General features: G+C 41.4%; 50 protein-coding genes and 1 pseudogene. 44 read left to right on the top strand and 7 right to left on the bottom strand.

Going from position 1 to position 52574, the window contains the following annotated elements:
* From IEV18_RS06035 to glnA, 15 genes are all read left to right on the top strand, one after another.
* The coding region (locus IEV18_RS06035) for a transposase (protein WP_188391488.1) at nt 1-408 on the top strand (408 nt) is incomplete at its 5' end.
* Nucleotides 409-599: 191 nt separating this feature from the next.
* Complete coding sequence (gene ymdB, locus IEV18_RS06040) at nt 600-1397, top strand: 2',3'-cyclic-nucleotide 2'-phosphodiesterase (RefSeq protein WP_188391489.1); 798 nt, start codon at nt 600-602, stop codon at nt 1395-1397.
* A 105-nt stretch (nt 1398-1502) separates the two neighbouring features.
* Complete coding sequence (spoVS, locus tag IEV18_RS06045; RefSeq protein ID WP_047186108.1) at nt 1503-1763, top strand: stage V sporulation protein SpoVS; 261 nt, start codon at nt 1503-1505, stop codon at nt 1761-1763.
* Between the two features lie 128 nt (nt 1764-1891).
* Nucleotides 1892-3460 carry a tRNA (N6-isopentenyl adenosine(37)-C2)-methylthiotransferase MiaB gene (gene miaB, locus IEV18_RS06050; RefSeq protein WP_188391490.1) on the top strand — a complete coding sequence of 523 codons (1569 nt, stop codon included), beginning with the start codon at nt 1892-1894 and terminating at the stop codon, nt 3458-3460.
* Nucleotides 3461-3895 (top strand): YlbF/YmcA family competence regulator, encoded by a 435-nt coding sequence (locus IEV18_RS06055; RefSeq protein ID WP_188391491.1) that lies wholly within the window; start codon nt 3461-3463, stop codon nt 3893-3895.
* A 129-nt stretch (nt 3896-4024) separates the two neighbouring features.
* The gene (gene cotE / locus IEV18_RS06060; RefSeq protein ID WP_188391492.1) at nt 4025-4588 is read left to right on the top strand and encodes an outer spore coat protein CotE; all 564 of its coding nucleotides are present in this window, start codon (nt 4025-4027) and stop codon (nt 4586-4588) included.
* 122 nt (nt 4589-4710) lie between these two features.
* Nucleotides 4711-7293 carry a DNA mismatch repair protein MutS gene (mutS, locus tag IEV18_RS06065; protein ID WP_188391493.1) on the top strand — a complete coding sequence of 861 codons (2583 nt, stop codon included), beginning with the start codon at nt 4711-4713 and terminating at the stop codon, nt 7291-7293.
* An 18-nt stretch (nt 7294-7311) separates the two neighbouring features.
* A complete protein-coding gene (mutL, locus tag IEV18_RS06070; protein ID WP_188391494.1) occupies nt 7312-9144 on the top strand; it encodes a DNA mismatch repair endonuclease MutL in 1833 nt (610 codons plus the stop codon).
* A 54-nt stretch (nt 9145-9198) separates the two neighbouring features.
* Nucleotides 9199-9654 (top strand): Dps family protein, encoded by a 456-nt coding sequence (locus IEV18_RS06075; protein ID WP_268235413.1) that lies wholly within the window; start codon nt 9199-9201, stop codon nt 9652-9654.
* A 25-nt stretch (nt 9655-9679) separates the two neighbouring features.
* The gene (gene miaA, locus IEV18_RS06080) at nt 9680-10615 is read left to right on the top strand and encodes a tRNA (adenosine(37)-N6)-dimethylallyltransferase MiaA (RefSeq protein WP_188391495.1); all 936 of its coding nucleotides are present in this window, start codon (nt 9680-9682) and stop codon (nt 10613-10615) included.
* 37 nt (nt 10616-10652) lie between these two features.
* Entirely contained in the window at nt 10653-10877 is a 225-nt protein-coding gene (gene hfq / locus IEV18_RS06085; RefSeq protein ID WP_188391496.1) for an RNA chaperone Hfq, read from the top strand.
* Between the two features lie 164 nt (nt 10878-11041).
* The gene (locus IEV18_RS06090) at nt 11042-11983 is read left to right on the top strand and encodes an AAA family ATPase (protein WP_188391497.1); all 942 of its coding nucleotides are present in this window, start codon (nt 11042-11044) and stop codon (nt 11981-11983) included.
* 112 nt (nt 11984-12095) lie between these two features.
* Nucleotides 12096-13322 (top strand): GTPase HflX, encoded by a 1227-nt coding sequence (hflX, locus tag IEV18_RS06095; protein WP_188391498.1) that lies wholly within the window; start codon nt 12096-12098, stop codon nt 13320-13322.
* A gap of 14 nt (nt 13323-13336) precedes the next feature.
* Entirely contained in the window at nt 13337-14584 is a 1248-nt protein-coding gene (locus tag IEV18_RS06100) for a methionine gamma-lyase family protein (protein ID WP_188391499.1), read from the top strand.
* Nucleotides 14585-14907: 323 nt separating this feature from the next.
* Nucleotides 14908-16242 (top strand): type I glutamate--ammonia ligase, encoded by a 1335-nt coding sequence (glnA, locus tag IEV18_RS06105; protein ID WP_188391500.1) that lies wholly within the window; start codon nt 14908-14910, stop codon nt 16240-16242.
* Between the two features lie 54 nt (nt 16243-16296).
* Here glnA and lexA read toward each other — a convergent pair whose 3' ends face one another.
* The gene (lexA, locus tag IEV18_RS06110) at nt 16297-16917 is read right to left on the bottom strand and encodes a transcriptional repressor LexA (RefSeq protein ID WP_188391501.1); all 621 of its coding nucleotides are present in this window, start codon (nt 16915-16917) and stop codon (nt 16297-16299) included.
* Nucleotides 16918-17197: 280 nt separating this feature from the next.
* Between lexA and IEV18_RS06115 the strand changes: the two genes are divergently transcribed.
* The 8 genes from IEV18_RS06115 to IEV18_RS06150 all read left to right on the top strand — a co-directional run bounded on the left by IEV18_RS06115 (nt 17198) and on the right by IEV18_RS06150 (nt 23295).
* On the top strand, nt 17198-17836 hold the full coding sequence (locus tag IEV18_RS06115; protein WP_188391502.1) for a YneB family resolvase-like protein: 639 nt from the start codon (nt 17198-17200) through the stop codon (nt 17834-17836).
* A gap of 87 nt (nt 17837-17923) precedes the next feature.
* Entirely contained in the window at nt 17924-18163 is a 240-nt protein-coding gene (locus IEV18_RS06120; RefSeq protein WP_188391503.1) for a DUF896 domain-containing protein, read from the top strand.
* Between the two features lie 104 nt (nt 18164-18267).
* Nucleotides 18268-20268, top strand: a complete 2001-nt coding sequence (gene tkt, locus IEV18_RS06125; RefSeq protein ID WP_188391504.1) for a transketolase — start codon at nt 18268-18270, stop codon at nt 20266-20268.
* Between the two features lie 183 nt (nt 20269-20451).
* Nucleotides 20452-20919, top strand: coding sequence for a sporulation inhibitor of replication protein SirA (gene sirA, locus IEV18_RS06130; RefSeq protein WP_188391505.1), 468 nt, complete (start codon nt 20452-20454; stop codon nt 20917-20919).
* Nucleotides 20920-20964: 45 nt separating this feature from the next.
* On the top strand, nt 20965-21189 hold the full coding sequence (locus IEV18_RS06135) for a YneF family protein (protein ID WP_188391506.1): 225 nt from the start codon (nt 20965-20967) through the stop codon (nt 21187-21189).
* Nucleotides 21190-21404: 215 nt separating this feature from the next.
* Entirely contained in the window at nt 21405-22109 is a 705-nt protein-coding gene (locus tag IEV18_RS06140; protein WP_188391507.1) for a cytochrome c biogenesis CcdA family protein, read from the top strand.
* A 269-nt stretch (nt 22110-22378) separates the two neighbouring features.
* Nucleotides 22379-22765: a response regulator gene (locus IEV18_RS06145; RefSeq protein ID WP_188391508.1), complete on the top strand. Its 387-nt coding sequence runs from the start codon at nt 22379-22381 to the stop codon at nt 22763-22765.
* 47 nt (nt 22766-22812) lie between these two features.
* Nucleotides 22813-23295 carry a CcdC family protein gene (locus IEV18_RS06150; RefSeq protein ID WP_188391509.1) on the top strand — a complete coding sequence of 161 codons (483 nt, stop codon included), beginning with the start codon at nt 22813-22815 and terminating at the stop codon, nt 23293-23295.
* On the opposite strand, the gene IEV18_RS06155 is transcribed toward IEV18_RS06150, so the two are convergent.
* A complete protein-coding gene (locus IEV18_RS06155) occupies nt 23292-23774 on the bottom strand; it encodes a DUF2621 family protein (RefSeq protein ID WP_188391510.1) in 483 nt (160 codons plus the stop codon). The genes IEV18_RS06150 and IEV18_RS06155 overlap by 4 nt on opposite strands.
* A 290-nt stretch (nt 23775-24064) precedes the next feature.
* Here IEV18_RS06155 and IEV18_RS06160 point away from each other — a divergent pair, with 290 nt between their 5' ends.
* The 7 genes from IEV18_RS06160 (at nt 24065) to IEV18_RS06190 (ending at nt 30315) form a co-directional block, all read left to right on the top strand.
* Nucleotides 24065-25198, top strand: a complete 1134-nt coding sequence (locus IEV18_RS06160; RefSeq protein ID WP_229733559.1) for an ATP-binding protein — start codon at nt 24065-24067, stop codon at nt 25196-25198.
* A gap of 212 nt (nt 25199-25410) precedes the next feature.
* Nucleotides 25411-28131, top strand: a complete 2721-nt coding sequence (gene acnA / locus IEV18_RS06165; protein WP_188391511.1) for an aconitate hydratase AcnA — start codon at nt 25411-25413, stop codon at nt 28129-28131.
* A 148-nt stretch (nt 28132-28279) separates the two neighbouring features.
* Nucleotides 28280-28855 carry a TlpA family protein disulfide reductase gene (locus tag IEV18_RS06170; RefSeq protein ID WP_188391512.1) on the top strand — a complete coding sequence of 192 codons (576 nt, stop codon included), beginning with the start codon at nt 28280-28282 and terminating at the stop codon, nt 28853-28855.
* Between the two features lie 74 nt (nt 28856-28929).
* Complete coding sequence (locus tag IEV18_RS06175) at nt 28930-29064, top strand: FbpB family small basic protein (RefSeq protein WP_308421547.1); 135 nt, start codon at nt 28930-28932, stop codon at nt 29062-29064.
* Between the two features lie 124 nt (nt 29065-29188).
* Nucleotides 29189-29431: a small acid-soluble spore protein Tlp gene (gene tlp / locus IEV18_RS06180; RefSeq protein WP_188391513.1), complete on the top strand. Its 243-nt coding sequence runs from the start codon at nt 29189-29191 to the stop codon at nt 29429-29431.
* Between the two features lie 123 nt (nt 29432-29554).
* Nucleotides 29555-29980, top strand: a complete 426-nt coding sequence (locus IEV18_RS06185; RefSeq protein ID WP_188391514.1) for an acyl-CoA thioesterase — start codon at nt 29555-29557, stop codon at nt 29978-29980.
* Nucleotides 29980-30315 carry a hypothetical protein gene (locus IEV18_RS06190; protein WP_188391515.1) on the top strand — a complete coding sequence of 112 codons (336 nt, stop codon included), beginning with the start codon at nt 29980-29982 and terminating at the stop codon, nt 30313-30315. The genes IEV18_RS06185 and IEV18_RS06190 overlap by 1 nt, the downstream gene beginning before the upstream one ends.
* Before the next feature lie 36 nt (nt 30316-30351).
* Here the strand turns inward: IEV18_RS06190 and yidD are convergent, their stop codons facing one another.
* Entirely contained in the window at nt 30352-30579 is a 228-nt protein-coding gene (gene yidD / locus IEV18_RS06195) for a membrane protein insertion efficiency factor YidD (RefSeq protein WP_188391516.1), read from the bottom strand.
* An 18-nt stretch (nt 30580-30597) separates the two neighbouring features.
* The gene (plsY, locus tag IEV18_RS06200) at nt 30598-31179 is read right to left on the bottom strand and encodes a glycerol-3-phosphate 1-O-acyltransferase PlsY (protein ID WP_188391517.1); all 582 of its coding nucleotides are present in this window, start codon (nt 31177-31179) and stop codon (nt 30598-30600) included.
* A gap of 168 nt (nt 31180-31347) precedes the next feature.
* Here plsY and IEV18_RS06205 point away from each other — a divergent pair, with 168 nt between their 5' ends.
* The 9 genes from IEV18_RS06205 (at nt 31348) to IEV18_RS06245 (ending at nt 45129) form a co-directional block, all read left to right on the top strand.
* Complete coding sequence (locus tag IEV18_RS06205) at nt 31348-31767, top strand: CoA-binding protein (protein WP_188391518.1); 420 nt, start codon at nt 31348-31350, stop codon at nt 31765-31767.
* Between the two features lie 319 nt (nt 31768-32086).
* Nucleotides 32087-34042, top strand: a complete 1956-nt coding sequence (parE, locus tag IEV18_RS06210; protein ID WP_229733562.1) for a DNA topoisomerase IV subunit B — start codon at nt 32087-32089, stop codon at nt 34040-34042.
* 11 nt (nt 34043-34053) lie between these two features.
* Nucleotides 34054-36501 carry a DNA topoisomerase IV subunit A gene (parC, locus tag IEV18_RS06215; protein WP_188391520.1) on the top strand — a complete coding sequence of 816 codons (2448 nt, stop codon included), beginning with the start codon at nt 34054-34056 and terminating at the stop codon, nt 36499-36501.
* Nucleotides 36502-36650: 149 nt separating this feature from the next.
* Nucleotides 36651-37793 (top strand): acyl-CoA dehydrogenase, encoded by a 1143-nt coding sequence (locus IEV18_RS06220; protein WP_188391521.1) that lies wholly within the window; start codon nt 36651-36653, stop codon nt 37791-37793.
* Nucleotides 37794-37836: 43 nt separating this feature from the next.
* Nucleotides 37837-38046, top strand: coding sequence for an acetyl-CoA carboxylase biotin carboxyl carrier protein subunit (locus tag IEV18_RS06225; RefSeq protein ID WP_188391522.1), 210 nt, complete (start codon nt 37837-37839; stop codon nt 38044-38046).
* A 92-nt stretch (nt 38047-38138) separates the two neighbouring features.
* On the top strand, nt 38139-38921 hold the full coding sequence (locus IEV18_RS06230; RefSeq protein ID WP_188391523.1) for an enoyl-CoA hydratase: 783 nt from the start codon (nt 38139-38141) through the stop codon (nt 38919-38921).
* Nucleotides 38922-38936: 15 nt separating this feature from the next.
* On the top strand, nt 38937-40466 hold the full coding sequence (locus tag IEV18_RS06235; RefSeq protein ID WP_188391524.1) for an acyl-CoA carboxylase subunit beta: 1530 nt from the start codon (nt 38937-38939) through the stop codon (nt 40464-40466).
* A 143-nt stretch (nt 40467-40609) separates the two neighbouring features.
* Nucleotides 40610-44257: a dynamin family protein gene (locus IEV18_RS06240; protein ID WP_188391525.1), complete on the top strand. Its 3648-nt coding sequence runs from the start codon at nt 40610-40612 to the stop codon at nt 44255-44257.
* A complete protein-coding gene (locus IEV18_RS06245; protein ID WP_188391526.1) occupies nt 44257-45129 on the top strand; it encodes a 5'-3' exonuclease in 873 nt (290 codons plus the stop codon). The genes IEV18_RS06240 and IEV18_RS06245 overlap by 1 nt, the downstream gene beginning before the upstream one ends.
* Here the strand turns inward: IEV18_RS06245 and IEV18_RS06250 are convergent.
* A complete protein-coding gene (locus IEV18_RS06250) occupies nt 45119-46252 on the bottom strand; it encodes a zinc-dependent alcohol dehydrogenase (protein ID WP_188391527.1) in 1134 nt (377 codons plus the stop codon). The genes IEV18_RS06245 and IEV18_RS06250 overlap by 11 nt on opposite strands.
* A 163-nt stretch (nt 46253-46415) precedes the next feature.
* Nucleotides 46416-47459: a C45 family autoproteolytic acyltransferase/hydrolase gene (locus tag IEV18_RS06255; RefSeq protein WP_188391528.1), complete on the bottom strand. Its 1044-nt coding sequence runs from the start codon at nt 47457-47459 to the stop codon at nt 46416-46418.
* 122 nt (nt 47460-47581) lie between these two features.
* Here IEV18_RS06255 and IEV18_RS06260 point away from each other — a divergent pair, with 122 nt between their 5' ends.
* From IEV18_RS06260 to IEV18_RS06275, 4 genes and pseudogenes are all read left to right on the top strand, one after another.
* Entirely contained in the window at nt 47582-48118 is a 537-nt protein-coding gene (locus IEV18_RS06260; protein ID WP_188391529.1) for a GNAT family N-acetyltransferase, read from the top strand.
* Nucleotides 48119-48139: 21 nt separating this feature from the next.
* Entirely contained in the window at nt 48140-49000 is an 861-nt protein-coding gene (locus IEV18_RS06265) for a fructosamine kinase family protein (RefSeq protein ID WP_188391530.1), read from the top strand.
* A gap of 113 nt (nt 49001-49113) precedes the next feature.
* The gene (nagB, locus tag IEV18_RS06270) at nt 49114-49842 is read left to right on the top strand and encodes a glucosamine-6-phosphate deaminase (RefSeq protein WP_188391531.1); all 729 of its coding nucleotides are present in this window, start codon (nt 49114-49116) and stop codon (nt 49840-49842) included.
* Between the two features lie 707 nt (nt 49843-50549).
* Nucleotides 50550-51035, top strand: a pseudogene (locus IEV18_RS06275) (ROK family protein); the annotation flags it as partial.
* A 369-nt stretch (nt 51036-51404) separates the two neighbouring features.
* Here the strand turns inward: IEV18_RS06275 and IEV18_RS06280 are convergent.
* Complete coding sequence (locus IEV18_RS06280) at nt 51405-52280, bottom strand: 3-hydroxyacyl-CoA dehydrogenase (protein ID WP_188391532.1); 876 nt, start codon at nt 52278-52280, stop codon at nt 51405-51407.
* 73 nt (nt 52281-52353) lie between these two features.
* Here IEV18_RS06280 and IEV18_RS06285 point away from each other — a divergent pair.
* A partial coding sequence (locus tag IEV18_RS06285) for a transposase family protein (protein WP_188391533.1) occupies nt 52354-52574 on the top strand: 221 nt, incomplete at its 3' end.

The following is a 52574-nucleotide window of genomic DNA, read 5'->3' on the forward strand; positions in this document are numbered from 1 at the left end:
AAATTATCTGATAAGGATCGATGGTACTTGAACAGGTATTGTCAGATGTCGGAAGAATTAAGAGCAGCCTATCAATTAAAAGAAAAGTACTGTAAATGGTTCCAACAAGCAAAGCAGAATGGCCTTGAGAAAATCCAAGAAACAAAAAAAGGTTTATATCGCTTTTATGAGTTGGTGGAAGAATCAGGAATACCAGAATTTAAAAGAAATATTCAGACCTTAAAGAACTGGCAAACAGAAATATTAAACAGCTTTGTATATGGATATTCAAATGGATTTTTAGAAGGGATTAATAACCACACGAAAGTCATGAAACGGAATGCGTTTGGATTTAGAAACTTTAGACGTTCCCGTGCACGAATATTACTATCGCACAAGTATAAAGAAATTGGAGTTCATGTGGGTTAGGAAGACAGTTTCCTTTTACTCCTCTTCCTTTATTGGTGAAATTTATTTCACCAATAAAGGAAGAGGCCACCAAGCGCAAGCGCGGTAGCCTAAACCCCAACATTTGACATAGAACCATAAAATATAATTTTGACTTTTTCCGTTTGATATGGAAAACTAGAAGTACATTAAAAATTAGGATGATTGAGAGAATGAAGTTATTGTTTATCGGTGACGTCGTCGGTTCACCAGGAAGAGATATGGTAAAAGAATACTTGCCTAAACTAAAGGAAAAATACCATCCCCACTTTATTATTGTGAATGGGGAGAATGCTGCAGCAGGCAAGGGAATAACGGAAAAAATTTATAAACAATTTTTGGAATGGGGAGCCCATGTCGTTACGATGGGAAACCATACGTGGGACAAAAAAGAAATCTTTGAGTTTATCGATGATGCGAAATATATTATCCGGCCTGCCAATTTTCCGGAGGGCACTCCTGGAAAAGGAATGGTTTTTATTCAGGCGAACGGAAAAGAAATTGCCATTATTAACCTCCAAGGAAGAACGTTTTTACCGGCAATCGATGATCCGTTTCAGAAGGCAGATGAGTTGATCACAGAGGCGAAAAAAAGAACAAATATTATATTCATTGATTTTCATGCCGAGGCCACGAGTGAAAAGCAGGCATTAGGATGGTATGTGGATGGAAGGGCAACGGCGGTTGTCGGAACCCACACCCACGTGCAAACAGCCGATGAGCGAATTTTGCCGCTGGGAACCGCCTATATTACAGACGTTGGGATGACCGGGCCGTATGACGGCATTCTCGGAATGGAGAGGGATGCTGTCATTCGACGATTCCTTACCGCATTGCCTGTCCGGTTTGAAGTGCCAAAGAACGGCAGAGCCCAATTAAGTGCCGTATTATTAACGATTGATGAAAAGGACGGAAAGGCGAAAAAGCTGGAACGAATCCAAATAAATGAAGAACGCCCATTTTTTGGCTGATTCATTGAAAGTTGTGAATAATTGTTGCATAATAAAGAATAAGCTAACATCTCCAGGAATATAGTAGCAATAGAACTACATTAGTAAATGAAGGAGGTACTAGTCATGGAAGTATTGAAGGTTTCAGCGAAATCGAGTCCAAACTCAGTAGCGGGTGCACTTGCGAATGTGTTAAGAGAACGTGGTACGGCGGAGATTCAGGCAATTGGGGCAGGTGCATTAAACCAGGCCGTTAAAGCAGTAGCAATTGCTAGGGGTTTTGTTGCACCAAGCGGAGTAGATTTAATTTGTATTCCGGCCTTTACCGATATCATGATTGATAATGAAGAACGAACAGCAATAAAATTAATTGTCGAACCAAGATAAACTTTTTTGCCTTCCCCTTCCTACCCGGGAAGGTTTTATTTTTCCCTCTTTCATTTGTTAAATTCCCGTATCTGCGATATACTTGTATATTGTAATGTTTATGTACCTTTATTGAAAGGAGTTTTGTGATGAATGAAAAGCAGCGTTTAGAACAATCCCAAATTAAGCAAGCAACAAATCCTAATCATATAGATAATTTGGAACGTCTGAAAAACACTTCCAGCGAAGATTTAATCACAAAATATTTTCAAACGACTTATCAAGGACCAGATTTAAAGAAGGCAAGAAAACGCTATCGTGAAGAAGTGAAATTCCATTATGATTTCTCGATACCGGAAGATATGAGAGAAATCGGCAAAGGAAAGAAATTTTTGATTCGTACATATGGCTGCCAAATGAATGAACATGATACCGAAGTGATGGCGGGGATTTTGCAGGAAATGGGTTATGAATCTACCGAAGAGACGCAAGATGCAGATATTATTTTGCTTAATACTTGCGCCGTCCGGGAAAATGCGGAAAATAAAGTGTTCGGTGAAATCGGCCACTTAAAACCGCTAAAGGTGGAAAAGCCTGACTTAATTCTCGGCGTTTGCGGCTGCATGTCACAGGAGGAATCGGTTGTCAACCGGATTTTAGAGAAACATCAGCATGTCGATCTCATTTTCGGAACCCATAACATTCACCGTTTGCCGCAATTGGTAAAAGAAGCCATGTTTAGTAAAGCGCAAGTAGTTGAAGTCTGGTCGAAGGAAGGGGACATTATAGAAAACCTTCCGAAGGCGCGGAAAGGAAAAATTAAAGCCTGGGTCAATATTATGTACGGATGTGATAAGTTTTGCACCTATTGTATCGTGCCGATGACCCGAGGAAAAGAACGAAGCCGCCGGCCGGAGGATATTATTCAGGAAGTGAGACAGCTGGCAGCCCAAGGATATAAGGAAATTACCCTGCTCGGACAAAATGTCAATGCCTACGGAAAGGATTTTACGGATATCGATTACACTTTTGCTGATTTAATGGATGACATCCGTAAAATAGATATTCCACGGGTACGCTTTACGACAAGCCATCCGCGGGATTTCGATGACCGGCTCATCGAAGTGTTGGCAAAAGGCGGAAATCTCCTCGACCACATTCATCTGCCGGTACAATCAGGAAGCAATGAAATCTTGAAGAAAATGAACCGGAAGTATACCCGGGAAGAATATTTGGAGCTCGTACGCAAGATAAGAGAAGCAATACCAAATGTGACACTGACGACAGACATTATTGTCGGATTCCCGAATGAAACAGATGAACAGTTTGAGGAAACGATGTCGCTTGTTGAAGAAGTAGGTTTTGAAGCTGCATATACATTTATTTATTCCCCTCGGGAAGGCACACCAGCTGCGAAGAAAAAAGATGATGTGCCAGAAGAAGTGAAAAAACAGCGTCTGTACCGGCTAAATGAATTAGTGAACAAACAGTCGGCGGAATCGATGAAAAGATATGAAGGAAAAGTGGTTAAAGTATTAGTCGAAGGAGAAAGCAAGAAAGACCCGGATGTTCTTGCCGGTTACACGGAAAAGAACAAGCTCGTTAACTTTAAAGGACCGAAGTCTGCGATTGGCCAAATTGTTGACGTGAAAATTACGAAAGCGAAAACATGGTCCTTGGATGGAGTTATCGTTGAAAATAAAGTAGAGGTGAAATAAATGGCACTATACACAAGAAAAGAGATCATCGATGAGGCGAAAAAACTTGCCCAAATGCTTGCCAATACGGAAGAAATTGAACGTTTTAAGCAAGTAGAGGCCAAAATTAACGAAAACCAGAAAGTGCAAAAGCTCATCCAAAAAATTAAGACGCTGCAAAAGCAGGCAGTCAATTTTCAGGCTTACGGCAAACATGAAGCATTGAAAAGGGCCGATGAAGAAATTAATCGCCTGCAGGATGAACTGGATGCAATCCCGATTGTAGAGGAATTTAAAGAAATCCAAGTAACCGTCAACGATATACTTCAGCTCGTCAGCGGAACGATTGCCCGGGAAGTGACAAATAACGTGATTGAATCAACAGGCGGCGATTTATTATCTGGCGAGACCGGATCGAAAGTAAAAAATAAAATTGGCTGTGACCATCATTCATAAAAAACATTTGCTAAGCGGCGGCTTAGCGAATGTTTTTTTATTGCCTTCCTCCGCTTTTCCAAAACTTATGCACTTTAGGTGTTTGTCTTGCATAAAATGACTATGAAAAAAGAGGAGGTAAAGGCAGTTATGACTTTTCTAGATAAAGATTACCGGGAAATTATTACAAAAGCGGTTTGTGGCAGGGGAAAGAAATTTACGCAAGATTCCCATTCCGTTTCACCGTCCCACAGACCTTCCAGCATTTTAGGCTGCTGGGTCATAAACCATCTGTACAATGCGAAGAAAAAATCCGATGACACTGTGGAAATAAACGGAAGTTACGAAATAAATATCTGGTATTCGTATAATGATAATACAAAAACAGAGGTAGTAACAGAAAGGGTAACATATCGAGATATTGTCCCGCTCTCGGTAAAGGACGAAAATTGTCTTAACGATGAATTTGATGTATTTGCAAAAGTAATTCAACAGCCAAATTGCTTGGAATGCAAAATCGCAAACAACGGACATAAAATCGTCGTGGAAGTAGAACGGGAGTTTGTCGTTCATGTCATCGGAGAAACGAAAGTATATGTAAAAGTCAGCCCGAAAGCTCATTTTGACGACGATGATGACGATCATTGGGATTTTAAAGTAACGGATGACGAATTAGAGACAGTAGAACCAGATTTTTTAAATAAAAAAGATTAACATTACGAGGGATTCCATCTCTCGTATTTTTTTTCGCGGGAAAAGTCTGTCCTCACCTGCCGAATGAATGGCCGCTTTATGTTATAATGAAACAATGAAAATCCAATGTTGGAGGATGAACGATGGCGAAGCATACACCAATGATCGAGCAATATTTAAAAATTAAAGCAGATTATAAAGATGCTTTTCTCTTTTTTCGGCTCGGTGATTTTTATGAAATGTTTTATGAAGATGCAATCAAAGCTGCAAGGGAATTGGAAATTACGCTGACAAAAAGAAGCAACGGCAAAAGCGATCCAATTCCTATGTGCGGCGTTCCCTATCATTCTGCCGATAATTACATTAAAATTTTAATAGATAAAGGCTATAAAGTGGCGATTTGCGAACAAGTAGAAGATCCGAAAAAAGCAAAAGGGGTTGTAAAAAGAGAAGTTATACAGCTGATTACTCCCGGTACTGTCATGGACAAAAACATGCTAAAAGATGGGGAAAACAATTATATTGCCGGTCTTACCCATTTTGAAGACGGGTCCTTTTGCATTGCCTATAATGATTTAACGACTGGAGAAAACCGGCTGGCATTAATTTCTGACGGTTTCGAAGGAGTCATTCATGAACTGTACAATCAGCCAATTAAAGAAATTGTCATTCCTTCCTCCTTGCCGGAATCCTTTCAGCATGAGCTGCGTTCCCGGCTGCACGTAACCTTATCTTATCAGGATGAAGCAGCTTTTCATGGGGAGTATCACCATTTAGTGGAGAAGCTGAATGACAAACGGTTTATTACCGGCTTCAGCCGGCTGCTGAATTATATCCAGCATACGCAGAAACGGTCCCTTGAACATTTAAAGCCAGCCGAAGTCATCGAACTGAAAAATTATCTGTCTTTGGACATGTATTCGAAACGAAATCTGGAACTGACAGAAACGATGCTCAAAAACAAAAAGCGGGGAAGCTTATTATGGGTTCTGGACGAAACGGTGACGGCGATGGGAGCGCGGCTGCTGAAAAAATGGATCGAACGGCCTCTGCTAAATAAGGAACAAATTGAACAGCGTCTCGACATTGTTGAAGCATTGTATGAGCATTTTATGGAACGGGATGCGATCAGGGAAACTTTAAAATCTGTCTATGATTTAGAGCGGCTGGCCGGGCGGGTTGCATTCGGCAATGTAAACGCCCGGGATTTAATCCAGCTTAAAATTTCTCTGAAAAAAATCCCTGAGTTGCGGAACACATTGCAGCAGCTGGAAAAGCAAAGTCTAGAACAAATTATTGACGATTTAACGTACCCGGAAGAAGTAGTGGACATTCTGGAAAAAAGCATAGCAGAAGATCCTCCTATATCGATTACAGAAGGCGGGATTATTAAAGATGGATTTAATGAACAGCTGGATAAATACCGGGATGCATTAAAAAATGGCCGGAAGTGGATTCAGGAACTGGAAAGGAAAGAAAAAGAGGAAACGGGAATTAAATCGTTAAAAATCGGATATAACAAAGTGTTTGGTTATTATATTGAAGTGACAAAACCAAATCTCCCATTAATTCCGGAAGGGCGTTACGTAAGGAAACAGACGCTAACCAATGCGGAGCGTTTCATTACACCGGAATTGAAGGAACAAGAAACATTAATTCTGGAAGCGGAAGAAAAAAGCGTCGACCTGGAATACGAACTATTTACGGAGATCCGGGAATTTGTAAAACGGTATATTCCCGAACTTCAGCACTTAGCCGAAGTGGTCAGCAAGATTGATTGTTTACAGTCTTTTGCTACGGTAAGTGAGGCGAATAATTATTTGCGTCCCCGTTTTGTGGAAAACCGGCTGGAAATTAAAAACGGCCGCCATCCTGTCGTCGAAAAGGTGATGGAAAACGGAAACTTTGTTCCGAATGACATTACGTTGGACGAAGAAAAAAATATTTTGCTTATTACCGGTCCGAATATGTCCGGGAAAAGCACGTATATGCGCCAGCTGGCATTGACGGTCATTATGGGGCAAATCGGCTGTTTCGTCCCGTGTGAAAAAGCCGAACTGACCATTTTTGATCAAATTTTTACCCGGATTGGTGCTGCCGATGATTTAGTTTCTGGACAGAGCACGTTTATGGTGGAAATGCTGGAAACGAACCATGCTCTCACCAATGCTACCGAACGAAGTTTAATTTTGTTAGACGAAATCGGCCGCGGGACAAGCACTTATGACGGAATGGCGCTCGCCCAAGCAGTAGTGGAATATATCCATGACCATATCCGGGCAAAAACATTATTTTCTACCCATTACCATGAACTGACCGTACTGGAAAATACTTTGCCGCGGCTGAAAAATGTCCACGTCCGTGCGGAAGAATATGAAGGAAACGTTATTTTTCTTCATCAGGTGAAAGAAGGGGCAGCAGATAAAAGTTACGGCATCCACGTTGCCAAATTGGCAAACATGCCAGCGTCCTTAATCGAACGGGCAAATGAAATTTTGGAAAAACTGGAGCAGACGAATGACGGCAAAAAAGATCCGGGAGAAGAAGGCAGTCCGGAAGAAGCGGAACAATTGTCCTTCTTTAAAGATGAGGAAAAACAGGATGCACCATCAAAGAATAGTCCCGTTATTCAGGAATTGTTAAAAATAAATTTATTGGAGCTGACTCCGCTCGAAGCAATGAATGAATTGTATCGCCTGCAAAAAAAGGCTGAAAAATACCGGTAAATAGAAAGGAATTTTTCCATGAAGATTGTTCAAATGCCTGAACACTTAGCAAATAAAATAGCCGCTGGTGAAGTTGTGGAACGGCCTGCCTCTGTCGTGAAAGAACTAGTTGAAAACAGCATTGATGCCAATAGTACTTGGATTAAAATTGAGGTGGAAGAGGCCGGAATGGCGAAAATCAAAATAACGGACAACGGTGACGGCATGAGCGAAGCGGATTGTAAAAGGGCATTTTTGCGCCATGCGACGAGCAAAATCCGGACAGAAAATGACCTGTTCCGAATTCAAACCCTTGGTTTTCGGGGGGAAGCCCTTGCCAGTATTGCTTCGGTAAGCAGACTGACTATTAAAACATCGGAAGGTGAACAAGCGGGAACATTGCTCAAGCTGGAAGGCGGATCAATCATTCATGAGGAAAAGAGCGATGCGCGGAAAGGGACAGAAATTGTAGTAGAAGATTTGTTTTTCAATACACCTGCCAGACTGAAATATATGAAAACGATTCATACCGAACTGGGCCATATTACCGATTGCTTAAACCGGCTCGCCCTTTCCCATCCGGAAATTCGGCTGGAAGCTTATCATAACGGCAAGATGTTATTCCGCACGTCCGGTTCCGGGGATATGCTTCAAGTAATTGCTCAAATTTACGGGATGAACGTTGCAAGAAAAATGATTCCTGTGAAGGAGGAAACCGTCGATTTTTACGTAGAAGGCTATATCGCAAAACCAGAAGTAACGAGAGCAAACCGGCAGTACATCTCTACGATTATCAATGGCCGATTTATTAAAAATCACGGACTGACAAATGCGGTAATTCGCGGCTACCATACGTTGCTTCCGATTGGCAGGTTTCCCATCGTCGTCCTGTCCGTTAAGATGGATCCGTTTCTCGTCGATGTTAACGTTCATCCTGCTAAACTGGAGGTTCGTTTCAGCAAAGAAAACGAACTGAATGACCTGATCGAAAGGATGATCCAGCAGTCTTTCCGGAAAATTTCCCTCATTCCGGATTATGAACAAAAACGGGAAGCCCGCAAGAAAACGTATCAGGAAGGATGGACCTTTGATGAGACGCCAAAACCGCCGCGGGAAGAGAAGGATATTGTTCCTCCGGAAAAACCCATTTTGGAGGAAAAGAAAGTCCCTGCTCAAGATGTGACAGAGGAAAGGATTTTTGCGGAAAAAGTGCGCGAAAGCGATGTACCAATAGCCGATGAAGAGATACGGGTCCAATCCGAGGAAACGGTTCAGCAGGAAAAGACGCCCCGCGTTCCGATGATGTATCCGATCGGCCAACTGCACGGAACGTATATATTGGCCCAAAACGAAAACGGATTGTATATGATTGACCAGCATGCGGCCCAGGAGCGGATCAAATACGAATTTTTCAAAGAAAAACTTGGCCGTCCGGTTCAGCAATCCCAACAGTTGCTCATACCTTTAACCTTTGATTTTTCCAAAAAAGAAGCTATTTTTATCGAAGAACATCGGGAACAGTTGGAACGGTTCGGTTTATTTTTTGAACCTTTCGGACAGCAAACGTATATTATTCGTTCCCACCCGAACTGGTTTCCGAAAGGCTTTGAAGAGGAGATCATTCGGGAAATGGTGGAGCAAATTATGGAAGAAGAACGAATTGACGTGGAGAGAATTAGGGAAGAATCGGCAATTATGATGTCATGCAAACGTTCGATTAAAGCGAATCATTATTTAAAGGAAGAGGAAATGGTCCGGCTAATAGAAGATTTGCGCCATACGAAAGATCCGTTTACCTGCCCCCACGGACGGCCGATTATCATTCATTTTTCCACTTATGAAATAGAAAAAATGTTTAAGAGAATTATGTAAAGATTAATTTTCCGCCTCGCTGGACATCCTAAAAGGGATGAGGAGGTGGAAAATTTGGTTCAGGAAAACAAGCAGCTCGTCCAATTTTTGAACCAGCTTTTGTCCAATTATTTTGTGATGTATGTAAAATTGCACCGTTATCATTGGTTTGTCCAGGGGAGGCATTTCTTTACGCTCCATGAAAAATTTGAACAGCTGTATGAAATGTTTGCGGAAGATTTGGATGAGATTGCGGAACGAATACTGGCTATCAATGGCAAACCGTTAGCGACAATGGTAAAATATTTGAAAGAAACGACGTTAACGGAAGCAAATGCCGACGATAAAGAAAGTGAAATTGTTTCCCAATTGGTGCATGATTTCCAGCAAATTGTGAAGGAAATCAAAGAGGAAGGGCTCTCCCTGGCGGAAGAAAACGAAGACGAGCCATCCGCCGATTTGTTAATCGGCCTGCAAGGAAAACTGGAAAAAGAAATTTGGATGTTAAAAAGTTACCAAGCCTATGAATAATATTGTGTAATTGGGGAATACTAAGATGAAAAAGAGTGTTATTGCCATAGTCGGTCCTACCGCAGTAGGAAAAACAAATTTAAGTATTCAGCTTGCCAAAGCATATAACGGAGAAGTCATTAGCGGTGATTCCATGCAAGTATACCGCGGCATGGATATTGGCACCGCAAAAGTGACGAAAGAAGAAATGGAAGGCATACCGCATCATTTAATTGATATTAAGAACCCGGATGAGGAATATTCTGTACACGAATTTCAGCGGTTGGCAAGACAGCATATTGAAGAAATCAGTTCAAGAAACCGCCTGCCCATCCTTGTAGGGGGCAGCGGTTTATACATACAAGCAGCATTATATGACTATCGTTTTTCCAGCAGTAAGCGGAATGCACTACTGACGGACAAATTAAAGCAAACCGCTTTGAAAAAAGGAAATATGTATTTGTACGAGCGTCTGAAAAAAATTGATCCGGAGTACGCGAAGAAAGTACATCCGAATAATATAAGGCGCATTATTCGGGCGTTAGAAATCTATGAAACAACAGGCAGAACGATGTCCGAATATCATGAACAACAAACGTTAACATCCCCTTACCGATTACATATTATAGGGTTAGAGATGGAAAGAACCCAATTGTATGCGCGTATTGAAAAACGGGTGGACCGAATGGTCGAAAAAGGTCTTGTTGAAGAAGTAAAACGATTGTATGACAAGGGCTATGAGCATTGCCAGTCTATGCAAGCCATCGGGTATAAAGAATTTATTCCTTATTTTAAAGGGGAACTTTCACTTGCGGAATCCATTGATTTACTAAAACGGAACTCGAGAAGATTTGCGAAACGCCAGTTTACTTGGTTTAAAAATAAAATGGAAGTGAAGTGGTACGTAATTGAGGAGAATGCAGAAGGGAAAACCTTTCCGATAATTTTCCAAGATGTAGAAGGATTTTTAGAAAATAAATAGAATGTAATAGTATAGATAGAAAAGAGGAGGAAGCAAGATGGCACAAACAGTGAACGTTCAGGACCAGTATTTGAATCAGTTAAGAAAGAATCATATATCCGTTACGGTATTTTTAACCAATGGATTCCAATTGAGAGGAATAGTGAAAGCTTTCGATAATTTTACTGTTTTATTAGAGTCCGACGGAAAACAGCAGCTTATTTTTAAACATGCAATTTCTACTTTTGCGCCAGTAAAAAATGTAACGTTAGAGAAGGAATAGCAATTTGGAGCTGTCTCTAAACCGATGTTTAGCGGCAGCTTTTCAATTTTTACAAGCAGAAAATTTTTCAAAGAAGTTAGTGCTTTATATTGCAGTCAACTGGGCGTTTGTCACAACTTCTTCTCGGCTTGCGTATACTGTGGGTGACGAGAAGGAGTGATTGCATGGAATTACAAAACAAACGAAACAAAAATCACCAAATTAATATTGTATTAAATGATGTTCAAAAGAAACCCCATGGCAGGAAAAATGTACATTATTTAAAGCATCATTCTTTTAAAGAAATTGATGACTATTTTTCGCAGATTATCGGTCTGGAAAAGCTAAGGAAAACGCTAAAGGAAATATACGCGACGATTATTATTAATGAAAAGCGGAAAGAAATAGGGTTAAAAGGCAATAATCAAGTATTGCATATGCTCTTTAAAGGTAATCCAGGCACGGGCAAAACAACCGTTGCAAGGAATTTGGCAAAATTATATTTTGATTTGAACTTATTATCAAAAGGTCATTTTATAGAAGTGGAACGAGCCGATTTGGTCGGAGAATATATCGGACAGACGGCACAAAAAACGAGAAATATTATTCAAAAGGCAATGGGGGGAGTGCTTTTTATCGATGAGGCCTACTCCCTGGCTCGGGGCGGGGAAAAGGATTTTGGCAAGGAAGCGATCGATACCCTCGTAAAACATATGGAAGACTATCATAATGATTTTGTTCTTATCCTCGCCGGCTATCCTTATGAGATGGAACGTTTCTTACAATTAAATCCCGGCCTCAGATCCCGATTTCCTTTTATATTGAATTTTGACGATTATACCGTTTCCGAGCTAATGGAAATTGCGAAGCTGATGCTGGCCGAGAGGGAATACCGGCTGACAAAGGAAGCGGAATGGGAATTAAGAAATCATTTGAACACAATTAAGTTTCAAAACCGCATAAATTTCTCCAATGCGAGATACGTAAGAAATTTAATCGAACATGCGATTCGGATGCAGTCTATCCGGATTGTTACGGAAAACGCTTTTCATCCTGACGCTTTAATGGAGATTAAAGCGGAAGACATTAAAGCCGAGGAACTGGACCGGATTCGCGGGCTATTGTAACGCCAATCATACCTTCAGCTATGCTTGAAGGTATGATTTATTTTTCTAATTTTGCTATGATGAATATTGGCTTATTTATCGATCTTAATTAAGCAGGAAGTAGGAGTGCAGGATGCAGGAAAAAATATTGATTATTGCAGTAAAAAAAGCAGGGCAAAAGGAAGATCGTTTTCGTTCTTCAGTGGAAGAGCTGATTTCTTTATGTCATACTGCAGGGGGACAAGTTGTCAAGGTGATGACCCAAACTCGCAACAAAATACACCCGGCAACTTACATCGGTGAAGGAAAAAAAGAAGAGATAAGAGCGCAGGTAGAAGAACTGGCAGTTGATTTAGTTATTTCCAACGATGAATTATCCCCGGTACAGCTGAGAAATTTAAGCAGCGTCATCCCGGCAAGGATTATTGACCGAAGTCAATTAATTCTCGATATATTTGCAGCGCGGGCCAAAACGAAAGAGGGGAAGCTTCAAGTGGAGCTAGCCCAGCTAGAATATTTGCTGCCAAGGCTGCAAGGATACGGCACGAGTCTGTCCCGTCTCGGCGGAGGCATCGGGACACGGGGGCCTGGGGAAACAAAATTAGAAATGGACCGCCGCTACCTCCGAAATCGCATCCACGATATAAAGCAAAAACTTCAAACTGTGGTGAAACAGCGGGAGCTGTATCGCAAACGGAGAAAATCGAACCAGGTGCTGCAAATCGCCCTCGTCGGGTATACGAATGCAGGGAAATCAACATTGTTTAATCAGCTGACAAAAAGCGATACGTTGGAGGAAGACAAACTTTTCGCCACGTTAGATCCTTTAACCAGGAAAGTTCAGCTTCCGTCCGGATTTCAAGGATTAATGACCGATACGGTCGGTTTTTTGCAAGACTTGCCGACTGCTTTAATTGCAGCCTTTCGCTCTACGTTAGAGGAAACGAAAGAAGCGGATCTTTTGCTTCACGTTGTCGACAGTTCCCATCCGGATTACGTGCAGCATCAGGAGACGGTTTTACAGCTGCTCAAAGATTTAAAAGCGGATCACCTTCCGATGTTAACCGTTTATAACAAAAAAGATTTGCTTCATGAAACCTTTATTCCGAATCAGCATCCGGCCATTGTTATCAGCGCTTTTGATAACGATGATATTCAAAAATTATTGAAAAAAATCGAGGAATTGCTGAAGCAGGAATGGCATGAATATGCGCTCACCTTAAAACAGGAAGAAATGAATAAGCTATATTCCCTGGAAAAAGGGACGATGATTACGGAGAAATATTTTGACGAGGATAGAAATGCCTACGTTATTCGCGGATTTTCACGATCACCAATTCAAAATGATGATACGTTTTAAAGGGGATAGAGAAAATGATTGCAGAAATAGTGAAACAAGCAGAAAGAGAATGCGAGCCGATATTTAAGGAAATTACAAAAATTGCTGAAAACAACCAAAAACGAGTGCTCGATGCTTTTATCGGACAGAAAGTTAGTGACAGCCATTTCCATTCGACCACCGGTTACGGCTACGATGATATGGGAAGGGATGTGCTGGAACAAGTATATGCCCAAGTTTTTGGCGGGGAAGATGCGCTCGTAAGGCCGCAAATTGTTTCAGGTACCCATGCCATTACAACGGCCCTTTTTGGTTTGCTTCGTCCTGGCGATGAACTGATGTACATTACTGGAAAGCCATACGATACGTTAGAAGAAGTAATCGGAGTTCGAGGAACCGCTTTCGGGTCTTTTAAAGATTATGGCATTACATATAAAGAAATCCCATTAACGGGGGAGCAGAAGGTAGATTTTGCCAGAATAGCCGAAGAAATCTCGGAGAAGACGAAAGTAATCGGAATACAGCGTTCCAAAGGATATGATAACAGACCATCCTTTACGATTGATGATATTAAAGAAATGGTTGCAAATGTACGTCGCTTAAAAGAAGATGTCATTGTCTTCGTTGACAATTGCTACGGGGAATTTGTCGAGGAAAAAGAACCATTGCATGTAGGGGCAGACGTTATTGCCGGTTCATTAATTAAAAACCCCGGCGGCGGAATTGTACGGGCTGGCGGATATATCGTCGGCAAACGGGAATATGTGGAGCAATGTGCCAACCGTTTGACAGCACCCGGGTTAGGGAAGGAAACGGGTGTGACATTTCACATGCTTCAGGAAATGTTTCAAGGCTTCTTTTTAGCTCCTCATATCGTTAGCGAGGCATTAAAAGGGGCGGTATTTACTTCCCGCTTTCTTGAATTATTAGGTTTTTCCACTTCGCCCCATTATTTAGCCAAACGGACGGATTTAATTCAATCGGTGAATTTTCAGACAAAAGAACAAATGATTGCCTTCTGTCAGCAAATCCAGAAACACTCGCCGGTGAATTCCTATGTAACTCCTTATCCGAGTGAAATGCCTGGCTATATAGATCCGGTCATTATGGCAGCTGGCACTTTTATCCAAGGCTCGAGCATTGAATTGTCCGCCGATGGCCCAATTCGGAAACCATATACGGTGTATGTTCAAGGCGGTCTGATTTATGCCCACGTAAAAATTGCCATTGTAGAAACAGTACAAGCACTTATGGAGTCGAATATAATCAGCAAAAAAAATTAAAAATCGCTACAAATTGATTATTGACATGACACTTCACGAAAAATATAATAAAAAAATAGAAATTTTGGGGGAAAGACAGCGCTGTTCACATCCTCTTGTTTCTATCTAAGAAATGAAACTTTCCGCTTAAGTAAATGTTTCCCTTATTATTCAAGAAAAATGGAAAATGGGGAAATCTAATCCATAGTACATTTCTTAGGGAAAAGAAAAATTTCGCTTGAGGAACGAGCAAAAGAAGCAGGAAAGTTTAGTATGTGCGGCAAGGCAGCCGTTTCCTAATGAACTGTTTCTCTCGTTTCATTGCTCACGAAGGAGGAGAATGAATGCCGAAGTACACGAGAGAAGAAGTTGTACGGCATATTAACGAACATAATGTAAAGTTTATCCGGCTGCAATTTACAGATATGTTAGGAACGATAAAGAATGTCGAAATTCCCCTTAGCCAGCTGGAAAAAGCATTAGACAACAAAATGATGTTCGACGGTTCTTCCATTGAAGGATTTGTCCGGATTGAAGAATCGGATATGTACTTACATCCGGATCTGGATACGTTCGTCATCTTTCCGTGGACATCGGAAAAAGGCAAAGTTGCCCGCTTTATTTGTGATATTTATAAGACGGATGGCACGCCATTCGAAGGCTGTCCGCGGTATAATCTGAAACGGAACTTAAAAGCGATGGAAGAAATGGGATTTGATGCTTTTAACATCGGTACGGAACCGGAATTTTTCCTCTTCAAATTGGATGAAAACGGAAACCCTACTCTGGATTTAAATGATCAGGGCGGCTACTTTGATCTGGCTCCGACGGATTTAGGAGAAAATTGCCGCCGGGATATCGTCCTCGAATTAGAAGAGATGGGATTTGAAATTGAAGCGTCCCACCACGAAGGAGCACCGGGGCAGCACGAAATCGATTTTAAATATTCGGATGCGGTAAAACATGCAGACGATATTCAAACGTTTAAGCTCGTTGTGAAAACAATCGCAAGGAAACATAATTTGCATGCTACCTTTATGCCAAAGCCATTGTTTGGTGTCAATGGTTCCGGGATGCATGTAAATATGTCCTTATTTAAAAACGGGAATAATGCCTTTTTTGACCCGAACGGAGAACTGCAGCTAAGCGAAACAGCTTATCAGTTTATGGCAGGCATCATCCGCCATGCAACCAATTTTACGGCGGTTACAAATCCGACTGTCAATTCCTATAAACGGCTCGTGCCGGGCTATGAAGCCCCGTCCTACGTCGCCTGGTCCGCATCGAACCGCAGCCCGTTGCTGCGTATTCCTAACTCCCGGGGGCTAAGCACCCGGCTGGAAGTGCGAAGTGTGGACCCTTCCGCAAATCCGTATATGGCTTTATCGGTATTGCTCGCAGCCGGGCTGGACGGCATTCGAAACAAGATGACCCCGCCGGATGCGGTGAACCGCAATATTTATGTCATGTCAAAGGAAGAAAGGGAAGAAAATGGGATTCACAGTTTGCCGACTACATTAATGGAAGCATTAAACTTGTTGAAAGAGGATCAAGTAATCGTGGATGCACTTGGGAAACATTTGTTCGAAAACTTTATGGAAGCTAAAGAAATTGAATGGGATATGTTTCGCACCCAAGTCCATCCGTGGGAAAGAGAACAGTATATGAGTTTCTATTAAATTAAAAAAGGAGAAGGTACATCAAACTACCTTCTCCTTTTTTTGTATAAAAAATTAAATAATATTGCGGTATAACCCGATTACCTTTCCTAAAATCGTAACATTTTCATAGATTAACGGCTCCATTGTCGCATTTTCCGGCTGCAGTCGTATGTATCCTTCTTCTTTAAAAAATCGTTTCACTGTTGCCTCGTTATCTTCTGTCATGGCAACGACGATATCCCCGTTATTTGCTGTATTTTGCTGTTTGACAATGACCATATCTCTGTCAAAAATTCCGGCTTCAATCATACTGTCCCCATCGATGACAAGCACAAAAAGATTATCGTCCGGATGGGCAGCAGAACTCGGAATCGGAATATATTCCTCAATATTTTCCACTGCAGTAATCGGAATTCCTGCCGTTACTTTTCCGATTACAGGAGCATAACGAGGTTTTTCTTTTGGTATTTGTTCTTCCCCAGTTTCCAATATTTCAATTGCCCGGGGTTTTGTTGGGTCTCTTCGTATGTATCCTTTATTTTCCAGTCTTTCTAAATGGCCGTGGACCGTTGAGCTGGATGCCAAACCGACAGCCATGGCAATTTCACGAACAGATGGAGGATATCCTTTTTTTTCTACTTCTTCTTTTATGAAATCAAGAATCATTTGCTGTCTGTTTGAAAGTTTTGTCATCTATCAAACACCTCACACATAGGATTTACTAATAGTTTACCATTTTCTGATATAGCAAGCAAACATTCGTTCGAAAAAACAGTTGACAAGAGCATATGTTCGTGAGATAGTATATATAACGCGAACAAAAGTTCTGTTTTTGAGGAGGGTCAATCAAATGTTTGGAAAATTGACGAAAACGGATCTTTTTTACTTTATCTCTTTTCTACTAACATTATGTTTTCTATACACTTCCCTTATCATTGTCAATTAAGAGAGTTATTTAAAGGTGGACTCAAATGTGAAAGCAATAATATATTGCCGTGTCAGTACAGATAAAATGGCCCAGGAATCGTCGCTGCGAAGACAAAAAGAAGAACTTTACCAGCTGGCGGAAAGACATCGTATTGAGGTATTCCGCACGATCGAAGAACAAGCAAGCGGATATGAGATAGACCGGGAAGGAATATTTCAAATGCTTGGTGACTTTTCCGATGGATTGGCAGATTGTCTGCTCATTCAGGACGAGACAAGATTGGGAAGGGGCAACACGAAAATTGCCCTATTTCGCCAGCTGCAAAAAATGGGGATACCAATCTATACGGTTTACCATGACGGAGAATTGCAATTATCCGAGTCGGATTCCATGGTACTGGAAATCGTCAGCATTGTAGAAGAATTTCAGCGAAAATTGCAAAATGCTAAAATTTCCCGAGGGATGAAGAAGGCGGTTCGAGAAGGGTACAAGCCGCAGCAAAATTTGGCAAATCAACACCTTGCACCAGGAAGGAAACGGATGGAATTTCCGATTGAGGAAGTCGTCCGCCTCAGGAAGAACAATCTGACTTTTGCAGAAATCACAGCAATTTTAAACGGGATGGGCTATAAGGTGTCGAAGGCTACGGTTCATAGGAGATTTAAAGAACACACTGAAGCTTGAAACTTAGTGTGTGCATATAGTAACATGGAAATGCAAGGAAAAATATCCTTGCATTTTCTATATTAGAACGATATGAAGGGATAAAAAATGCTATCAAAAGATAAGTTAAACCGTATTAACGAACTGGCAAAAAAAGCGAAAGAAACTGGACTGACAACTGCGGAGCAAAAGGAACAGCAAAGGCTGCGAGAAGAATATTTAAGCAATGTCCGTTCATCTTTTAAAAATCAGCTGAAGACGATGACGGTCATTGATCCGCGGGGCAATGACGTGACTCCCGCCAAGGTGAGGGAGTTGCAACAAAAAGAAGCGAAGAAAAAGAAATAGAAACATAGTTTGTTTATTCGGTAAACTAATTACTTGTGCCAATTCATGAATCCATATAGAATAGGGAAAGATAAGATATACATATGATTGAAAGGAGAAACGAAATGACAACAAATATTGAACAATTATCCGTCAATACGATCCGTACGCTATCGATTGATGCCATTGAGAAAGCAAATTCGGGTCATCCTGGATTGCCGATGGGGGCCGCACCGATGGCTTATACGTTATGGACAGATTTTATGAATCATAATCCGAAGAACTCGAAATGGTTTAACCGGGACCGATTCGTTTTGTCTGCCGGCCACGGCTCCATGCTTCTTTATAGTTTGCTTCATTTGTCCGGCTATGATGTGACGATGGAAGACATAAAAGAATTTCGCCAATGGGGTTCCAAAACGCCGGGACATCCGGAAGTACATCATACGGATGGGGTAGAAGCAACGACAGGACCTTTAGGGCAAGGGATTGCGATGGCAGTAGGCATGGCCATGGCTGAAGCCCACTTGGCGGCAAAATTTAATAAAGAAGATTTGGCCGTTGTCGATCATTACACGTATGCCCTCGTCAGTGACGGCGATTTAATGGAGGGGATTTCCCATGAAGCGGCATCCCTTGCAGGACATTTGTGGCTTGGCAAATTAATTGCCCTATATGATTCCAACGATATTTCCCTTGATGGTGAATTAAATCTGTCATTCTCCGATGATACGAGGAAACGATTTGAAGCATACGGCTGGCAAGTGCTGCGTGTAGAAGACGGAAATAATTTGGATGAAATCCGCAAGGCGATTCAGACGGCAAAGGAAAATGAGGACCAGCCGACATTAATTGAAGTGCGTACTATAATTGGATATGGCTCTCCGAATAAATCTGCTTCGGCAGCATCCCACGGAGCTCCGCTCGGTGCGGATGAAGTAAAACTGACGAAAGAATTTTACCAATGGTCACACGATGATTTTCATGTTCCTGAAGAAGTATATAAAGACTTCGAAGAAAAAATCGTGACGAAGGGCAAGAAAAAAGAAGCAGAATGGAATGAATTGCTAGCATCATATCGTAAAAAGTATCCTGAACTGGCAGAACAATTTGATCGGGCAGTGAAAGGGGAACTGCCGCAAGGATGGGATGAAAATCTTCCAGTCTACGAACCGGATACATCCCTTGCGACAAGAGCATCCTCCGGCGAAGTTATCAATGCCATCAGTATGGCCGTTCCGAACTTTTTTGGCGGCAGTGCAGATTTGGCGGGTTCAAATAAAACATATATGAAAGATGCAGGAGATTTTTCACGCAACGATTACGCGGGAAGAAATATTTGGTTCGGTGTCAGGGAACATGCGATGGGTGCAGCCCTCAATGGAATGGCACTTCACGGCGGGTTAAAAGTTTATGGCGGAACATTCTTTGTCTTTAGTGATTACTTGCGTCCGTCCATTCGTTTGGCTGCACTAATGAAGATGCCTGTAACTTATGTATTTACTCATGATTCCATTGCGGTCGGGGAAGACGGCCCTACCCATGAGCCGATTGAACAGTTGGCATCATTACGGGCGATGCCGGGACTATCCCTCATTCGTCCAGCAGACGGAAATGAAACACAAGCAGCATGGAGATTGGCGTTAGAGTCAAAAGATACTCCAACTGCATTAGTATTAACGAGACAAAACTTGCCAACGCTGCCTGGTACAAAAGAGCATGCGTATGAAGGCGTGAAGAAGGGCGCATATATAATTAGCGATTCGACAAAAGAGGTGCCAGATGCGATTCTTCTTGCAACAGGCTCGGAGGTACAGCTAGCAATGAAAGCGCAAGCTGCGTTAAAAGAAAAAGACATTGATGTGCGTGTTGTCAGCATGCCGTCCTGGGATCGTTTCAATGCCCAAGACGAAGAATATAAAAATCAAATTTTGCCGAAAGAAGTAACGAAACGAGTGGCCATCGAAATGGGTGCAACTCTAGGCTGGCATAAATATGTAGGCCTGGAAGGAGCTGTAATCGGCATTGACACCTTTGGCGCCTCTGCCAACGGGGAAAAGGTCATGGAAGAATATGGCTTTACCGTAGACAACGTTGTACAGCATGTAGAATCATTACTGAAATAATGAAAAAGATGGCTCGATTAAGGGCCATCTTTTTCACTGCATCGTTCTTCTTTTCATGATGATTTACTCCCTTTCTCTTCTGACAAGGATAAAATTCGACAAAAGTAGTGGCCATTTTCGCTGAAGTATCGACAATATTTTCATTCTCTTTCTTGTATGATTGGAGAAAGGGAGGTTTGGAAGATGGTTATCTATTCCGTCTATTGGCTTAAAGAAGAGGTAGCAAGGAACTATTTTCATAAAAGTGAACTGCTCTTCCGTTTTTTTAAGGAGTATGAAAATAATCAGCATCGTTCCTACCTAAAAAAACAGTATCATTATATTACGTCTGAATTTCCGAAAGAAAAAATCCATTTCTATGTCCGAAAGCAGTTTGGCATGAAATCAAATTTGACGAAAGAGCGGGAAGATAGCCGCATTGATATTTTTGCAAATAACAAATATATTTCTTTACATATAGGTGAAAAACGACTAAAATTCCATAGTGAATCATTGCAAGATGCGGAAGAAATATTGTTTCCGCTGTTACGGCAAATGCATCCGTACTTGTTCGTTGTCGGTAATACGTACGAAAACTACGGGTGGATTTCGCCGATGAAGAATATTTCTTATCCTTCAAAGAGCAAAGAAGTATTGTATTCTTGCGATTGATTTAATATACTGTAGAAGAGACAACACGAAGGAGGAAGCTTTGAAATGGATATAATATGGGTCGTACTAATTGCTATAGCAGCGTTATTGGCTGGTGTTGCTCTTGGATTTTTTATAGCCAGAAGATACATGATGAGTTACTTGAAAAAGAATCCGCCAATTAATGAGCAAATGCTACGTACACTGATGATGCAGATGGGCCAAAAGCCATCACAGAAGAAAATCAATCAAATGATGCGGGCTATGCAAAACCAAATGGATAAAAAATAATAGCCTTTCCTGAGAGAGGAAGATAAAACTAGTCACTGAGGGACTAGTTTTACTATTTTTTATAAATAGTCGGCGAATTGTCATATTCCGCTGCCTTATTTACCGCGTATTTTGATACAATAAAAGAGAATGTTGCAAAATTTGATGTGAATCAATGAAGTTTTCATTTGACCGATTAGTATTATGACTGACAACATCATTGAAGGAGGAAAACCATGTCCGAAATAAATATATTCCTTGCCTTTGGAGCGGGATTTTTATCCTTCGTTTCTCCTTGCGTTTTGCCCCTATATCCGGTTTTCTTATCCTATATTACCGGAATGAGTATTAGCGAAATAAATGAGGAAAATACGAAAATAAATAAGAGGGCACTTTTACATACAACCTTCTTCCTGGTCGGTTTCTCCAGCATTTTTATTATGATGGGTTTCATTACTACCTTCATTTCCGAATTTTTGCTGACGTATCAAGATATTATTCGCCAAATCGGTGCCATCCTAATTATTTTCTTCGGTCTCGTCATTGTCGGTGTATTTAACTTTGAATTTCTGATGAAAGACCGGAAAATTCAATTTAAAAACCGGCCGGCAGGCTTTTTCGGTTCCTTTATCATCGGAATGGCCTTTTCCTTAGGATGGACGCCTTGTACCGGACCAATATTAGCCATCGTTCTGTCCCTTGCAGCAACACAGCCGGATATCGGGATGATTATGATGATCAGTTATATCCTCGGATTTTCGATTCCGTTTTTGCTCATGGCCTTTTTCATCGGCAAACTAAATTGGTTTAAACGCCACAGCAGCCAGCTGGTAAAAATCGGCGGATATGTTATGATTGCTGTCGGAATCGCGCTCTTTTTTGATTGGATGACGAAGCTCACCGCCTTTTTAGCCGGGATTTTCGGGTTCTCAGGCTTTTAATGATATTTCTTCCATGATATACTAATTTAAAGCAGGCAATATGCTGCAAAAATTATAATGTATCTATGATTACTATAATTGATTGTCAGATTGCTATAGGAAACATGTAATTATGAAATGCCGGTTTGTTTGAAAGAGCGCCTGGTACCAATTGTAAAAGTTTTCTTTGTTAATTATGAAGTAGAGTTCATCTAAAAAGTAATGAACTCTATTTCTGTCTGTGCAATGCAAAGTTAGGAGCAGAGGAAAGTTGAGGGGATGTGAGGTAAATGGCGAAAATACTTATTGCAGACGATGCCAAATTTATGCGATTAACCCTAGCTTCGATGGTCAAAAAGGGGAACCATGAAGTTGTTGGTGAAGCAGAGAACGGGGAAGAAGCAGTCAGATTATATAGGGAATTGCAGCCGGATATTGTAACGATGGATATCACGATGCCGGTGATGAATGGAATTGAAGCAATCCGTGAAATTATGAAAATAAATAGTAATGCCAATATTATTGTTTGTTCGGCGATGGGCCAGCAAAAAGTGGTTGTCGAGGCTATCGAAGCCGGAGCAAAAGATTTTATTATTAAACCTTTTGATGAATCCCGTGTGCTGGAAACGATTGATCGAATCTTAAAAAAATCGGATTCATCCACGATGAATTCGTAAAAGTTCCGCATTGATACTTTCTGATTCGGTATTGAAAGAGTGATTTGATGTTTTGGATTATTGCAAGTACCATCCTGTTTGCGGTGATGGCTAGTTTTTGGATCGTCGTCCGGTTAAAAGCAGCAAAAAAGCCAGCTTCTGTGAAGAAAATTATTTTACCGCCAATCATGATGGCGACAGGTTCATGGATGTTTATTATTCCTGCCTTTCGGATTGAATGGATACAGGCTTTGGAAGCATTTTTGATCGGTATGATATGTTCTGTCTTTTTAATAAAAACGTCTAAATTTGAAGTTAAAAATGAAGCAATATATTTAGTGCCTTCGCAGGCATTTCCGGTCATCTTGATCAGTTTGCTTATCATACGGCTAATTGTCAAACTAATCGTCGGCAGCCACATATCCGTCGGGGAAACAACAGGTATATTTTTTATTTTAGCATTTGGCATGATCGTAACATGGCGGCTAGTGATGCTGATTCAGTATAAACGTTTGAAGAAATTAGTCATGCAAAAAGAAGCGTCGATTTAATTCGACGCTTCTTTTTGTAACTTTTTATATTTCGCCTGCCAATTTTCTTTATAGTCTTTACGGGACAATTCAAACAGATGTTCATATTGGAGCGGATCAATATGATGCTCTTTTAATTTTTTTCTTAAAAATTTATGGTCTCTTTTCGGACTGGCCAGTATATAGCCTTCGATTAATGATTCCCGTGAAATGATTTTTTCTCCTTTTTTTAGTGCAATTTCTCCAATTTTGCTGGCGATGCTTTGTCTTGCCACATCACGGAAAAGTTCTGGAACTGGAGAAATCAGCTCTTCCAGAAATTCCCTTTCTTCTTCGTTCCACATTTCTTTCGTTTTATCAATATAATACAATTCCCAGTCTAATTTCGATTTCCCGTCTTCCTTTGGCAAGCTTTTGAGAAATTTCCGGAACATAAAAAATCCGCCGACTGCCATGATACCGACTAAAAGGGAGCCCCATAATACTAGTAATATTTCCATTCTGTTCACCTGCTTTTCATATTCCAGCAAAAAAATAGCCGGAGGAATAAAGGTCATCTATTTATTTTTTAGAAAATTTATAGTATTATTTACAAAGAAATATAATACTCCTTATTATTATACAATGATTGCCGGAAATTTTCTAAGCTAAACTGGACTGCAAAAAATAAGTATAAATTGACAAATTTAGCATAAAATGCCGTTCCTTCGACATATAGTATAGAGAAGAAAAATGTTGCAAAGGATGCTTATCCATCCTGCATGATACTCGTTGGAATAGGGGTGGTAATGTGAAGTTTGAAAATCTCCCGCGAAGGTTGGAGAGGAGTAAGCAAACTTCGAATTCTGATAAAACAAGTGAAAGTGAAGAAAAGAATTCAAATTTCTTAACACTGCCCTTGTATTTATTAGATTGGGTCGAAGAAAATTTAGATGAAATAATCCTGATTACAAATGATGATGGAACGATTGAATTTATTTCCAGTTCAGTTGAGCGATTGCTCGGTTATAAAAAGGAAGAATTAATCGGTTCCAGCTGGCAAGGGAAAACGTCGAAGGAAAACGTGAAATATATTTTGAGTAACTTTGATGAAGATTCCTGCGACAAGCAGTTTTTTATTATCGATTTATTTCATCGCAACGGACAATTAATGAATACAATGGCAACGATACAAAAATTTATTGATTCGGAGAGAAACAAAGTATATTATATTGCCTCATTAAAAGATATTACGTACCGGAAGGAGACGGAAAAATACTTAATTCAGTCGGAGAAAATGTCCGTTGCCGGACAGCTTGCTGCCGGCATTGCTCACGAAATTCGCAATCCCCTCACCTCGATAAAGGGCTTTTTACAGTTGCTGCAAGCCGGTGTGAGCCGGAAAGAAGAATATTATAAAATCATGATCGAAGAGATTGAAAAAATGGAAAAGATAACTACCGAGCTGCTATTTATTTCGAAACCGATGACGGATAATAAAAAATGGGAAAATGTCATCGGCATGCTTGAAGATGTTATCCAGCTGCTGCAGCCGCAGGCAAAATTAAAAAATATCAAGCTCAAATACGATTGCCCGAATAACGAGCAAATATATTGCGATCGCTCGCAAATAAAGCAGGTGCTAATTAATGTAGTAAAAAACGCCATCGAAGCGATGAGCGAAAGAGGCATTGTAGAATTAAACGTTCATTCCAATCATCAGCACGTGGAAATACATATTCGCGATGAAGGTCCAGGTATTCCGGAAGAAATTTTGCATAAATTAGGCGAACCGTTTTTTACGACGAAAAAAGATGGTACCGGATTAGGCATTATGATAACGAAGCAAATTATGGAGGCCCATGGTGGCTATTTGGAAATAAAGCAAAACGAACCGAAAGGCAGCACCTTCAATTTAGTGTTTCCGAAAATAGAACATAACTAATTAGAGTAGTACAGCAATCTGGTGTATAAGTAAAACTTATAACTTTACATAAAATAATAATATATGTTGACAAAGGTCCGCCCATTGTATTATTCCCCAAAATCTTATAATATTAAAATTGATAGTATTTTATCGCTAATTGATTCATAGAGTTATGAATCTGAGAAAAGTTTCGCTGATAACAAGGCGAAATGAACGAAAGGGGCAGTATAATGGGGAAGGACAATGTTTTTCAAACAAAGAGACAGTTTGAAGTAAACGGAAAAACGTATCATTACTACAAATTGAAAGCATTAGAAGAAAAAGGATTAGGCAGCATTGACAGGCTTCCTTATTCCATTCGTGTTCTTTTAGAGTCGGTTGTTCGTCAGCATGATGGCCGACAAATTAAGGACGAACATGTAAAGGCTTTAGTCAAATGGGGAACAGAGGAAGGCAAAGGAGTAGATGTGCCTTTTAAACCTTCCCGGGTTATTTTGCAAGACTTTACTGGGGTACCTGCTGTCGTTGACTTAGCTTCTCTCCGAAAAGCAATGGTCGATATGGGCGGAAAACCAGATGAAATTAATCCGGAAGTTCCGGTGGACCTCGTAATCGACCACTCGGTTCAAGTCGATCAGTATGGAACACCAAACGCGCTGCAAGCAAATATGGATTTAGAGTTTAAGAGAAACAGAGAAAGATATGAATTCTTAAACTGGGCACAAAAAGCATTTAAAAATTATCGTGCCGTTCCGCCGGCAACAGGTATTGTACACCAAGTAAACTTGGAGTATTTGGCTAATGTTGTACACGGTGTCCAAAATGAAGATGGTGAATATGTAGCTTACCCTGATACGCTAGTCGGTACCGACTCCCATACAACGATGATTAACGGCCTAGGAGTGCTTGGCTGGGGTGTCGGCGGAATTGAAGCAGAAGCGGGCATGCTTGGACAGCCTTCTTATATTCCGCAGCCGGAAGTTATCGGCGTTAAATTTACAGGCAGTTTTCCAAATGGTACGACTGCCACTGACTTAGCCTTAAAAGTAACGCAAGTATTGCGGGAGAAAAATGTAGTTGGCAAGTTTGTTGAATACTTTGGACCGGCATTAAAAGAATTGCCGCTGGCAGACCGGGCAACGATTGCCAACATGGCGCCGGAATATGGGGCAACATGCGGATTCTTCCCGATTGACGAAGAGTCTCTAAACTACTTGGATTTAACCGGCCGCAGCAAAGAACAAATTAAACTTGTGGAAACATACTGCAAGGAAAATAACTTATGGTATTCTCCAGACGGCAAAGATCCGGAATATACTGATGTCATCGAAATTAACCTGTCGGAATTGGAGCCAAACTTATCGGGTCCAAAACGTCCGCAAGATTTAATTCCATTAACGAAAATGAAAGAGGAATTTAATAAAGCGGTAACTGCACCAGAAGGAAACCAAGGCTTTGGCTTGGATGCATCCGAATTTGATAAAGAAGTAAAAGTAGAACATCCGGACGGCACAACTTCGGTCATGAAAACAGGGTCCATTGCGATTGCAGCAATTACGTCCTGTACAAATACCTCTAACCCGTACGTTATGTTAGGTGCCGGACTGGTAGCGAAGAAGGCGGTGGAAAAAGGCCTTCAAGTACCAAAATACGTGAAAACATCATTGGCTCCTGGTTCGAAAGTAGTTACCCGCTATTTGGAAGATGCCGGGCTGCAAGACTACTTAGACAAGCTTGGGTTTAACCTGGTAGGTTACGGATGTACAACATGTATCGGTAACTCGGGTCCATTGCGGGAAGAAATTGAGAAAGCAATCCAGGAAAATGATTTATTGGCTGCATCTGTCTTATCCGGAAACCGGAACTTTGAAGGCCGCATTCATCCGCTAGTGAAAGCAAACTATTTGGCTTCACCTCCATTAGTCGTTGCCTATGCATTAGCGGGAACAGTAGATATTAATTTAACCGAAGATCCGCTCGGAAAAGATAAAGACGGAAATGACGTTTATTTGAAAGATATTTGGCCTACGATGGATGAAATTAAAGCCGAAGTGCAAAAAGTAGTTACTCCGGAAATCTTCCGCAAAGAGTACGAAAATGTATTTAGCTCCAACGAAAAATGGAATGAAATTGAAACAACGGATGAACCGCTGTTCGAGTGGGATGAAAATTCCACATATATTCAGAACCCGCCATTCTTTGAAGGATTGTCCAAAGAGGCAGGTTCGGTGAAACCGTTAGAGAACTTGCGCGTCATCGGCAAATTTGGCGACTCCGTAACAACAGACCATATTTCACCGGCGGGAGCAATTGCAAAAGACATGCCTGCAGGCAAATATTTGCAGGAAAAAGGCGTTTCGCCGCGTGACTTTAACTCGTACGGATCCCGCCGCGGTAACCATGAAGTAATGATGCGGGGAACGTTCGCCAACATTCGCATTCGCAACCAAATCGCTCCAGGAACCGAAGGCGGCTATACGACGTATTGGCCAACTGGAGAAATTATGCCAATCTATGATGCAGCAATGAAATATCAGGAAGATGGTGTCGGCTTAGTCGTTATTGGCGGAAAAGATTACGGTATGGGCTCTTCCCGTGACTGGGCAGCGAAAGGAACAAACCTATTAGGCATTAAGACTGTTATCGCTGAAAGCTTTGAACGGATTCACCGTTCAAACTTAGTCATGATGGGTGTACTTCCGCTTCAATTTGAAAAAGGCGAAAATGCGGATACGCTAGGTCTGACTGGAAAAGAAACCTTCCACATTGACATTGACGAAAATGTGAAACCGCATGACTTAGTAACGGTAAGAGCGGTTGACGAAGAAACCGGCAAAGAAACCATCTTCAAGGCAATTGCCCGTTTTGACAGTGACGTAGAAATTGATTACTACCGTCATGGCGGTATTTTACAGATGGTTCTTCGCAGCAAAATTGCGGTAGAAGCTTAATATGACAAAGTCCCTATACTTCGAATGAGTATAGGGGCTTTTTAATTCTGACGTTTTTCTGAACAATTCCTGATCAGCTTTACAAAACGATTCGGAAGAAATACAATTTAATTATAGATACTTCACGTTTATACAAGGAGAGAATTCAATGGTAAAAAAAATTGTAGCTGCATCCGTTTTAATCGTCCTCATTGGAATTGTTATCTATAATATTTGGGAACAAAAACCGCAAAATGAAGTTGCGGATAATTCCCAAACCGGAACAGAGGGGGCATATATCACTACTCAAAGTTCAATGTTGCAAGAAGGGGATGTGCCGCCTGATTTTGAGATGGAAACGATAGATGGACAAGTGGTGAAACTCTCTGATCTGAAGGGAAAAAAAGTAATGGTTAATTTCTGGGCAACTTGGTGTCCGCCATGTAAAGAAGAAATGCCGGAAATTCAAAAATTTTACGATGCCCATAAAGATGATGTCGTGATTCTTGCTATTAACTCAACAACGGATGAAAATAGCGAACAGGATGTGTACGATTTTATTGATGAATATGGATATACGTTTCCGATACCGATGGATAGAGAAGGGATTGCGAGGGATGCATACAATATTTTTGCCTATCCGACCACGATTTTTATCGGAACAGACGGATTAGTCCAGCATCCGGTAAAGGTCGGCCCGATGACCTATGAATTTATGGAAGAACAAGTCAACGCGCTGAATTAATGATAAAAAATTATAAAATTTGCAAGATATGGCAATACTTCTTATAAAAACAAAAGGAGTGAAGAGCCATATCATTGAAGAAAAAATTAACTTTTGAGGAACTTGTTCAGGAAAACCGCAGACAAATTTTAGAAGACCGGGCATTAATGGAACAAATTGAAGAAAATTTAGAGAAAAAATTTCGAAAAACATGGAAAGATGCAAAATAAAAGGGAAGCAAATTCTCTTTCCTCGAGAGTTCATGGCGAACTTTTAGGAAAGAGAATTTTTTTTGTATAGTAAATCTCCAGTTAGAGAAAATATAGTTAGTTCAAAGAAAGGAGTGAGTCTTAATTGGAAAGGAATTATCAGCCTAACCCGGATGATCGAAGTGATAATGTAGAAAAGCTGCAAAATATGGTTCAAAATACGATCGAAAATATAGAAAAAGCAGAGGCTACATTGGAATATGCCTCAGGTGAAGAAAGGGAACAAATTCTTGCCAAAAACAGGCGCAGAGAAGAGGCGCTTGAAGGATTCCGACAAGAAATAAAAGAAGAATACCAGCATCAAAAAAAGAATAATAAAGAAGAATAAATAAAGATAAGTCGAAAACCTCAAATCGGATGATTTGGGGTTTTTTATAATTCCTCCTCCAGCCATTTGCCAGCAAAATATGGTACGATACTATTGTTAACGATTGCTATGGAGGAATGAACTTTGGGAAAAATTGTAACACCAATAGAAGTACGCTATCAAGAAACAGATCAGATGGGAGTTGTATACCACGCAAATTATTTAGTCTGGTTTGAAATAGGAAGAACGAAATTTGTAGAAAGCTTAGGATTAAGCTATGCAGCCATGGAGACGGAAAATGTCGTTTCCCCGGTAATTGATGCACAACTTACCTATAAGTCTCCCATACGCTATGGGGAAAAAGCATTTGTGGAAACGTGGCTGGAAGACTATGATGGATTGCGGACAGTTTACGGCTACCACGTGTTAAATGAACATCAACAAATAGCGGTAAGCGGCATGACAAAGCACGTTATTGTTAAAAAAGATACCTTTCGCCCGATATCGTTAAGAAGAGCCTTTCCGGACTGGCATAGGGCGTATATGATGCATTTAGAAGGAGAATCGTGATGGCCTTTGGAATTAACCGGACAGAACTTCGCAACTGGAAGGAAAATGTTGCAAAAGGAAATATTGCATTTCTTACCCACTACTGGTTAGATCCCCGTTTTCCGAATAGCTATACGGTAACAAAAGTCGGCTGCAATGACGTGGAAAAGCTCATTGCCTGGGGACAACAGTACGGGTTAGACCCGAAATGGATTCATATGGATAAAAATTTTCCCCATTTTGATTTGTTCGGAGAATATCAAGTAAAGATTCTTAAGCAAGAGCAACAATGGGAACAATTGCAGCGGTTTAATTTATTACAGCAGGATAAAGGAAAAAATATTCAAGGAAAATAACATTCCTTGAATATTTTTTCACAAAACAGATGCAGTTTAACTTTTACGCTCTTTTTCCGGAACGAGATCGACTCCTCCGGGATGGAAGGGATGACATTTGCTAATCCGTTTAATCGTTAAGTAGGCCCCTTTCCAAACGCCAAACCGGCGAAAAGCCTCCAGACTGTATTCAGAACATGTCGGATAGAAACGGCACGTCGGCGGGGTAAACGGGCTGATTGCTTTCCGGTAAAATTGGATTAGTCCAATAAATAAATATTTCACAAGTGTCACCTCTGCTAGCTACATCCACTTAATTTTCGGTTCTGTTCCTTTATAAATCCGCTTAATATTTTCCCGGTGACGGTAAAAAACAAATACTGTCAAAGCTGTAATGACGATGACGAGTATCACATCACGGAAAAACAAGGAAGTGAACACCGTAATTACTCCGGTTATCATCGATGATAAGGAAACATATTTCGTCAAATACAACGTAAGCAGAAAAGTTCCTACCATGATAAGAAACAGCAGCGGATAAATTCCGAGGATAATTCCGCCCGAAGTAGCGACAGCCTTTCCGCCCTTAAATTTGGCAAAAACAGGATAGGTGTGCCCGATGACGGCAAATAAGCCGATAAGCAGTGGATGGATATCTGCGTCAAAAAGAATAGGAATCAGCACAGCGGCCGTTCCCTTTAAAATATCCGCTAAAGTCACAATGATTCCCGCTTTTTTCCCGAGTATGCGGAAAGTGTTCGTCGCACCTAAATTGCCGCTTCCGTGTTCGCGAATATCCACGTTATAACCGACTTTTCCAACGATTAAAGCGGAAGGTATGGAACCTAATATATAGGCAATTATCGCAAAAATGAAGAATTCCATGTATCATCCTACTTTCAGTAATAATGGGTAAGTTCATTCTATCATAACGTTGGAAGAAAGAGCAGACTTCATTTTCATTATAATACGTTACATGTTATATTGTATACAATTAGAACTTCAAATGTAAATTCGCAATCCAAAATATAAGTATGGAAGGCGGGATAATAATTGACTTGGGAAAATCCATCCAATGAGGAATTGAAACAGATTTTGGAAGATGCTAAAACGATTGCCGTCGTTGGGTTATCAGACAATCCGGAACGAACATCCTATCAGATAGCAAAAATTATGCAGGAGATTGGGTATCGGATTATCCCGGTAAATCCGATGATTGAGGAAGTCCTTGGGGAAAAAGCGTATCCGTCATTATCGGATGTACCGGAAGATATCGATATTATCAACGTTTTCCGGCGCTCTGAATTTTTGCCGGATATTGCGAAAGAAGCAGCAAAAACAAATGCCAAAGTTTTCTGGGCTCAGCAGGGCATTGTCAATGAAGAAGCATACAGCTACTTAAAGGAAAGAGGCTGGACGGTCGTGATGGATTTATGCATCAAAGTAGTTCACGCCGTATTAGTCAAAAAATAGCTCCCTTAAAGATTTTTAAGGGAGTTTTCCTTTCTCTTTTCTCTGCGATGGCATTCCCCTTATCGTCTTCATATAAAATAACTGTGGAAATATCTGCAAATTTTCTATCAATAGGTATAATTTTGGAACGAATTTTCTAAAACAAGCAAATTGGCATGGAAGACAGATTTCATATCCCTTTATGCAATTCCTGAATTTTTGGTGTATACTAATAATCGGCTTTCATGCAAGAAATAATAGGATTTTACAATAGGAAACGTTTGTTCTATGATGTTAAATAAAGAGAAATACTGGAATGGTTGAGAGGGGTCGATGGTTGTTGAAAGATCAGTCTATAGCTTATACCGATGATTCAATACATATTTTAGAAGGACTAGATGCCGTACGTAAGCGGCCCGGAATGTACATTGGCAGTACCGATAAACGGGGGCTGCACCATCTCGTCTATGAAATTGTTGATAATGCGGTGGATGAAGCGTTATCCGGTTTTGGAAATGAGATTACCGTAACGATACATAAGGATAATAGTATTTCCGTTGAAGATAAAGGAAGAGGGATACCAACGGGTTTGCACCGTACGGGAAAACCGACGACGGAAGTCATTTTTACTGTCTTGCATGCCGGCGGAAAATTTGGACAAGGCGGATACAAATCGAGCGGCGGCTTGCACGGAGTGGGAGCCTCCGTTGTGAACGCCCTGTCCGAATGGCTGGAAGTGACAATTTACCGGGACGGCCAAATTTTTTTCCAGCGATTTGAAAAGGGAGGCAGCATCGTTTCTCCGTTAGAAAAGAGAGGGAAAACGAAAAAGCAAGGAACCTTAATCCATTTTCGGCCCGATGAAACGATTTTTTCTTCCACCGAATTTGACTACGAATGGATTTCTGAACGATTGCGCGAATCCGCCTTTTTGCTGAAAGGTTTAACGATTCATTTAAAGGACTTGCGAACAATGGAGGAAACAACTTTCCATTACCCGAACGGGATCGAATCCTTTGTCGGTTATTTAAACGAAGAAAAAGATACGCTGCATCCTGTCGTGTACATTGAAGGGAAGCAGCAAGGCATAGAAGTCGAGTTTGCTTTCCAGTTTAATGACGGTTATGCAGAAAATATGCTCTCCTTCGTCAACCATGTCCGGACTTCTGACGGCGGCACCCATGAATCTGGAGCGCGCATGGCGATTACCCGAACGGTGAATGAATATGCGAGAAGAATGTCCTTGCTGAAAGAGAAGGATAAAAATTTGGATGGCGCCGATATCCGTGAAGGATTAGCCGCGATTATTTCCGTTAGAATCCCGGAAAATATTTTACAGTTTGAAGGACAAACGAAAGCTAAACTGGGGACGCAAGAAGCCCGCTCTGCCGTTGATGCGGTTGTCTCGGAGCATGTAGCCTATTTTCTGGAAGAAAATGCGGAAATTGCCACCTCCCTCGTGAAAAAAGCGATTCGGGCGAAAGAAGCAAGGGAAGCTGCCCGAAAAGCGAGGGAAGAGGCGAGAACAGGCAAAAAAAGAAGAAGAAAAGATGCGATTCTTAGCGGGAAATTGACACCAGCTCAGTCGAAAAATCCGAAAAAAAATGAATTGTATCTCGTAGAAGGGGATTCGGCAGGAGGTTCGGCGAAACAGGGAAGAGACCGCCGCTTCCAGGCCGTGCTGCCATTAAGGGGTAAAGTCATTAACACGGAAAAGTCCAAGCTCCAGGACGTGATGAAAAATGAAGAAATTTCGACGATTATTCATACGATTGGAGCTGGGGTCGGTGCCGATTTTCAGCTGGAAGATGTCCAGTACGATAAAGTGATTATTATGACCGATGCGGATACTGACGGGGCCCATATTCAAGTATTGCTCCTGACATTTTTCTATCGCTACATGCGTCCGTTAATCGAAGCGGGCAAAGTTTATATCGCCCTTCCGCCCCTCTATAAAATATCTAAAGGCAAAGGCAAGCAGGAAAAAATTATTTATGCCTGGTCAGATGAGGAACTGCAGAAGGCGACGAAAGAATTAAAAAACGGCTACATCATTCAGCGCTACAAAGGTCTTGGCGAAATGAACGCAGACCAATTATGGGAAACAACGATGAATCCGGAAACGAGAACATTAATCCGCATATCCATTGATGATTTGGCGAGAGCAGAACGCCGGGTCACGACGCTGATGGGAGATAAAGTAGAACCGAGACGAAAATGGATTGAACAACACGTGAAATTTGGACTGGAAGAAGACGAATCGATTATCGAAAACGAAAAAATTTCTAAAGATTAGGGGAGATTGACTTGGCACAGTCAGAACAATTTTTAAATCTGCCTTTGGAGGAAGTGATCGGTGACCGTTTTGGCCGATACAGCAAATACATTATTCAGGAGAGGGCATTGCCCGATGCAAGGGATGGTCTAAAACCGGTACAGCGCAGAATATTATTTGCGATGCATACGGAAAAAAATACTCACGATAAAGGATTCCGCAAGTCGGCAAAAACCGTTGGTACCGTTATCGGCAATTACCATCCCCACGGCGATACGTCTGTATATGAAGCGATGGTCCGGCTTAGCCAAGAGTGGAAAAATCGGAATATCCTCATTGAAATGCACGGAAATAACGGCAGCATTGACGGTGATCCCCCTGCTGCGATGCGTTATACGGAAGCAAGGCTTTCTCCCATTTCCTCAGAATTGCTTAGGGATATTGATAAAGAAACAGTCGATTTCATTGCCAATTTTGACGAGACGACGATGGAACCCCTTGTGCTTCCGGCAAAATTTCCGAACCTGTTAGTCAATGGTTCAACTGGAATATCTGCAGGCTATGCTACAGATATTCCGCCCCACAATTTGGGTGAAGTCATTGATGGCGTCATTATGAAAATCGATCATCCGAACGCTGATGTTGAACAGTTAATGGAAGTGATTAAAGGTCCTGATTTTCCTACTGGCGGCATTATTCAAGGTGTGAAAGGAATAAAGGATGCCTACAAAACCGGGAAAGGGAAAGTGATTGTCAGGGCAAAAACGCGAATCGAAGCGATACGGGGCAACCGGGAGCAAATCGTGATTGAAGAAATTCCTTTCGATGTCAATAAAGCAAGCTTAGTGAAAAAAATCGATGAATTGCGTCTCGACAGAAAAGTAGAAGGGATTGTGGAAGTAAGAGACGAAACAGATCGTACAGGGCTTCGGATTGTCGTTGAACTGAAACGAAATACAGACAGTGAAAGCGTGCTGAATTATTTATATAAAAATACGGATTTACAGATTACGTATCATTTTAATATGGTGGCAATATTAAATCGGACGCCGAAATTGCTCTCTCTCCCAGAGATGCTTGATGCGTATATCGAACATCAAAAAGAAGTCGTTACCCGGAGCACCCAGTTTGATTTGCGAAAGGCAAAGAACCGGGCCCATATCGTCGAAGGATTAATAAAAGCGATTTCCGTTCTTGATGAGTTAATTGAACTGATTCGTTCTTCCAAGGATAAGCAGGATGCGAAAAAACGGATTATCGACGTGTTTGGCTTTACGGAGCAGCAGGCAGAGGCCATCGTTATGCTTCAGCTATACCGATTAACGAATACGGACGTTACCCAATTAAAAAAAGAACAGGAAGAACTGGAAAAACAGATAACGGAATATGAAGCGATTCTTCAGAGCGAAAAGAAATTGCTTCAAACGATTAAAAAAGACTTGCGGCAGATGAAAAAGAAGTATGCCGATGAGCGGCGGACAGAAATTGAAGAAAAAATTGAAGAATTAAAGATTAATATTGAAGTAATGGTTGCCAATGAGGATGTAGTCGTATCGGTAACGAAAGACGGCTATATGAAACGGACGAGTTTAAGGTCCTATACCGCTTCCAACGGGGACGACTTCCCGATGAAAGACAATGATTATTTAATCTCTTTAATGGAATTGCATACGACGGATAAAATTCTTTTGTTTACGAATAAAGGCAAATATATCATTATGCCGATTCATGAATTGCCGGATATCCGCTGGAAAGAATTAGGGATGCATATATCCCATCTCACTGCATTGGACAAGGATGAATTTTTCATCCAATGTATACCGATTCGGGAATTTGAAAACAATCAATACCTTGTATTCTTTACGAAAAAGGGCATGGCAAAGCGGAGTGAATTAAAATTATATGATAAGCAGCGGTATGGCAAAGGGCTGATTGCCCTAAATCTAAAAGATGGGGATGAAGTTATTTCGGTCCATCAGACAAACGGCCATTATGATGTCTTTATTGCAACAGATAAGGGGTACGGGCTCTGGTATCACGAACAGGAAATTTCCGCCGTCGGTCAGCGGGCGGCTGGAGTGAAAGCAATCCAATTAAAAGATGAAGAACAAGTCGTTGGCGGAATCGTTTTTGATGAATTAGCCGAACCATCCCTCGTTGCCGTTACTCAGAGGGGAGCCTGCAAGCGTATGTCCTTAGGGGGTTTTGAAAAGTCTTCCCGGGCAAGAAGAGGACTTGTCATGCTTCGGGAATTAAAAGCAAAACCTCACCGTCTAAGAGGGTTTTTCGCCGTTTTCGGTGATGAATCCATTCATGTTCAGACGGAAAATGGCGAGGTACACCAATTTATGCCGCTGCAACTGCCGGAAAGCGACCGGTATAGCAATGGTTCCTTTATTTTAGATACGGATACGACTGGTGAAGTTCAAGCAGTGTGGAAGGAATGCAATTATTACAAACCTTTTGACGAAAAATTTTGAAAATATAGCTAATACTTTCTTATTCTCCCATTACCATGTAAAATGAAAGGGTAATGGAGACATTAGGGTTGCTTAACAGGCAACACCTTTTGTTCTCACCGAATGTAAGCGCTATACTTCAATAATCTGACAAAGGGTGGTGGGGAAGATTGGATTTTGAACTTACAAAAGAACAACAGATGGTAAGATCGATGGTACGGGAGTTTGCCGAGGAAGTCATTCGGCCAAGGGCGCTGGAAATTGACAAGGAAGCGAAATTTCCGGAAGACATATTCAAGCAGATGGGAGAATTAGGATTATTAGGCATTCCCTTTCCGGAAGAATACGGGGGATCCGGAGGGGATACTCTCTCTTATGCCATTGCCGTTGAAGAAATCGGACGCGTCTGCGGCAGTACGGGCTTAAGCTATGCTGCAGCCGTTTCCCTCGGCGCCAGTCCTTTCTATTATTTTGGAACCGAAGAACAGAAACAAACATATTTAACCCCTCTTGCTGAAGGAAAAGCCCTTGCATCCTTTGGCTTAACCGAACCGAATGCGGGGTCTGACGCCGGAGGAACGAAAACGACAGCCGTACTCGACGAGGACGAATACGTCATTAATGGCGAAAAATGCTTTATTACAAATGCCAGCTACGCCAAAACACTGATAATTACAGCCGTGACAGGCAAAGACAGCAAAGGGAAAAATGCCATCACCGCTTTTATCGTTCCTACCGATACGGAAGGTGTGACGATAACGAGCAATTATGACAAGATGGGTGTTCGCGGTTCCAATACAGCGGAAATTGTGCTGGAAAATGTCCGGGTACCGAAAGAAAATATTTTAGGGGAGAAAGACAAAGGGTTTAAACAATTTTTATACACGCTGGATGGAGGCCGAATTTCCATTGGCGCGTTAGGATTAGGCATAGCCCAGGCTTCATTGGATAAGGCGCTGCAATACGCCAAGGAAAGGAAACAGTTTGGCCAATCCATTTCCAAGTTCCAGGCGATTCAGTTTAAACTGGCAGATATGGCAATGGAAGTGGAATTAGCGAGAAATATGGTATACAAGGCTGCATGGCTGAAAGATAAAGGAAAAGCCTTTAAAAAAGAAGCAGCGTTCGCCAAGTTGTATGCAACGGAAACAGCTTTCCGCGCAGCAAATCAGGCGATTCAAATCCATGGCGGCTATGGATATATGCGGGAATATGAAGTGGAGCGGTATTTACGGGATGCCAAACTTTTAGAAATTGGCGAAGGTACATCAGAAATTCAGCGGTTAGTTATTGCCAGAGAATTAGGCTGTTAGTTTACGAGCTTAATAGATTTGCAGAATGATAGGAGGAAGTACAATGGAAGTGAAAGCAAGTATGGCAGGAAGCGTTTGGAAAGTATTGGTGAATACAGGAGATTCTGTACAGGAAGGCGACGACGTGATTATTTTGGAATCGATGAAAATGGAAATTCCAATTGCTGCCGAGTCTTCCGGAGTAGTAAAGGAAGTAAAGGTAAACGAAGGGGACTTCGTAAACGAAGACGATGTGCTCGTCGTACTGGAATAATTGCTCGATTATATTAAAAAAGGAATTGGATAAAATGTTCATCCTTTTCCTTTTTCTGCGTAGCAAGGAAATTTTAATTCGGGGTGATACATATGGAACCTCTCGTTACCTGGTCGAAAGCAGAAGATCATATTGCCGTAATGACATTAAACCGGAAAGAAGCTGCCAATGCAATGTCAAAACAGCTTTTAGATGATTTGAATATTGCGATTCAAGAAGTTGCACAAGACAACAGCATCTATTGTGCCATCCTTACCGGTGCTGGGGAAAAGGCGTTTTGCGCCGGTGCAGACTTGAAGGAAAGAAAGACAATGACCGATGAACAAGTAACGGAAGCGGTGCGCTACATCGGCAATACCGTTTCTGCTTTGGAAAAGATGCCAAAACCTGTGATTGCTGCCCTTAACGGTGCAGCCTATGGCGGAGGTTTAGAACTGGCGCTTGCATGTGATTTGCGAATAGCAGCGAAAGGAATAAAGCTCGGTTTAACCGAAACCTCATTAGCCATTATTCCTGGTGCAGGCGGAACCCAGCGATTGCCGCGGCTCATCGGAATCGGCATGGCAAAAAAGCTGATTTATACAGCGAAACCAATTACGGCTGAAGAAGCGGAACGAATCGGCTTAGTGGAAGAAGTGGCGGAAAAGGAAGATTTGCTGGAGCAGGCGCTTCAGCTGGCAAGAACAATTGCTCAAAATGGGCCAATCGCTTTACAGCAGGCTAAATTGGCTATCAATAAAGGAATGGAAACCGATTTGGATACTGGACTGGCGATAGAACATCTGGCATATCAAAAAACCATTCCGACAGAAGACCGTAAAGAAGGGCTGCTTGCCTTTAGCGAGAAAAGAAAACCAAATTATCAGGGCAAATAAGCGAGGAGTGGTAGGATGTCCTTAATTCAGGAATTAGAAGCGCGGATTGAGAAAATCAAACAGGGCGGAAAAGAAAAATATCATAAAGCAAATCAAGATAAAGGAAAATTATTCGTCAGGAAGCGCCTTGAACTGTTATTGGACGAAGGGCTTCATATTGAAGATGCCTTTTTTGCCAACTGTATGGATGACTCCTTGCCGTCTGATGGCGTCGTTACAGGCATCGGCAAAATCAACGGCCAAGATGTTTGTATCATGGCAAATGATTCCACGGTGAAAGCAGGATCTTGGGGAAAAAGAACGGTAGAGAAAATATTGCGCATCCAAGAAACTGCAATGAAACTGGAAATTCCCATCATCTATCTAGTTGACTCTGCAGGAGCGCGGATTACGGATCAGATCGAAATGTTTCCGGGGCGACGTGGTGCCGGGAGAATTTTCCATAATCAAATAAAACTGTCCGGCCGGGTACCGCAAGTATGCCTGTTATTCGGTCCGTCGGCTGCTGGCGGAGCCTACATACCGGCATTTTGTGACGTCGTCATTATGGTGGACGGGAATGCGTCCATGTATTTAGGCTCGCCACGGATGGCGGAAAAAGTGATCGGCGAAAAAGTAACCCTTGAAGAAATGGGCGGTGCGAATATGCATGCCACCGTTTCTGGCGTCGGCGATGTATTAGTGAAATCGGAAGAAGTAGCGATTCAATATGCGCGGAATTACTTAAGCTACTTCCCGAAAAATTTCCGCACCAAGCCGAAAGAAGCAGAAGCGAAAGAACCGAAATTATTTGAAAAGTCTATTGCCGAATTAATTCCGGAAAACCAAAATGCCCCATTTAATATGTACGATCTGATTGACCGGGTGATTGACGAGGACAGTTTTTGTGAAATTAAGAAGAAATTTGCTCCGGAACTGATTACCGGGTTGGCGAGAATAAACGGACATTCTGTCGGGATTATCGCCAATCAGCCTCGGGTAAAAGGCGGGGTGCTGTTTACCGATTCGGCGGATAAGGCGGCAAAATTTATTCAGCTTTGTGATGCCTTTAATATTCCGTTATTATTCTTAGTGGATGTGCCTGGTTTCATGATTGGGACAAAAGTGGAACGGGAAGGGATTATCCGCCACGGGGCAAAAATGTTATCAATGATGAGTGAAGCAACGGTGCCTAAAATCTCCGTCATTGTCCGCAAAGCTTACGGGGCAGGACTATACGCCATGGCTGGGCCGGCCTTTGAGCCGGATGCATGTCTGGCCTTTCCAAACGCGCAAATTGCGGTGATGGGACCGGAAGCAGCGGTGAACGCCGTTTACGCCAAGAAAATTGCCGAGTTGCCTGAAGAAGAAAGGGCAGCTTTCATTAAAGAGAAACAGGAAGAGTATAAAAAAGAGATTGATATTTACCGCCTAGCCTCGGAAATGGTAGTAGATGATATTATTAATCCAAACCACTTGCGTCAGGAACTTATAAAACGCTACAGTGTGTATGCTGAAAAGAACGTCATATTTACCGAGAGAAAACACGGGGTATATCCGGTTTAAAGCTTTGGCTTCATGCCAAAGCTTTTTTCTATAAACAAAGTTAACGATAATCATATTATGTTAACTAGTATAAAAAAGTGGCTATAGAATTGGGAGGGGAAGTTTCGTATAATAATCATTAGTGAGGATGAAGGAGAAAGGGCATGGTTATGACAAAACTGAAGGAGCAAAATCTAGCAAACTATAACGAAAATCATTTGTATCCGCTGTATCATTGGCTGCTGCAACAGAATGATACGGAAAATGCAAGCAAAATTTTAGATTTATATGAAAAAATGAAGAACGATGAGTTTATTGTCGGATTTACGGGGCATTTTTCCGCGGGGAAATCATCGATGATCAATGCGTTATTAGGAAGGGAAATTTTGCCTAAAAGCCCGATACCGACAAGTGCAAACATCGTAAAAATAAAGTCTGGGGCAGGGCTGGTCCGTCTTTTCTTGGAGCAGGGGGATATTATTGAAATCAATGAACCGTATGATGCAGAAAAGATTAAGCAATATTCGGCGGCGAAAGGCATCATTCGGTCAATAGAAATTGAGAAATCCGATTTTCCGTTGCCTGCGGGTGCAGTCATTATGGACACTCCGGGTGTGGATGCGGCAGATGATGCAGACGGGAAATTGACATCATCTGCGCTCCATATGGCTGATGTCCTGTTTTATATGATGGATTACAATCATGTTCAGTCGGAAGTCAATTTATTTTTCTTAAAAGAGATTCAAGAAATGGGAATACCGTTCTTTATTATCGTTAACCAAATTGATAAACATAACGAAAAAGAGTTAAGTTTCAGCCAGTTTACTGAAACGATCCAAGGAACTTTTCAAAATTGGGAGCTGAAGCCGGAACGAATTTTTTATTCATCACTCCTTGAAGGAAACTATCCATACAATGAATTTCCAGAGATTAAATCCACGCTGCTATCCCTTTTCCAGGAGAAAGAGGATAGAATGCGAGACGGATTTCAAAGGGCAGTTGAGCAAATTGTCCGCTCGCATAAAAAATTTATCGAATTACAGTTTGAAGAAAAAATCAAGCCGCTGGAAATTCACGGAGTCGGTCCGACAGATGAAGAATGGGATTCCATTCAAAACAAATTACAACGATTGGAAGAGCAACCGCTGCAGCTGGAGAAAGAATTTCGGCATGAAATCGAGTACACGTTGGCCAATGCTTACATTATGCCGGCGAGTTTGCGGGAAATCATTCATTCTTATTTAGAATCGATGGACGGCTCTTTTAAAGTCGGTTTGTTCGCTTCAAAAAAGAAAACGAAGCACGAAAGGGAGAAGCGGCTCGAGGCCTTTTATGAAGCATTGAAGAAAAATGTCGAATCACTAATTCAATGGAAACTTCGGGATAAAGTATTGCACTTGCTTAAAAAATATGAAATTGATGATGATCAATTATATCAGCAAGTTCAATCTTTTTCCGTACCTTTCAGTAAAGACCGATTGCGGGACCATGTTAAACCTGGAGCTAAATTAAATGGGGATTACGTTCTCCACTATGCGGATGATGTGGCAAACGATATTAAAAGACAATATAAACAAAAAATAATGGAAATCTTGCCTTCCCTAATTCAGTACATTGCCGAGGCCAATGAAGGCAAAATGACAGAATGGAAAGAAAGGCTTTCCCAAATAGAGAAGCAGCGGTTTACAACGGAGAAAAAAGAAGAACTGGAGCAGGAGCGGCAGGAATGTATTGCTGAATTTCATGAAATTCTTCATTCTCCGAATGGGGATGATCACGTAAAGCAGCATTTGAAAGAAGCGTATTTGCAAAAGTACGCCCGCTTGCGGACGGAAGAAGCCGTTTCGTGTGAAAAGCCGGAACGAAAGGCCGATGAAGTTCCTGTTTCCGGTGGAGGTGCAGCAGCGAACAAAGCCAACGGACTTCCGCTTGAACAAGTCATCAAAAGCATTGATGCAATTTTAAGCTCACTGGGAGATACGAAAGTCGTTCACCACTATGCAGAGGAACTCCAGGAAAAGAGACAGAGTTTAAAAAATCGGAGTTATACGATTGCATTGTTCGGGGCGTTCAGCGCAGGCAAATCTTCCTTTATTAATGCGCTGATTGGTGATGACCTGCTGCCGGTATCCCCGAATCCGACGACGGCAGCGGTAAACCGAATTCGCCCGGTTACGGAACAATACGGCCACAATACAGTCGTATTGACATTAAAAACAAAAGAAAATATTGCTAATGATATTGTGCAGATGACGAAAAAGTTCTCGCCGCCATCCAACGAGCTCGGAACACTTCTGGACTGGATAGCAAGGGAAAACATTCATATACACCCGGACTTAAATGAGATGTACCAGGCATACTTGCAAGCATTATTAAGAGGGTGGCCTGATTATCAGCGGGAGGAAAACAGGGAAAAAATTATTTCCATCGATGAATTAAAGCTGTATGTGACAGATGAAGCAAAAGCCTGTTACTTGGAAATAGCAGACGTATATTTTGATTGTCCGTTAACAAAGCAAGGCATTACGTTAGTGGATACGCCTGGAGCGGATTCGATGAACGCAAGGCATACAAATGTCGCCTTTAATTATATTAAACATGCCGATGCCCTGCTTTACGTCACATATTTTAACCACGCCTTTTCCCGGGCGGACCGGGATTTTCTCAAGCAGCTTGGGCGGGTTAAAGATGCTTTTCAGCTGGACAAAATGTTTTTCCTTATTAACGCATCGGACTTAGCGGAAAATAAGGACGAACTTAAGCTCGTTATTCAATACGTGGAAGAACAGCTGCAAGCTTTTGGCATCCGTTTGCCAAGACTGTATCCGATATCGAGCAAAAATTCTCTGCTGGAAAAACAGAGGAAAATTCCATTAAATGAGAAAATGGCAAACTTTGAAGCTGCTTTTTATCGATTCATTCATCAAGATTTAACGGCACTTACGGTACAGTCGGCAATTCGGGAAATGAAACGTATTCACGATGCGCTGGAAGAATACATCGCCTCCATCCAGCTGGATGAATCCGAAAAACAGAAAAGAATCCAGTCGTTAACGGAGAAAAAGGATAAGCTGACCGAAACGATATCTGCCTTTGAAACAGCTATCTATGAGAAAAATATTCGCGATAAAGTGGAAAAACAATTGCATTACGTGCTGGAAAGATTGTCCATTCGTTTTCACGATTTGTTTAAAGACAGTTTCAATCCGACGACGGTGACGGAATCAGGGAAAAAAGCCCACGAACAGCTCCGAAAGAACACAGAACAATTATTGGAATACGTAAGCTTCGAATTGCATCAGGAAATTCAGGCAGTCACCCTCCGGGTAGAAGCATTTTTAACGGAACAAGCGGAGCATCTATATCAAAGACTGGGGAGTTATGCAGAAAATATAGATCGGCTATTTACCCTTTCCGACTGGAAACGAAAAAACTGGAATACGCCAACGATTGAAAGAGGGTTGGAAAATATCGACATTGCTTTATTTGACCAGGCATTGAAAAAATATAAAGGAACGAAATCGTTTTTCGTCCATAATGAAAAGGAAAGAATGAAAGAAGAATTGTTTGCGCTCCTTTCTCCTTTTGCGGAACAATATGTACGGGCAAATCAGACACAGATTAGCGAAGCATATTTGTCCCAGTGGAATAGAAATACGGAAGCGATGAAAAAGGAAATGATGGCAACGATTCGAAAAACGCTGGAAAATTATCGGGCGATGATCGGTTCAGAGGTGAACCTGTCCCAGTTCCAGAACAGTCTGGAAATTATCCAAAAAGAATTACAAAACAATAGAATTGAGGATATGTAATGAAAAATAAATTGCTTTTAGTAGACGGAATGGCATTACTGTTCCGCGGGTTTTTTGCCACTTCATTCAGGGGTAATTTTATGAAGACGGAAACAGGGTTGCCGACAAACGGCGTGTATCAGTTTTTAAAATATTTTTTACATGCCGAATCCACTTTCCGTCCAACCCATATTATTTGTTGCTGGGACATGGGAAAGGATACTTTTCGTACTTCGATTTACGAAGGGTATAAAACGAATCGGGAACACCCTCCGGAAGAATTAGTTCCCCAATTTGATTTAGTCAAAAAAGTGGTGGAACTTTTCCGCATTCCGAATGTCGGTGTAGCCAATTACGAAGCGGACGATTGTATCGGAACGCTGACAGCTAATTTTAAGACAGAGGCTGAAATAACGGTTTTAACTGGAGACCGGGATTTATTGCAACTTGTCGACTGTAACGTGCAAGTGGCAATCATGAAAAAAGGAATTGGCAATTATGACCTGTATTCAATGGAAAACTTCCATGAAAAGACAGGAATTGATCCGCAGCAAGTCATCGAAGTAAAAGCGCTAATGGGGGATTCTTCCGACAATTATCCCGGCGTTAAAGGGATCGGTGAAAAAACTGCCATGAAACTGATTAAAGAATACGGATCTGTTGACAGCTTGCTCCGTCACCTTTCCGAGCTGCCGAAAGGAATACAAACGAAAATTACGAATGATAGAGAAATGCTGCGAATATCGAGGGAATTGGCGGAGATTAAGAAAGATGTTCCCCTTGAATTTTCTATGGAAGAAGCTGCTTGGAACCGGAAAAAAGAAGATGTGGTGAAAAAGTTAAACGAAATGGAATTGAACCATTTCGCCAAATTAATTATGACTACGGCTTAAGAACGACTTTTATACATTGTTCCTTTTTTTGATGAAAAATACGATATGCATGTTCAGCTTGATCCAGCGGGAGTCGATGGGTAATGATTTCCGTTGGATCGATTTTTTTATTAGCGATAAGCTGATACAATTCTTCCATATAGCTGCGGGCAGGTGCTTGCCCCATTTTAAGCGTAATATTTCGCGTAAAAAAAGGGCCTAAAGGAAACATATTGTACAATCCGCCGTAAACACCGGTAAGCTGTACTACACCGCCTTTTTTCACCGCCTTGGCCGAAATTTGGATTGGACCGAGGGTGCCTCCTTGGAGCTTCAATTTTTGCTCGATGAATTCGAGGGGAGACTTTTTCCCGTCCATCCCTACACAGTCAATGACGACATCGGCACCGCCTTTTGTTATCTCTTTCAATGTTTCTCCCATGTCATCGTATTTCGTAAAATCAAAGGCTTCCGTATGATTCATTTTACGGGCATATTCCAGACGATAATCAAAATAATCAACGGCAATGACCCGGTCTGCTCCTTTGAGCCATGCGAATTTTTGCGTCATCAATCCAACGGGGCCGCATCCAAGGACAATGACGGTGTCACCATTTTTAACACCGGCATTTTCCACACTCCAGTATGCCGTCGGCAAAACATCTGAAAGAAAGAGAACTTGTTCATCCTCTAATTCACAATCTTCCGGCAAAACGAAGGGAGTAAAATTGCCAAAAGGGACTCGCAAATATTCAGCCTGACCACCAGGATAATTGCCAAATTTTTCAGAGTAGCCAAAATAGCCTCCGGCATCATAATGGGGGTTCGCATTATCACATTGGCTAGTTAAATGATGTTCACAATAGGCACATTTCCCGCAGGCTACTGTAAAGGGGATAACGACCCGGTCGCCTTTTTTCACCCGGGTAACACCCGGCCCTGTTTCTTCCACGATGCCCATCGGTTCATGGCCGATAATATATTCGATGGGGAGCGGAAAATTGCCTTGATACAAATGCAAATCAGACCCGCATATGGACGTAGAGGTGATACGGACGATGATATCTTCCGGGTCTTTTATAGCTGGATCTGCGACCTTTTTCACTTCCACTTTATATTTCCCTTGATACGTAACTGCTTTCATCGATCCTTTCCTCCTTTTGCCAATTCAATCTTATCGTTTGTAGCCGCAGCAAAAATATACAGTTATTTGTCCAGAACGCTAACCTCTGTCTGGAAAATGTTGGCTTCGATAAAAGGAGAAGGTATAATGGGGAAAAAGGTCACCTGAATAGTGACGACAAGTATTATGCGAGCGGCGCCATATTAACAAAGGGAAAACGGGAGTTCAGTTCTCCTTTAATTCGTTTGACTGGAATATCCTTTCCTTCAAACCAATGTTTGCCGTCAATGATAAGGGGCTTTCTGTTGCCGCCTATAGCAAACCATATTTTCTTCTCTCTCGGAAAGTATTGAGCGGTATGAATCGTTCCTGCCCAGGCACCGTATTTTTCGGAAAACACCCCGCTGGCTGGATCATTCATCATGCGAAATGCGTCATAAGGGTTTGCTAGAGTCCTTTGTCTGTGTGCGATTGCAGACCATCGTTGGCGGGAATCTTGCATCCGGTAGCGGTTTTCTTCCGTTAATATGTCAAAGTGGTTCGTGCACCAATTTCCTGTTCGCGCTACTACTTTTCTCGGAGAAGCCTCAACGATAACCGAGCCATCTGGATCCGAAAGTACGTAGATAAAGGAGTGGCGATGGGGGATTTCCTTTAATAAATCAATCGCTTCTTCCTTATTTTGGCAAGTTTCTAAAACAATCCGTGCAATCATGTTGCATATGAATCCGTTCCTCGTTTTCTTGCGGTGAACAAAATTATACCCGATGGCCAGGCCGTGTTCATTGATTCCATCCGTACGGCCGGTAATTTGCATCGACGGTCCGATGGCTGCAAAACCATTGTTTGGCTGAAACAAAACGAATCGTCCTTCATAGGAAAGGGGATCATTATCATAATTCCGCACCATAAACCCGTTGTCTGTATAAATGGAGCAGCCGCTATTGCCGTACTCTATATAATATCCGCCAAATTCCCGAAGGGCATCGGTAAAGGACATCTTTAATGAATCGGCCAGCCCTTGGATTTCTTCAAGCAGTTTTGGCGCAAAGGACTGAAATGCGTTTAAAACTTCCATTCTATCGATTTGGAAATGCCGGTTCATTTTCTTCCATTGTTTTTTCCGGTTGCTTAAAATGGGTGAATGCAGCAATAGCTTTCCCTGATATACTCCAAAGTCATAGTGGCTGCCGCGGAAAGGAACGATCTCACTATACACTTTAATCATGGAATTCTCCTTTATCTTGTCGTTTCAGATTTAAGTATACACTGTGGAACAACCGTTGAAAAATACACTGTCTTGAATGCCATCCAAAAGCTTCCTATGTAAAGGAGGGGAGGATAACCAAAATGTTAAAGGAAAAGAAACTGAAAGACGGAAGCATTCTCACGCTAAGAAACCCGAAGGAAGAAGATGCGGAAGCGATAATCAGCTATTTAAATCGGGTTGGAGGAGAAAGTGACAACCTGCTGTTCGGCGAAAATGAATTTCATTTAACGGTGGAAGAAGAGAAAGAATATATCCGTCGAACGAATGAGGACCCAAATTCGCTAATGATTGTAGGAATCATCGATCATCACCTTGTCAGTATTGGACAGATTCAGTCATACCGCAGAAAGCGAATTGCCCATAATAGTGAACTGGCTATTTCTGTAAGAAAAGATTATTGGGGAAAAGGTGTCGGCAGTGCAGTAATGGAAGAATTAATTCATTTTGCCGAAAAACATCCTGTCATAAAATATGTGCATCTCGGGGTAAAGGCGGAAAATGAAAAGGCAATCAAGTTATATGAAAAATTTGGTTTTAAAAAAATCGGCACCCATAAAAATTTTTTCCACATGAATGGGAAATTTTACGATGAAATATTGATGGATTTGTATATATAAATAGAAGAGAGGGGCAGCTTGATGAAGGAATTATTGGAAGCCGGAATAGGGCAAATTGAGCCAGATGGAGTCATAGCCGAGTTCCGGTCTGTTCCCGGCGGCGACATAAATGAAGCTTATTATGTCCGGACAAAGGAAAACGAATATTTTGTTAAGGCGAACCGAAAAGCAGAAAAAGAATTTTTTGTCTTTGAAGCCTATGGTCTAAAGAAAATACGTCGAACGAACACCATTCGAGTGCCTCACGTTTATGCAATCATGGAAGTATCCGGAATACCGATGCTATGGTTGGAATGGATTTTCGGGGCGAAAAAGAATGAGACTGATAGATTATTAGGGGAACAGCTGGCTGCTCTTCATTTAAATGAAGCAGAGGGATATGGGATGGACCGGGACGGTTTTATTGGAAATTTAAAGCTCCCGAATCAAATGACAAATGATTGGGTTGCCTATTTCCGGGATTACCGGTTATATCCTCAGCTTGTTTATGGAAAGCAGCGCGGAACGATTGCCGGCAAACGCGGTAAACAGCTCGAAGCAGTGATGAAAAAGCTGGAACGGTGGATTCCTGCTTTCCCGAAGAAAAGCATTTTACACGGTGATTTATGGGGCGGAAATTGGCTTGCTGGAGCGGATGGGAATCCATACTTAATCGATCCTTCTATCTTTTATGGTGACCATGAAATGGAAATAGCCTTTACCGAATTATTTGGAGGTTTTTCTCGTACATTTTACGAAGCGTATAACACCGCTTTTCCATTATCTGAATCGTATGAAGAGAGAAAAGAACTGTACCAGCTCTATTATTTGCTCATTCATTTAAATATGTTTGGAGAATCTTACGGGAGTGCGGTGGACCGGATATTAAGAAAGTATGCTTAATTTGAAAAATGGTTTAAGATAGCAGCGTTCGGATGAATATTAATTGACAGACAGACGGAATATCCAATAAAATTTTTTTGTCAAGGCTATTTGATTGAACTGGGGGCAGGAACATGAAAATTATTGAAACGAAAGATTATGATGCACTAAGCAGAAAAGCGTGTGAAATTGTACTCCAAACATTAAAGGAAACGGAAAAACCAGTGCTTGGATTGGCTACCGGCTCAACACCAGAAGGGTTATATCAATATTTAATTCAAGCCTATCAATCTGGTGAAGTTTCCTTTAAAGATGTGACGACTTTTAACTTGGATGAATATGTCGGCTTGGATGCGGATGATCCGAATAGCTATCATTACTTTATGAACGACAAATTTATTGACCATATCGATATTTTGAAAGAAAACGTATTTATCCCGAATGGGATGGCAGAGGATATAGAAAAAGAGTGTAACGCATATGAAGAAAAAATCCGCACGCTAGGCCCGATTGATTTGCAAGTGCTTGGGATTGGTTTAAATGGGCATATCGGTTTTAATGAACCGGGAACGTCTTTTTCCAGCCGCACCCATATGGTGAAATTAAAAGAATCGACAAGACAGGCGAACGCCCGTTTCTTTGCTTCCATCGAGGAAGTTCCGACCCATGCGGTGACAATGGGAATTGATACAATTATGGAAAGCAAGGAAATATTGCTGCTTATTTCCGGAAGCCATAAAGCTGATACGTTAGCACAGCTCGTAAATGGAGAGGTGTCTGAAACTTTTCCGGCATCCGTTCTGAAAAATCACCCAAACGTGACGCTAATCGCCGATGAAGGCGCATTGGAAAAGGTTAAATAACTTTTTCATCGTAAAAAGGGGTTTGCAAAGCTTTATTCTATGGAAAAATTTGCAAGCTCCTTTTTGTTTTGCAATCATATGATTAGGCTCTATACTAAATGTTGGGGTTTAAAAATAATTTAAAGACAAATAAAAACACGCTTCTCCAATTTCTTTTATACTTGAATTGACCAGAAACAAGCAAAAAGAGAGGAGAAGCGTGTAAATGAATAATACCATAAAAATCCCTGGTTTAGAAGATGTAATTATTACAAGTTTGTGTCAATCTTTTCTCGGTACCGTAATGGCACCAATATTTTGAGCACTCTATTTTTGTACGCTTTTTTTTGGCTTTCTTAGTGCTAAATCCTTATGACGTAACGTGTGCTGATACACCGCTCCGGAAATATACTTCGCTTTCCGCGGGCGGCTGGGGAGCCTCCTCGGGCTGCGCCCTGCGGGGTCTCCCCTAGGCCTTTCCTCCCGCTGGAGTCTCCGTATATTTCCGGAGCTGATGAGTGGCTCCGTCCGGATTTCACCTGAAACTCTTTGCCAATTTTCCAATGGCGGATGAATGAGGGCCATATACGGGTATAGAACCTTCTTTCACGCCAATGGAAGGACGTGTCGGTTGGCGGAGATAGGAAGACATTCGGATCACTTTTTTCACTTCTCGTTGCTTTCGTGCGCTCATTTTCATCTGTTTCAGATAGGCTGGCAAAAATGTCGACAGCTGTCTTTATATCACGATCGGTACGGGTATTGGCGCTGGCTTGGTGCAAAGTGGACAAGTGTTTCAAGGAAAAAACCATCCAGAAATGGGACATATTTTGGTGCAAAAGCATGAAGACGATCCATTTGAAGGGAGTTGTCCAAGTCATGGTGCATGTATTGAAGGTTTGGCATCAGGAACAGCAATTGAAAAGAGATATGGCAAAAAGGGAATGAAGTTAGCCAATAATGACAAAGTATGGGAAATTGAAGCGTATTATTTAGCTCAAGCTTGTATGAACTATTATGTGATATTACAACCGGAAAAGATTATACTCGGTGGTGGTGTCATGAAACAGGAAAAACTATATGAAATGACCCGTGAAAAATTTATGAAGTTTTTAAATGGATATTTGGAAGTCCCCAATGTGAGACAATTGATAGTGGCACCAGAGTTAAACGACGACCAAGGCGTCATAGGCGCAATGTTGCTTTGCCAATAAAACTGTTATCGAGAGCAATGTTTGCTCTCTTTTTTATTTTCCGAATCAGGTCTCTGAATTATATTTAATAAAATATGTCTGAATTCGCCGCAACACTCGTGATGATCATTTTTTTTATTTATTATTCCTCCTGTTGATTTGTTACTTATACTATAATCAACGAAGCTTAAAGAAGGCTAAGAGCAAGATGAGAATTTGCTGATAATCCGTTCAGTAAAAATTAATGGATGCACTCTGTTTTTTCACCTAGTCAATCGTATGGTGGAATGATTTCTAATTTTTTCCTTGCAGGGAATATAGGACCGCCCCTAAAAATATTTTCTTTAGTTTCAAAAAAAAACAGAGACCCCCCGAGTCTCCGTTCTGTCGTTATTTAAGAAAATCTTCATCCAAATATTTCGGATTTGGATAATCGTAAAATGTTTTTCTTCCTTTATCGATGAACTCTTTCTTGAAAAACTCGGCGACTTTAGCGGCATTTTCGTTCCCTGCTTCCGCTTTTGCACGGGATAAATTGTACGGGGTATTGATGCCGATCACATCCAAAATCGCAAATGGCCCTTTAGGAGCGCCGGTCGAAATCATCCACGTCTTATCGACCATTTCAAAATCTGCAATTCCGTTAACGACCAGATTTTCAGCCGCTTCCAAAAATGGCACAAGCAAGGAGTTCAACACATAACCAGGCTGTTCCTTATGGATCGGAATCGGCACCATACCGATTTCTTCTGCAAATTGGATGACGCCTTGGAAAACTTCTTCTGCGGTTCCTTTGTGTTTCATCACTTCCGCAATATTATTCGTCCAAATTTCATTCGCAAAATGGAGGTGCAAGTATTTCTCAGGACGACCTGTGAATGCAACCAATTGACTCGGAATCATCGTGGATGAATTCGAAGCGAAAATCGTTTTTTCCGGAGCTACTTTCGCTAAAGTCGTGTAGAAATCCTTTTTAATATCCAACACTTCAGGCACTGCCTCAATGACTAAATCTGCATCGCTCACCGCATCCTTCAAATCAGTGTGGAATTCCAAACGATTGTACGCCTCATCCACCTCTTCCGGACTAGCTCCCAAATCCTTCTGATATCTAGGCTTTAGCTCTTGGATCCTCTCTTTACCTTTTTCAATCGCTTCATCATTGATATCATAAACAGATACGTTGAAACCTTTAAAAGCGGTTTGAAAAGCAATCTGACTCCCTAACACACCAATTCCTGCAACAGTAATATTTTTAAAGCTCATGAAACCAACACTCCTTAAATTAGTCAATAAATCATGATGTCAATATAGTTGTATTTAAACACAACAATGGAGTTTGTGTCAAGCTTTTCTCGGTACCGCAAAGGTGGAGGAATTTGAGGATCGAATAGCCATATTTGTCGAAATGAAGGTCCAAACCCACAGATGCCCAAAATGTGGTAAGAAAACGAGAAAAATACATGATTATCGAGTGCAAAAAATCAAGCATTTAAAATGGTTTGAGCGTTTAAGCTATATTTTTTATCGGAAGCGCAGATATAGATGTGATACATGTGG

Origin of the sequence: Compostibacillus humi (assembly GCF_014637175.1) — a bacterium.
GTDB lineage: Bacteria > Bacillota > Bacilli > Bacillales > Amphibacillaceae > Oceanobacillus > Oceanobacillus humi.

Bases quoted from the DNA above. Each gene is read 5' to 3' on its own strand.
- ymdB (WP_188391489.1), top strand. From the start codon at position 600: ATGAAGTTATTGTTTATCGGTGACGTCGTCGGTTCACCAGGAAGAGAT.
- spoVS (WP_047186108.1), top strand. From the start codon at position 1,503: ATGGAAGTATTGAAGGTTTCAGCGAAATCGAGTCCAAACTCAGTAGCG.
- miaB (WP_188391490.1), top strand. From the start codon at position 1,892: ATGAATGAAAAGCAGCGTTTAGAACAATCCCAAATTAAGCAAGCAACA.
- IEV18_RS06055 (WP_188391491.1), top strand. From the start codon at position 3,461: ATGGCACTATACACAAGAAAAGAGATCATCGATGAGGCGAAAAAACTT.
- cotE (WP_188391492.1), top strand. From the start codon at position 4,025: ATGACTTTTCTAGATAAAGATTACCGGGAAATTATTACAAAAGCGGTT.
- mutS (WP_188391493.1), top strand. From the start codon at position 4,711: ATGGCGAAGCATACACCAATGATCGAGCAATATTTAAAAATTAAAGCA.
- mutL (WP_188391494.1), top strand. From the start codon at position 7,312: ATGAAGATTGTTCAAATGCCTGAACACTTAGCAAATAAAATAGCCGCT.
- miaA (WP_188391495.1), top strand. From the start codon at position 9,680: ATGAAAAAGAGTGTTATTGCCATAGTCGGTCCTACCGCAGTAGGAAAA.
- hfq (WP_188391496.1), top strand. From the start codon at position 10,653: ATGGCACAAACAGTGAACGTTCAGGACCAGTATTTGAATCAGTTAAGA.
- IEV18_RS06090 (WP_188391497.1), top strand. From the start codon at position 11,042: ATGGAATTACAAAACAAACGAAACAAAAATCACCAAATTAATATTGTA.
- hflX (WP_188391498.1), top strand. From the start codon at position 12,096: ATGCAGGAAAAAATATTGATTATTGCAGTAAAAAAAGCAGGGCAAAAG.
- IEV18_RS06100 (WP_188391499.1), top strand. From the start codon at position 13,337: ATGATTGCAGAAATAGTGAAACAAGCAGAAAGAGAATGCGAGCCGATA.
- glnA (WP_188391500.1), top strand. From the start codon at position 14,908: ATGCCGAAGTACACGAGAGAAGAAGTTGTACGGCATATTAACGAACAT.
- lexA (WP_188391501.1), bottom strand. From the start codon at position 16,917: ATGACAAAACTTTCAAACAGACAGCAAATGATTCTTGATTTCATAAAA.
- IEV18_RS06120 (WP_188391503.1), top strand. From the start codon at position 17,924: ATGCTATCAAAAGATAAGTTAAACCGTATTAACGAACTGGCAAAAAAA.
- tkt (WP_188391504.1), top strand. From the start codon at position 18,268: ATGACAACAAATATTGAACAATTATCCGTCAATACGATCCGTACGCTA.
- sirA (WP_188391505.1), top strand. From the start codon at position 20,452: ATGGTTATCTATTCCGTCTATTGGCTTAAAGAAGAGGTAGCAAGGAAC.
- IEV18_RS06135 (WP_188391506.1), top strand. From the start codon at position 20,965: ATGGATATAATATGGGTCGTACTAATTGCTATAGCAGCGTTATTGGCT.
- IEV18_RS06140 (WP_188391507.1), top strand. From the start codon at position 21,405: ATGTCCGAAATAAATATATTCCTTGCCTTTGGAGCGGGATTTTTATCC.
- IEV18_RS06145 (WP_188391508.1), top strand. From the start codon at position 22,379: ATGGCGAAAATACTTATTGCAGACGATGCCAAATTTATGCGATTAACC.
- IEV18_RS06150 (WP_188391509.1), top strand. From the start codon at position 22,813: ATGTTTTGGATTATTGCAAGTACCATCCTGTTTGCGGTGATGGCTAGT.
- IEV18_RS06155 (WP_188391510.1), bottom strand. From the start codon at position 23,774: ATGGAAATATTACTAGTATTATGGGGCTCCCTTTTAGTCGGTATCATG.
- acnA (WP_188391511.1), top strand. From the start codon at position 25,411: ATGGGGAAGGACAATGTTTTTCAAACAAAGAGACAGTTTGAAGTAAAC.
- IEV18_RS06170 (WP_188391512.1), top strand. From the start codon at position 28,280: ATGGTAAAAAAAATTGTAGCTGCATCCGTTTTAATCGTCCTCATTGGA.
- IEV18_RS06190 (WP_188391515.1), top strand. From the start codon at position 29,980: ATGGCCTTTGGAATTAACCGGACAGAACTTCGCAACTGGAAGGAAAAT.
- plsY (WP_188391517.1), bottom strand. From the start codon at position 31,179: ATGGAATTCTTCATTTTTGCGATAATTGCCTATATATTAGGTTCCATA.
- IEV18_RS06225 (WP_188391522.1), top strand. From the start codon at position 37,837: ATGGAAGTGAAAGCAAGTATGGCAGGAAGCGTTTGGAAAGTATTGGTG.
- IEV18_RS06230 (WP_188391523.1), top strand. From the start codon at position 38,139: ATGGAACCTCTCGTTACCTGGTCGAAAGCAGAAGATCATATTGCCGTA.
- IEV18_RS06235 (WP_188391524.1), top strand. From the start codon at position 38,937: ATGTCCTTAATTCAGGAATTAGAAGCGCGGATTGAGAAAATCAAACAG.
- IEV18_RS06240 (WP_188391525.1), top strand. From the start codon at position 40,610: ATGGTTATGACAAAACTGAAGGAGCAAAATCTAGCAAACTATAACGAA.
- IEV18_RS06245 (WP_188391526.1), top strand. From the start codon at position 44,257: ATGAAAAATAAATTGCTTTTAGTAGACGGAATGGCATTACTGTTCCGC.
- IEV18_RS06250 (WP_188391527.1), bottom strand. From the start codon at position 46,252: ATGAAAGCAGTTACGTATCAAGGGAAATATAAAGTGGAAGTGAAAAAG.
- IEV18_RS06255 (WP_188391528.1), bottom strand. From the start codon at position 47,459: ATGATTAAAGTGTATAGTGAGATCGTTCCTTTCCGCGGCAGCCACTAT.
- IEV18_RS06260 (WP_188391529.1), top strand. From the start codon at position 47,582: ATGTTAAAGGAAAAGAAACTGAAAGACGGAAGCATTCTCACGCTAAGA.
- IEV18_RS06265 (WP_188391530.1), top strand. From the start codon at position 48,140: ATGAAGGAATTATTGGAAGCCGGAATAGGGCAAATTGAGCCAGATGGA.
- nagB (WP_188391531.1), top strand. From the start codon at position 49,114: ATGAAAATTATTGAAACGAAAGATTATGATGCACTAAGCAGAAAAGCG.
- IEV18_RS06280 (WP_188391532.1), bottom strand. From the start codon at position 52,280: ATGAGCTTTAAAAATATTACTGTTGCAGGAATTGGTGTGTTAGGGAGT.